At 72.3% G+C, this 41,378-nt stretch carries 34 protein-coding genes and 1 pseudogene; 17 read left to right on the top strand and 18 right to left on the bottom strand.

The genetic code is table 11. The features are described 5' to 3' along the window. Nucleotides 1-202 precede the first annotated feature (202 nt). Nucleotides 203-1,516: an MFS transporter gene (locus ACH9D2_RS12875; RefSeq protein ID WP_396363198.1), complete on the top strand. Its 1,314-nt coding sequence runs from the start codon at nt 203-205 to the stop codon at nt 1,514-1,516. A 153-nt stretch (nt 1,517-1,669) separates the two neighbouring features. On the opposite strand, the gene ACH9D2_RS12870 is transcribed toward ACH9D2_RS12875, so the two are convergent. Further along, the gene (locus ACH9D2_RS12870) at nt 1,670-3,058 is read right to left on the bottom strand and encodes a heparan-alpha-glucosaminide N-acetyltransferase domain-containing protein (protein WP_396363197.1); all 1,389 of its coding nucleotides are present in this window, start codon (nt 3,056-3,058) and stop codon (nt 1,670-1,672) included. Between the two features lie 422 nt (nt 3,059-3,480). Then, entirely contained in the window at nt 3,481-5,070 is a 1,590-nt protein-coding gene (gene mptB, locus ACH9D2_RS12865) for a polyprenol phosphomannose-dependent alpha 1,6 mannosyltransferase MptB (protein WP_396363196.1), read from the bottom strand. A gap of 458 nt (nt 5,071-5,528) precedes the next feature. Here mptB and ACH9D2_RS12860 point away from each other — a divergent pair, with 458 nt between their 5' ends. Together ACH9D2_RS12860 and ACH9D2_RS12855 are read left to right on the top strand one after the other, a co-directional pair. Beyond that, nucleotides 5,529-6,836 (top strand): glycosyltransferase 87 family protein, encoded by a 1,308-nt coding sequence (locus tag ACH9D2_RS12860; RefSeq protein ID WP_396363195.1) that lies wholly within the window; start codon nt 5,529-5,531, stop codon nt 6,834-6,836. A 25-nt stretch (nt 6,837-6,861) separates the two neighbouring features. Continuing rightward, on the top strand, nt 6,862-8,124 hold the full coding sequence (locus ACH9D2_RS12855; protein ID WP_396363194.1) for a glycosyltransferase 87 family protein: 1,263 nt from the start codon (nt 6,862-6,864) through the stop codon (nt 8,122-8,124). Nucleotides 8,125-8,308: 184 nt separating this feature from the next. Here the strand turns inward: ACH9D2_RS12855 and ACH9D2_RS12850 are convergent, their stop codons facing one another. The 4 genes from ACH9D2_RS12850 to ACH9D2_RS12835 all read right to left on the bottom strand — a co-directional run bounded on the left by ACH9D2_RS12850 (nt 8,309) and on the right by ACH9D2_RS12835 (nt 12,672). After that, complete coding sequence (locus ACH9D2_RS12850; protein WP_396363193.1) at nt 8,309-8,539, bottom strand: hypothetical protein; 231 nt, start codon at nt 8,537-8,539, stop codon at nt 8,309-8,311. Between the two features lie 113 nt (nt 8,540-8,652). After that, the gene (locus tag ACH9D2_RS12845) at nt 8,653-8,865 is read right to left on the bottom strand and encodes a hypothetical protein (protein ID WP_396363192.1); all 213 of its coding nucleotides are present in this window, start codon (nt 8,863-8,865) and stop codon (nt 8,653-8,655) included. A 90-nt stretch (nt 8,866-8,955) separates the two neighbouring features. Beyond that, a complete protein-coding gene (locus tag ACH9D2_RS12840) occupies nt 8,956-11,037 on the bottom strand; it encodes an SGNH hydrolase domain-containing protein (protein WP_396363191.1) in 2,082 nt (693 codons plus the stop codon). Between the two features lie 96 nt (nt 11,038-11,133). After that, on the bottom strand, nt 11,134-12,672 hold the full coding sequence (locus ACH9D2_RS12835; protein WP_396363200.1) for a SulP family inorganic anion transporter: 1,539 nt from the start codon (nt 12,670-12,672) through the stop codon (nt 11,134-11,136). Nucleotides 12,673-12,968: 296 nt separating this feature from the next. On the opposite strand from ACH9D2_RS12835, the gene ACH9D2_RS12830 reads away from it, so the two are divergent. Both ACH9D2_RS12830 and ACH9D2_RS12825 read left to right on the top strand, forming a co-directional pair. Beyond that, nucleotides 12,969-13,364: a MerR family transcriptional regulator gene (locus ACH9D2_RS12830; protein ID WP_396363190.1), complete on the top strand. Its 396-nt coding sequence runs from the start codon at nt 12,969-12,971 to the stop codon at nt 13,362-13,364. 150 nt (nt 13,365-13,514) lie between these two features. Next, entirely contained in the window at nt 13,515-14,480 is a 966-nt protein-coding gene (locus ACH9D2_RS12825) for an ADP-ribosylglycohydrolase family protein (protein WP_396363189.1), read from the top strand. A 239-nt stretch (nt 14,481-14,719) separates the two neighbouring features. On the opposite strand, the gene ACH9D2_RS12820 is transcribed toward ACH9D2_RS12825, so the two are convergent. Next, nucleotides 14,720-16,351, bottom strand: coding sequence for a peptide chain release factor 3 (locus ACH9D2_RS12820; RefSeq protein ID WP_396363188.1), 1,632 nt, complete (start codon nt 16,349-16,351; stop codon nt 14,720-14,722). 41 nt (nt 16,352-16,392) lie between these two features. Between ACH9D2_RS12820 and ACH9D2_RS12815 the strand changes: the two genes are divergently transcribed. Continuing rightward, the gene (locus ACH9D2_RS12815; RefSeq protein ID WP_396363187.1) at nt 16,393-16,524 is read left to right on the top strand and encodes a hypothetical protein; all 132 of its coding nucleotides are present in this window, start codon (nt 16,393-16,395) and stop codon (nt 16,522-16,524) included. Next, a complete protein-coding gene (locus ACH9D2_RS12810) occupies nt 16,521-16,946 on the top strand; it encodes a cupredoxin domain-containing protein (RefSeq protein ID WP_396363186.1) in 426 nt (141 codons plus the stop codon). The genes ACH9D2_RS12815 and ACH9D2_RS12810 overlap by 4 nt, the downstream gene beginning before the upstream one ends. A 180-nt stretch (nt 16,947-17,126) precedes the next feature. Here ACH9D2_RS12810 and ACH9D2_RS12805 read toward each other — a convergent pair whose 3' ends face one another. Further along, nucleotides 17,127-18,392, bottom strand: a complete 1,266-nt coding sequence (locus tag ACH9D2_RS12805) for an MFS transporter (protein ID WP_396363185.1) — start codon at nt 18,390-18,392, stop codon at nt 17,127-17,129. Between the two features lie 3 nt (nt 18,393-18,395). Further along, nucleotides 18,396-18,755, bottom strand: coding sequence for a universal stress protein (locus ACH9D2_RS12800; protein ID WP_396363184.1), 360 nt, complete (start codon nt 18,753-18,755; stop codon nt 18,396-18,398). Between the two features lie 305 nt (nt 18,756-19,060). Here ACH9D2_RS12800 and ACH9D2_RS12795 point away from each other — a divergent pair, with 305 nt between their 5' ends. From ACH9D2_RS12795 to ACH9D2_RS12755, 9 genes are all read left to right on the top strand, one after another. Beyond that, on the top strand, nt 19,061-20,017 hold the full coding sequence (locus ACH9D2_RS12795; RefSeq protein ID WP_396363199.1) for a tripartite tricarboxylate transporter substrate-binding protein: 957 nt from the start codon (nt 19,061-19,063) through the stop codon (nt 20,015-20,017). Further along, nucleotides 20,017-20,589, top strand: a complete 573-nt coding sequence (locus ACH9D2_RS12790) for a tripartite tricarboxylate transporter TctB family protein (RefSeq protein WP_396363183.1) — start codon at nt 20,017-20,019, stop codon at nt 20,587-20,589. Before ACH9D2_RS12795 ends, ACH9D2_RS12790 begins: the two co-directional genes overlap by 1 nt. A gap of 1 nt (nt 20,590) precedes the next feature. Then, nucleotides 20,591-22,096, top strand: a complete 1,506-nt coding sequence (locus ACH9D2_RS12785; protein WP_396363182.1) for a tripartite tricarboxylate transporter permease — start codon at nt 20,591-20,593, stop codon at nt 22,094-22,096. 561 nt (nt 22,097-22,657) lie between these two features. Continuing rightward, nucleotides 22,658-23,323, top strand: coding sequence for an FCD domain-containing protein (locus ACH9D2_RS12780; protein ID WP_396363181.1), 666 nt, complete (start codon nt 22,658-22,660; stop codon nt 23,321-23,323). 161 nt (nt 23,324-23,484) lie between these two features. Beyond that, nucleotides 23,485-24,675, top strand: a complete 1,191-nt coding sequence (locus ACH9D2_RS12775; RefSeq protein WP_396363180.1) for an FAD-dependent oxidoreductase — start codon at nt 23,485-23,487, stop codon at nt 24,673-24,675. Nucleotides 24,676-24,734: 59 nt separating this feature from the next. Then, complete coding sequence (hglS, locus tag ACH9D2_RS12770) at nt 24,735-26,144, top strand: 2-oxoadipate dioxygenase/decarboxylase (RefSeq protein ID WP_396363179.1); 1,410 nt, start codon at nt 24,735-24,737, stop codon at nt 26,142-26,144. A 50-nt stretch (nt 26,145-26,194) separates the two neighbouring features. Next, nucleotides 26,195-27,721 carry an L-piperidine-6-carboxylate dehydrogenase gene (gene amaB, locus ACH9D2_RS12765; protein ID WP_396363178.1) on the top strand — a complete coding sequence of 509 codons (1,527 nt, stop codon included), beginning with the start codon at nt 26,195-26,197 and terminating at the stop codon, nt 27,719-27,721. Nucleotides 27,722-27,911: 190 nt separating this feature from the next. Then, the gene (locus ACH9D2_RS12760) at nt 27,912-28,448 is read left to right on the top strand and encodes a sigma-70 family RNA polymerase sigma factor (RefSeq protein ID WP_396363177.1); all 537 of its coding nucleotides are present in this window, start codon (nt 27,912-27,914) and stop codon (nt 28,446-28,448) included. Further along, complete coding sequence (locus ACH9D2_RS12755; RefSeq protein ID WP_396363176.1) at nt 28,445-29,065, top strand: methylated-DNA--[protein]-cysteine S-methyltransferase; 621 nt, start codon at nt 28,445-28,447, stop codon at nt 29,063-29,065. Before ACH9D2_RS12760 ends, ACH9D2_RS12755 begins: the two co-directional genes overlap by 4 nt. A gap of 166 nt (nt 29,066-29,231) precedes the next feature. Here the strand turns inward: ACH9D2_RS12755 and ACH9D2_RS12750 are convergent. Then, a pseudogene (locus ACH9D2_RS12750) lies at nt 29,232-29,531 on the bottom strand (amidase); the annotation flags it as partial. A gap of 26 nt (nt 29,532-29,557) precedes the next feature. Then, complete coding sequence (locus ACH9D2_RS12745) at nt 29,558-30,208, bottom strand: amidase family protein (protein ID WP_396363175.1); 651 nt, start codon at nt 30,206-30,208, stop codon at nt 29,558-29,560. Nucleotides 30,209-30,344: 136 nt separating this feature from the next. On the opposite strand from ACH9D2_RS12745, the gene ACH9D2_RS12740 reads away from it, so the two are divergent. Then, complete coding sequence (locus ACH9D2_RS12740) at nt 30,345-32,129, top strand: N-acetylglutaminylglutamine amidotransferase (RefSeq protein ID WP_396363174.1); 1,785 nt, start codon at nt 30,345-30,347, stop codon at nt 32,127-32,129. 7 nt (nt 32,130-32,136) lie between these two features. On the opposite strand, the gene ACH9D2_RS12735 is transcribed toward ACH9D2_RS12740, so the two are convergent. The 7 genes from ACH9D2_RS12735 to ACH9D2_RS12705 form a co-directional block, all read right to left on the bottom strand. Next, nucleotides 32,137-32,952, bottom strand: coding sequence for an alpha/beta hydrolase (locus ACH9D2_RS12735; protein ID WP_396363173.1), 816 nt, complete (start codon nt 32,950-32,952; stop codon nt 32,137-32,139). Nucleotides 32,953-33,062: 110 nt separating this feature from the next. After that, a complete protein-coding gene (locus tag ACH9D2_RS12730) occupies nt 33,063-35,612 on the bottom strand; it encodes an MMPL family transporter (RefSeq protein ID WP_396363172.1) in 2,550 nt (849 codons plus the stop codon). A gap of 121 nt (nt 35,613-35,733) precedes the next feature. Next, nucleotides 35,734-36,396, bottom strand: a complete 663-nt coding sequence (locus tag ACH9D2_RS12725) for a TetR/AcrR family transcriptional regulator (protein WP_396363171.1) — start codon at nt 36,394-36,396, stop codon at nt 35,734-35,736. Between the two features lie 101 nt (nt 36,397-36,497). After that, the gene (locus tag ACH9D2_RS12720) at nt 36,498-37,478 is read right to left on the bottom strand and encodes an AraC-like ligand-binding domain-containing protein (RefSeq protein WP_396363170.1); all 981 of its coding nucleotides are present in this window, start codon (nt 37,476-37,478) and stop codon (nt 36,498-36,500) included. Between the two features lie 79 nt (nt 37,479-37,557). Beyond that, the gene (locus ACH9D2_RS12715; protein WP_396363169.1) at nt 37,558-38,103 is read right to left on the bottom strand and encodes a hypothetical protein; all 546 of its coding nucleotides are present in this window, start codon (nt 38,101-38,103) and stop codon (nt 37,558-37,560) included. Continuing rightward, nucleotides 38,100-39,689 carry an APC family permease gene (locus ACH9D2_RS12710; protein ID WP_396363168.1) on the bottom strand — a complete coding sequence of 530 codons (1,590 nt, stop codon included), beginning with the start codon at nt 39,687-39,689 and terminating at the stop codon, nt 38,100-38,102. Before ACH9D2_RS12710 ends, ACH9D2_RS12715 begins: the two co-directional genes overlap by 4 nt. Nucleotides 39,690-39,692: 3 nt before the next feature. Next, a partial coding sequence (locus tag ACH9D2_RS12705; protein ID WP_396363167.1) for a primary-amine oxidase occupies nt 39,693-41,378 on the bottom strand: 1,686 nt, incomplete at its 5' end.

The following is a 41,378-nucleotide window of genomic DNA, read 5'->3' as shown; positions in this document are numbered from 1 at the left end:
GGTCGGCCGGGCCCCTGCGGGTCAGGAGACGACAGGGTGGGCGGCCGCCGGCACCGTACGACCTGACCAAGATCACACCGGGAGGCATGGGAGAGCGGGGTGAATCCGCGTAGCATCGGAAGCCACCCCTCCCTTTCCTTTCTGCTCGGGCTCGACGACGTGCTCGTTCCCCGTCCCTGTGCCCTCACCGGAAGGACCCGCCGTGTCCGCACCTCGCACCGCCCTGCTCCAGGTGGTCAATGCCCCCGGCCCCGCCGGTACGCGCCTCGCCATCTTCGCCCTCGCCATGGGCGGCTTCGGCGTGGGCACCACAGAGTTCGCCTCGATGGGCCTGCTGCCCTTCATCGCCGAGGACTTCGACGCCTCGATCCCCGCCGTCGGCCAGTCCATCTCGCTCTACGCCCTGGGGGTGGTGGTCGGCGCGCCGCTCATCACGTCCCTGGCCGCCCGGGTGGAGCGCAAGACCCTGCTGCTGGCGCTGATGCTCACGTTCGTGGTGGGCAACGGGCTGTCGGCGGTGGCTCCGTCCCTCGAGTGGCTGTACGTCGCCCGGTTCCTCGCCGGTCTGCCCCACGGCGCCTACTTCGGGGTCGCCGCCGTGGTGGCCTCCTCCCTGGTGGCCCGCGAGCGGCGCGGCACCGCGGTGGCCCGGGTGATGCTGGGGCTCACCATCGCCAACATCGTGGGCGTGCCGTTCGCCGCGGCCCTGGGCGGGGCCCTCGGCTGGCGCTCCGCCTATTTCCTGGTGGTGCTCCTGGGCGCCCTGACCATCGGGGCCCTGGCCCTCTGGGTGCCGCGCACCCGCAACGGGGGCATGGCCTCGGCGGCCCAGGAGGTCCGCGCCCTCGCCCGGCCCCAGGTGGCCCTGACGCTGCTGGCCGGGGCGATCGGCTTCGGCGGCATGTTCGCGGTCTACACCTACATCTCCCCGACGCTGACCGAGCTCACCGGGTTCGACATCGGCACCGTGCCGTGGGTGCTGGCCGTGTTCGGCGTGGGCATGACCCTGGGCTCGCTGCTGGCCGGCCCGCTCATCGACCGCTCGATCGAGCGCACCGCCCTCGGCGCCGGCGCCGTGTCCGGAGTGGCCCTGGCGTTCTTCGCCCTGTTCGTCCACGTCCCCGCCGCGGCCGTCCTGGGGGCGCTGTGGATCGGCATCATGGGCTCGATCTTCACCACCTCGCTCCAGGTGCGCCTGCTGCGCGACGCCAAGGACGCCCCGTCCCTGACCGCCGCCATGAACCACGCGGCGTTCAACCTGGCCAACGCCATGGGCGCCTTCCTCGGCGGGATCGTGATCTCCGCCGGCTGGGGCTACCGCTCCCCCGCCTGGGTGGGGGTGGGTCTGGCCGTGGCCGGCCTGCTCGTCCTGGGCTACGCGGCGCAGCGGCACCGGCACGCCGAGCTCGAGCGCACCGCGACCGAGCACACCGTGACTGAGCACACCGTGACCGAGCACACCGAGCCCGAGCGCACCGCTCCCGAGAACACCGCGACCGAGGCCGACGCCCGGTAGACCCCGTCCCGCGGCCGGGCGGCCGAGGGTCGCCACCCGGCCGCACACCGAGTCCGTGCCGGCGCGGCGCGGCGTCGGGAACCGCCACGACTCGGTCCGTGGACCCCTCAGCCCGAACGCCCTCCGCCCGTGGGCCACTCAGCCCGAGCGCCCTCAGCCCGTGGGTCCTCGGTCCGTCCGGCGCTCGCGCGCGAGCACGCGCCGGCGGGTGCCGCGCACCAGGGCGGCCACCAGCCGCTCGAGGGGACCCTGTCCCACGGCCCGGCGCCAGAGGAGAGCGAAGGCCATGGCCACGGCCACGTGGATCACGAACCACAGCGGCCGGCCGTAGTGCACCTCTGCGGCCAGGGCCAGCAGGTGCGCCGAGTACACGGTCAGCGTCATCGAGCCCATCGCGCTCAGCGGCAGCAGCCAGGTGCTGAAGCGGCAGGCCAGCAGGCGGAAGACGCCCAGGGCGGCCACCGCCGAGCCCAGGCCCAGCAGCAGGGCCGGTGGGGTGTTGGTGTACGGGCCGCCGATCGCCAACCACCACCAGGTGGTCGTCGGCAGCGTCGGCTCGGGGCCCCACACGACGATGTCGGTGACGAGCTCCTCGTCCAGGCCGGGGGTGCGGGCCACCAGCCGGCCGAAGCCGCCGGCCGGGACGAGGAGCGCCCAGGAGGTCAGCGAGGCGCCCACGGCCAGCAGCACCCCACCGAGCACCAGTCCGGTCTGGACCCGGATCCGGGCGAGGTCGAGCCGGCCGATGGCCAGGCCGGTCAGCAGGTAGGCCAGGTACGGCAGCGCGGGGAAGGTCCCGGTCAGCAGGAGCCGGGCGGCGGTGGCCCCGGGGTCCGCGACGAGGTCGAGGAAGTCCGGGTTGTAGCGCTCGACGACCGGCAGGACGTCCCGCAGCACGTGCACGAGCACGGGACCGGCCAGGGCGAAGAACGCCGCCCAGCCGAACAGGGCCCCGGCCGACAGGCGCAGGAAGGGGATGGCCAGCAGGAAGAAGGCCCCGTAGTAGACGAGGATGTTGACCGCCGGGACCTCGTCGATCGTGCTGCCGGGCAGCACGTGGTTGATCGCCAGTCCCAGACCCGCGATCAGCAGCGCGCGGACGGCCACGCCCACCCGATCCGCGGTCATCGACCGGCCGGTGTGCGGGGTCCGGCCCCCGGTGCTGAAGGCCAGCCCCACACCGGCCAGGAGGGCGAACAGCGCCGCGGAACGGCCGGCGAAGACGGTCCACTGCGCCGTGGGCTCGAAGGTCTCCGGGTCCCACGAGGGCAGGATGTGGATCGCGATCATCCCGATCAGGGCCAGGCCGCGGGCGGCGTCCACCCCGACGAGGCGGCGCCTGCCCGGTGCGGCCGCCGTGCTGACCGGTCCGGTGGTCGAGCCCGAAGCCGGGTCGGCGCTCGAACCCGCGGCCGAGTCCGACGTCGATCCCTCGGTCGCGGCCTCGTCCGCGAGAAGGGCGTCCGGCCCCTGCTCGGAGGGCTGCGCGGGAGGTCGCGCCCACGGCGCGGCCCTCGGCGGCCTGCTCCAGGGATCGGTCATGGCAACGGCCCCCTCAGCACGACACGACGGCGGGCCCCCTGCCCGCCGGTCCGGCCCGGAAGACCGGTGTGCGCTCCACCTTTGCTGATGCGCATGTGGGGAGCTTTTCGGAAGGCTGTGCTTTTCCTGTGACGCGGGCCTGCGTCCGGCACCGGCTCGTGCAGCGCTCCGGGGCCGCCGCGCAGGACAGCGCCGCCGTGGTGGTCGGGGACCGGGTCCTCGACATCGACAGCCGCGAGGTCACCCGGGCCGGGGAGCCGGTCGAGCCGGCCGGCCTGCTCGCCAACGCCCGCAAGCACGCCCCGCCCGGCACCGCGGTGACCGCCGCCGTGCGGGCCACCCCGGACGGCGGGGCGGAGGCCTCCGTCTGGACGCGGGCCCGGGCATCCCCCGGGCGTTCCGGGCCCGGCTCTTCGAGTGCTTCAGGTCCGGCGACGTCGGCGGCGGAGCCAGCCTGTCGGCCCGCCGTGGACGAGCAGGTGGCGGGTGTGGGGATCGAGGAGCATCAGGTAGCCGGTGAAGAGCAGGGCGGTCGCGAACGCGATCGTCGAGGCGTCGACCGCCAGCTCGATGAAGGGCCACACGGAGAGCTGGTCCTGAGCACCGAAGATCACGAAGAAGGTGACCACGACGTACAGGGAGCGGATCTGCCAGTTGTCCCTGATCCCGGTGACGGCGAGGAACGGGATGAACCAGAGGATGTACCAGGGCTGGATGATCGGGGAGAGCAGCACCACGGCGGCGAACGCCAGGCCGAGTCTGCGGACCACGCGATGGTCGTCACCGCGGAACATCAGGAGCAGGACCAGGCCGATGGCGACGTACTGCAGAACGCTGCGCAGCACCGAGGCCATCGACTCGCCCGGCAGACCGACCGCGTCCGCGAGGCCGCGAAGCTGCTGGCTCAGGAAGCCTGACGGCGAGTACCCGGTGAATCCCGGGGTGGGGTCGAGCAGGGCCCAGACCCATCCGATGCCCAGCTGATAGGGAAGGCCGCTCAGCACCAGCAGTCCGAAGCTGATGGCCGCCGTAGCCGCCCACAGGGCGAACTTCCGCATCCAGGACGCTTTCGGCCCGGCCCACAGGAGCCCGATGAACGGCAGCAGGAGGATCGTGATGGGCTTGATGCCGATGGAGGCGGTCACCAGCAGGACGCCGGTGAAGGGGCGACCCGTGGCCGCGAAGTACGTTCCCGCCACGGCCAGTCCGAGCATGAGCGCGTCGTTGTGCGCGCTGGCCACGAAGCTGATGAGGAACAGCGGATTGGCCACTGCGACCCACAGGGCACGAGCCGGGTCGATCCCGTGCAGCCGCGCGAGCTTGGGCACGTACACCACGCAGAGGAGGACACCGGCGCAGGCCAGGATCCGGAAGAGCAGGACGGAGAGATCCGGCTGCGCGCCTGTGAGACCCACGACCGCCCGCGCCAGCCACAGGAAGTACGGCCCGTACGGTGTCCGTGCCTCGGCCCAGGCCGGATCCGCTCCCAGCATGAACCAGTTCTCCAGGGTGGAGATTCCGGTCGTGTACGGGTTCTGCTCGGCCAGCACCAGCCGGCCCTGCCCGATGTAGGCGTACACGTCCCGCGAGAAGATGGGCACGGCGAACAGCAGGGGCAGCGACCAGGCGCACACGGCCAGCACCACGGAGCGCTGGGCGCCCGCCGGCCAGCGCTGGAGTCTCTGCCCGAGCCGGAGCCAGGAGCGCACCAGCAGCATGGCGCCGACGGTCAGCAGCACGGTGCTGGTGTAGACGCCCCACCCCTCGACCCGCAGCGCGATGACCAGAGGATGCCGGACCATGGGCGAGCCGTTGGCGATCCACCCGGTGCCGATCGACCCGACGAGCATCAGCAGGGAGCCGATGAACCCTTGCACGACGGCGATGTGCGCTCGCGGGGGCCCCTGGGTGTCGGACCCGTCGAGGGAGGACGGGCCGGCGGTGGTGGTCGGTTCCGCGCCCTGGTCTCGGCGGCCCTGCGGCGCCTCCAGATGCGAACCCCCTGCCGTCATGACGTGTGCTGATCCCCTACGTGTACGATTGCCGGGCGGACAGGTGTGCGGGACGCTCTCCAGGAAGCCGATCCTAGCAGTCGTGCCACCGCATGACCCTGGTGTCGAGGGGTTTCCCCGTGGCCCTCCCCCAGGGGCTCACCCGGTGTCGCGGTGGCAGCGCGCCCGGGCACCCTGAGACCTCGAGGGATCGGACTGCGGAGAAGGAGGAGCGGATGCTGACGGCTTCCGGACTTCTGCGCGGCCACGAGGGGTCCGCCGTGACGGCGCGGCCGGGGACAGAGCCGGTGGTGTCCTGCGGGCTGCGCCGAGGTCACTGGTATCGGGAGGCCCCCGGGGCGGGCCCGTAGCACCGGACGGACGGGGGCGAAGCACTCCGCGACCGGCAACGGTCCCCGTGGTGGTCCCCGAGCTGACCTCCGGACCTGCATCTCTGCCCACCTGACGAGGATGACCCCATGTCTCCGGACACGACCTTCGATATGCTCACCCGGCTCCGTGACCGCCTGCTGCCCCGGTGGTGGCAGGCCTGGTGGTGCTCCCCGCGCGGGCTGCTCACCGTCTTCGTCGGGGTGCACCTGGTGTTCCTGGCGTTCGCCCTGGGACTGTCCCTGTCCGGCGCCGCCTTCAGCGACACCTACATCTACCGCGAGTGGGCCCGGGCCGGATTCGACGAGCGCAACCTGGGCCCGGAACCCAGTCCGTGGGTCTATCCGGTGCTGGCGCTGGTGCCCATCGCCCTGGCCGGCGCGGCCGGGCCGGGACCGTTCTTCTTCCTGTGGGTCCTGCTGATCACCGTGCTCAACGGCTGGGCCGTGGGGAAACTGACGAACTGGGGACGTGACCGGCACGCCTTCCCTGCCGCGTGGTGGTGGCTGGGCTTCGTCTTCCTGATGGGGTGGCTGGGCTTCGCACGAGTCGACGGGCTCACGGCCCCCCTGGTGCTCGTCGCCCTGGTCCACGGCGTGGCGCATCCGGTCGTCGCCTCGGTCCTGCTCAGCATCGCCACCTGGATGAAGGTCTGGCCGGCGGCCGTCGTGCTCACCCTGGTCGCCGTGACGCGCCGACGAGTGGCGGTCGTCGTCGCGGGTCTGCTGGTCAGTGCGGCCGCGGCCGGGGTCGCCGCCGCCATGGGCGCACTGCCGAGGCTCTTCGACTTCCTCACCCAGCAGGGGGACCGCGGAATGCAGCTGGAGGCCACGTTCACCACCCCGTGGCTGTGGCTGTCCGTGCTGGGCGTGGGCAACTCCCGGATGTACATGAACACGGAGATCAACTCCATGCAGGTCGACGGCCCCGGCACGGGGACGATGGCGGTGCTGATGCAGCCCCTGCTGCTGCTCGCCGCCTCCGTGGTGACCGTCCTGATCGTCCGGGGCCTCCGCAACGGCGAGCGGTCCGGCGGGGCCGATCGCACCGAGCTGCTGCTGGCCGGCTCGCTGACCATGGTCACCGCCTTCATCGTGTTCAACAAGGTCGGATCCCCGCAGTTCATGGTGTGGCTGGCTCCGGCCGTGGCGGTGGGACTGACCCACCACTGGAAGGCGTGGCGCGTGCCGGCGGCCATGCTGATCGCCATCGCCGTGGCCACGTTCCTCGTCTACCCGTTGTTCTACTACGAGTTGAGCCACAACCACGCGGGGATGGCACTCGTGCTGACCCTGCGCAACGCCCTGCTCGTGGTGCTGCTGTGGTGGTCGGCCCGCCGTCTGTACGGGCTGGGCACCATGCGCCCGGCCACCGTGCTCGCTGCGAAGGAGTCCTGAGATCTCCACCACCTTCTTCGACCGGTTGACCGCTCTGCGCGACGCCGTCCTGCCCGCCCGCGCGGTGCTCTGGTTCTCCCGTCCGTCCAGCGTGTGGTGGGGTTTCGCCGTCGTCCACCTCTACTTCCTGGGCTGGATGATGTCCTTCGTCATCCACGGCGAAGCCTTCAGTGACACCGAGCAGTACCGTGAGTGGGCCATGGCCGGTTACGACCCGGCTGATCGCGAGAGCGTGATCAGCCCGTGGGTGTACCCGGTGCTGGCCCAGATCCCCATCCTCCTGGCCGGGATCGCCGGCCACGGCCCCTACCTGCTGGTGTGGACCCTGATCATCACCGTGCTCAACGCGGTGGGCCTGGTCTGCCTGACCCGTGGCCCGCGGCGCAGGCGGGGCATCGCCCCGGCCTGGTGGTGGCTGTTCTTCACCGTCTTCCTGGGCTACCTCGGCTTCGCCCGGGTCGAGGGCATCGCGGCCCCCATCGTCCTCATCGGGCTGCTGTACGCGGCCGAGCGGCCCGTGCTCGGCTCCGTGCTGCTGAGCGTCGCCACGTGGATCAAGGTGTGGCCGGCGGCCGTCCTGTTCGCCCTGTTCATCGCCTGCCGGCAGCGCGTCCAGGTGGTGGCCGCCGGGGTGGGGGTCACCGCCGTGGTGGTGCTGGGCACGTACTTGTCGGGCGGTCTCCGGCACATCGCGGACTTCCTGGTCAACCAGGGAGAGCGCGGCATGCAGTTGGAGGCCACGTTCTCCACTCCGTGGGTGTGGTTGAGCGTCTTCGACGTGGCCGGGGCGAGGATGGCCGACAACGTGGCCATCAACTCCACGGAGGTCTACGGCCCCGGCACCGAGGTGGTCGCGGTCCTGATGCAACCGCTGCTCGTGGTCGCCGTTCTCGTCGGGGCAGTCCTGCTGATCCGCGCGCTCAGGCTCGGGGCCGAGCGCGAAGAGCTCTTCTACGAGGGGGCCCTGATGATGACCACCGTGTTCATCGTGTTCAACAAGGTGGGATCTCCGCAGTTCATGATCTGGCTCGCCCCGGTCGTCGTGGCCGGACTGGTGCACGACTGGCAGCGGTGGAGGGCGCCGGCGGCGCTGCTGATGGGCATCGCGGTCACCACGTTCGTGATCTACCCGCTGTTCTACACCCCGCTCATCCATGCGCACCCGGTGATGGCGGCCGTCCTGACCACGCGCAATGTCCTGCTCGTCGTCCTGCTGTGGTGGTCCGTGCAGCGCACCGTGGAACTGGGGCGCAGGACCGAGCCCGTGCCCCAGAGCCTCGGCGCCTGAGTCCGCGGGCACTTCCGAGCAGACCGTTCCACGGGGCAGAGCCAGAATCTGCACCGGCGAACGCGGTCACGGGGTGTGCACTGAGGCTCCCGCCCCACGTGGTGGGACGGGAGCCTCTTGCGTCGGCGGCTCCGCGCTTCGGCGTGGCCGACGGCGGGGAGCCGACCGACCGATCTCGAGGTGGTCAGCCGGCCTCTTGCTGCAGTCGCTGGGCGAGCATCTTCTTGCCCTGCTCGCCGGCCTTGCGGTTGTTCTTCTGGATCTTGCGGAACCACTCGGCCAGCTCGTCGTCACCGGCCTTCTCGGCGTCCTTGATGTATGTCTCCAGCTTCCACACGTTGTGAAGTGAGGCCTCGAGGGCCCAGATGAGGTCGTAGTTGGGGTCCTTCAGGGGACTCTGCGGTTCGTTGGCCATGGTGTTTTGCCTTCCCTGTTGAGTGGGGATGCTGCAATCACTTCTGACGCGCCGGTACCCACCGGCTCCTCCCACGCTAGAAGCCTGGTCCGGCAGTGGCAATGGGTGACTCGTCATGACCGTGACGCGGCGGCCGACGCGGGGGTGGGGCGCGGACCGTGGTGGCATGCACGACCCTGCCGGTCGACCCGGTGGACCAGGAGCTGTCGGCGCTGGGCGAGGCCCAGGCGCTCCGGGCGCAGCCGGAGCTCGTACTCGTCGAGGCCGTCGGACAGGTTGACCGGTTCGGCGGCCGCGCCGCAGTTCTTCACCACGCAGGAGGACATCAGGATTCCTGTCCGAGACGTGCTCGTGAGGTGGGTGCGGACCGAGGAGTACCTGCACCCCGGTTCACCCTGACGTCATGGTGGCTTGGGTCACCGGTCCCAGCCGAGAGCCCGCAGCACGCGCACCTCGACGTCCGGCACCAGTGTCTCGCCGTAGGTGGAGGTGACGTGGTCGAGGTCCATGTACACCTGGATGTTGCCGATCACCCCGGGGCAGGTGGTCTCGGTGCACAGCCGGTCGGTGAGATCGATGCTGTGCAGGTCCTCGTGCCGGGCGGCGACCTCCTCCAGCGGGTTGGCCGGCAGCAGTGACTCGGAGCGGGGCGGGTTGCAGCGGTCGTGGTCGGGGCCGTAGGTCTCCACGCAGGCGAACATGCTGAAGGGGAAGCGCGGGTTGTCGCGGAAGGCCACCACCGGGATCCCGGCGTCCAGGAACGGGGTGACGCCGTCCTCGTAGCCGTCGACGAGCTTCTCGTGCGGGGCCTCGGCCAGGGACAGGGTGCCGATGGTGATGATCGCGTCGGGGTCGGCCTCGAGAGCCTCCTGACGGGTGGCGGCGTTGAACTCGTTGCACTCCTCGTCCCGGTTGTCGGACTCGCTCGTGTAGCGGCAGGCGTTGCGCAGGTAGGAGACCACCCGCCAGCTGTTGGCGTCGGCGACCCGGTGGATCGGGGTGAGCAGCTGCTGGGCGTGGGAGTCGCCGAGCACCACCAGGGTGCGCTCCGGGGAGCTGCCGTCGTCGGGTTCGATGACCCAGCAGTTGCCGAGGTCGCCGATGCCGGCGGGGACGTCTTCGGTGTCGCAGTGCACGCCGGTGTCGCCCCACTCGTGCTCGCGTTCGGCGTCGGTGGGGATGATCGGCACCTCCGGGACCTCGCCGATGTCCTCACGCAGCACCGCGGCCCCGGGGTAGTTCTGCGCGGTGCGCTCCACCCCGGCGCTGGGATCGCGCGCCAGGGTGTACTGGTGGGCGCCGGTGAGCGGGACGGCCACCAGCAGGGCGGTGGCGATCAGCCGGATCCCGCTGCCGGCCCGGATCCCGGGCAGGGCGCGCCAGCCGGTCAGCAGCAGGGCGGTGACCTGGGTGAGGACCACGGAGGCGGCCAGGATCCCGAGTCCGACCGGCACGGGCACGGTGTCACGGGCGGTGAGCAGCAGGTAGGTGATCAGCAGCGGCCAGTGCCACAGGTAGATGCCGTAGGCGCGATCCCCGAACCACTGCAGCGGGCGGGTCGACAGGAGCCGGGTGGCGCCGACCCGGGCGTCAGGAGCCAGTGCACCGCCGAGCAGCACAGCAGTCGCCCCGAGCGTGGGGGCCAGGGCCACGGTGCCGGGGAAACGGGTGTCGGGCTCGGCGAGGAAGGGGGTGGCGAGAATGGCGACCAGCCCCGCCCACCCCAGGACCTCGCCCAGGGGCCGGACCACTGCGCGAGGCGCAGCGGTCCGCGGCCTGGAGGCAGTGGTGAGGGTGAGGGCGGCCAGCGAGCCGAGGGCGAACTCCCACAGGCGGGTGAGGGTGCTGAAGTAGGCGGCCTCGGGCCCGGCCGCCGTGGCCACTGCCGACCAGGCCAGCGAGCCCGCGAACACGACAGCAAAAGTTGCCCAGGCCACCGCCCGGAACCGGACCCCTGTCCAGCGGGCCGCGGCAGCGCAGCCGGCCAGCAGCAACGGCCAGAGGAGGAACACCTGGCCCTGCACCGACAGCGACCACATGTGCTGCAACGGGGTGGTGGCCGCAGTGTTGCCGGCGTAGTAGTCCACGGCCTGGGCCCCCAGCACCCAGTTCACCGTGTAGAACAGCGATCCCCAGGCCTGGGTCAGCAGCTCGGCCCACCGGCTGGGCGGGTACCAGGCGAGCATCCCCGCGAGCACGGCCAGCAGCATCACCGCCACGGGTCCGAGCAGGCGGGCGAAGGTCCGGGCCCAGTAGCCCGGGATCCCCAGCGGCCTGCCGTTCTCGATCCGGCGCAGGAAGGACCCGGTGAGCAGGAACGCCGAGAGCACGAAGAACACGTCCACCCCGCCCGAGACCCGGTCGGTCCACACGTGGAATGCCACCACCAGCAGCACGGCCACCCCGCGCAGGCCCTGCAGATCGGGGCGGTGGGCGGCCCGAGGGGCCGAGGTGGTCGGGGCGGGGGAGGTGGTGGTGGTCGCGGTCGGGAACGTCACGGGGAACAAACGCCTGTCCGGGTCGGGGCGGGTGGAGGGCTTCGGAACCGGTGCTGGGCCACCCCTGAAGGAGGTCCGGCACCGGTTCCGGTGCCCCTAGTGACCGCCGTTGTTGAGCATGCCGCCCAGGCGCACGCGCATCCTGCGGCTGGCCTGGTTGAGCCCGACGATCTCCACGTCCTTGCCGTAGTGAGCATACTTGTCGGTCACGGAGTCCAGGGCGGCCACGGTGGAGGCGTCCCACAGGTGGGAGTCGTAGAAGTCGATCACCACGTGCTGGGGATCCCCGGCGTAGTCGAACTTCGTGTAGAGGTCGTTGGAGGAGGCGAAGAACAGCTCCCCGCTGAGGGTGTACTTGGCGATCCGCTCCCCGAAGTGCTCCTCCACGGTGCGCTCCACATTGACCATGTGAGCGACCCTGCGGGCGAAGGCGACCATCGCGACCAGCACACCCACGATCACGCCGATGGCCAGGTTGTGGGTCCACACGGTCACGACCACGGTCGAGAGCATGACCATGGTCTCCGGGACCGGCATCCGGGCCAGGGTGGTCGGACGGATGGAGTGCCAGTCGAAGGTGGCCCAGGAGACGAAGATCATCACGGCCACCAGCGCGGCCATCGGGATGATCGCCACGACCGGGCCCAGGGCCACGGCCAGCACCAGCACCAGCACACCGGCGGAGAAGGTCGAGATCCTGGTCCGAGCGCCGGAGGCCTTGACGTTGATCATGGTCTGGCCGATCATCGCGCAGCCACCCATCCCGCCGAAGAACCCGGTGATGATGTTCGCCCCGCCCTGGCCCCAGGACTCGCGGGTCTTGTTCGAGCGGGTGTCGGTGACGTCGTCGACGAGCTTGGCCGTCATCAGGGATTCGAGCAGCCCCACCAGCGCCATGGTGAAGGCGTAGGGGGCCAGGAGCTGGAACGTCTCCAGGGTCAGCGGCACGTCGGGGAGGAAGAAGGTGGGCAGCGCGTCGGGCAGCTCGCCCTTGTCCCCGACCGTGGGCACCACGATCGCGGCGAGCACGGCGATGACGGTGACGACGACGATGCTCACCAACGGGGCCGGCACCGCCTTGGTCACCCGCGGCAGCACGAAGATGATCACCAGGCCCAGAGCCGTGAGCGGGTACACCAGCCAGGGCACCCCGATCAGTTCGGGCAGCTGGGAGGTGAAGATCAGGATGGCCAGAGCGTTGACGAAGCCCACCATGACCGACCGCGGGATGAAGCGCATGAGCTTCGCGGCACCGACCAGGGCCAGGATCACCTGGAAGATCCCGGCCAGGATGACGGCGGCGATGAAGTGGTCCATGCCGTGGGAGGCGACCAGCGGTGCAATGACCAGCGCGGTGGCCGCAGTGGCTCCGGAGATCATCGCCGGGCGCCCGCCCAGGAACGAGATGGTCACCGCCATGATGGAGGCCGCGAAGAGTCCCACCTGGGGATCCACTCCGGCGATCAGGGAGAAGGCGATGGCCTCGGGGATCAGCGCGAGGGCCACCACCAGGCCCGCCAGGACCTCGGTCTTGAGCCGGCGCGGGGACGTCAGAGTGCCCAGCACGGACTGGCGCTGCTCGGGGGAGAGCTCGACATGACCCGGTGCTCTCTGGTCCTCCTCGGCCGGGCTCATCACGGGCAGTGCCCCGGTGCGCGGTCCTCGCTCCTCGCGGGTGCTGGCCATGGACGGCCTCCAATGCTTCTTGCGGGCACAGGGGCGCCCTCGGTGATGTCGGTGCTGATGCAAGAGGGCGTTGCCTCACGCCGGTTCGGCGGTCCCGGAACCGGTCGGCTCGACGACCCACCGCCTTCGCCCACCGCAACTCTACCCTAACGTCATGGTAGAGTTGCGGTGAGTTCGTGCGCGATACCTCACAGTGAGCCACTGACGACGAACGGGCATCCAGGACCAGGAGAACCACCGGCTCGATGATGAAGATCGGGGAAGTGGCCGATCACGCGAGGGTGTCCTTGCGGACCCTGCGCCATTACGACACCATCGGCCTGCTGCCCCCCTCGGGGCGCTCCGACGGAGGGTTCCGGCTCTACACCGAGACCGACTACCAGCGCCTGGAGACCATCCGGGGAATGACGGCTCTGGACTGGTCGCTGGAGCAGGTGACCGAGGTGATGCGCATCCTCACCGAGCTCGAGGCTCCGCAGACAACGTCCCGGCGCCACGCCCTGCTGCGGGATCTGGCGCGGTACGCCGCCGAGGCACAGAGGCAACGGCTTGAGCTGGCCGAGAAGCTGCAGCGCGCCGACCGCTTCATCGCCACCCTGCGGAGCAGGGACGGGGGCACCGGGGACGCTGCCGTGGCCTGACCGGCCCCGGCGGCGTCCTCGGCCCCGCGGTCGTCGTGGCGCCAGGCACGCGGGGCACCTCCGGGGGCCGGCCTGTCGCCACGGGTCAGGAGGCCGTCCGCGACGACCCCTGGTGGAGAGAGCCCACCACCGCCGACGAAAGAGGCAGGAATGGCTGACAGACCGCAGATGGTCGACCGGGTACTCGGCCTGTTGGCCGGCACGGCCGTGGGCGACGGGCTGGGTGCTCCCTTCGAGGGTCGGTCCTTGGTGCCGGCCACGGCCCTGGACCGGTGGATCTTCTCCTCCCGGACTCTTCACCACACCGACGACACCGCCATGGCCATGGTGCTGGCCGAGCACCTGGCCCTCAGTGGGGGCATCGACCAGGCCGTGCTGGCCTCGGACTTCGCCGTGGCCTGGTACCAGGAACCGTTGCGCGGCTACGGGGGCGGCGCCGCGCGGGTGCTGGCGGCCATCGCCGACGGGGCGGACTGGCGCCAGGCGGCCGTGTCGGTGTTCGAGGGAGGATCCTGGGGCAACGGGGCGGCGATGCGGGTGGCCCCGGTGGCCGTGGTGTCCACGAGCGTGCCCGAGGCCGCCGAGCTGGGTCGGCGCAGCGCAGAGATCACCCACACCCACGCCCACGGCCGCCACGGAGCCGCCCTCCAGTCGGCGGCGGCCCATCTGGCGCTGCACAGCGACCCCGATCATCCGCTGGACACGGACGCTTTCCTCGTCGACCTCACCGACGTCGTGCCCTCGTCGTCGTGGCAGGAGAAGCTGGCCGGCATCAGTGCGCTGCTCGGACGCGAGGCCTCGACCGAGGAGGCGGCCGGGGCTCTGGGCAACGACATCAGCGCCCTCGGCTCGGTGCCGCTGGCCGTCTTCGCCTTCCTGCGCCACGCCGAGGCCCCGGAGGCGGCGATCCGCTGCGCCGTCCGCTGCGGAGGCGACACCGACACCATCGCGGCCATGACCGGGGCCCTCTCCGGAGCCCGGCACGGATACGCGGGGCTGCCCGCGTCATGGACCTTCCGCCTGGAGGCGGGACCCCGCCTGCACCGGATCACCGCACAGCTCACGCAGGACCGGTCAGCCGGTGACTTGACCCGGCGCCGCCCGCGGGAGGAGTAGCACCCTCCCCGTGGCGCCCCTGGCGATCAGGGAGGGGAGACCACCGACACCCCCGCCGTCCGTCCCGGTGCGCTCATTGCGGAGAGCACTTCACCGGCCACCACGCCCCCGGAGCCCACACCGGGTTCGGTCGCGAGGAACTGCCGGTCCGTCGATGGCGGACGAGGTGGCGGACGAGGTGGCGGGACACGGTCCCGGCGATGATCGACGCGAGGTCGGCGGCCTCGGGCCGAGAGCACTCAGTCGAGATCCCCGCCGATCGGTTCCAGGGCGACCTCGGGGGCGTGGGTGGCCACTCGGCCCAGCTTCCACTTGTCGGTGAACACCGCGATCGGCTCGCCGTCGGCCCGCCGGAGCACCTCGGTCCCGGGGATGCGGTTGAGGACCTCGGGGTCCGGGGCGATCACCCGCCGGGCGAGGGTGTAGGGCAGGGCCTCCAGGCGCACCTGCGCGCCGAACTCCCGGTCCATCCGGTCGGCGACGACCTCGAACTGCATCGGGCCCACCGCCGCCAGCACCGGGGCCTGGTCCCCGCGGGTCTCGGAGCGCAGCACCTGGATCACGCCCTCGTGCTCGAGCTGGGTGATCCCACGGCGGAACTGCTTGGCCCGCCCGGCGTCCACCGCCCGGGCCACCTGGAAGTGCTCGGGAGAGAAGTGCGGGATGGGCGGGAAGGTCACCGGGGTCCCCACGTAGACGCTGTCCCCGGCCCGCAGCGCCGAGGCGTTGACCAGCCCCACCACGTCCCCGGGAAAGGCCACGTCGATCGTCTCCCGGTCCCGGCCGAACACGTGGTGGGCGTACTTGGTGGCGAAGGGTTTGCCCGTGGCGGCGTGGGTGAGCACCATGCCGCGGTGGAAGACCCCGGAGCAGACCCGCAGGAACGCCACGTGGTCCCGGTGGGCGCGGTCCATCCCCGCCTGCAGCTTGAACACGAACCCGGAGAACGGGGCCTCGACCGGGCGCGGAGTCCCGTCGGCGTCCGGCCGGGGGCCGGCCGGTGGCGCCAGGTCGACCAGGACGTCGAGCAGGGTGGCCACTCCGAAGTTCATCGCGGCGGCAACGAAGAGCACCGGGGTGGACTCCGCCGCGCGAAAGGCCTCGAGCTCGAACGCCCCGTTGCTCTCGGCCACCAGGGCGGCCGTCTCCACGGCCTCCGTCCACGCCGCGCCCTCCAGCTCGGCCGCCTGCTCGGGGGCGAAGACCTCCGTCTCCGCGAGGGCGGCACCGGCGGCCATTCGCCGGTACCGGGTGTAGGCGCGGGTGCGGGGATCCAGGGTGCCCCGGAAATCCCCGGACAGACCCACCGGCCAGCTCAGCGGCACCGGTGTCCGCCCGGTCCGCTGCTGGACCTCGTCGATGAGCTCCAGCGCGTCCTTGCCCGGCCGGTCCCACTTGTTGATCACGGTGATCACCGGCAGGCCCCGCCGTGCGCACACGTCGAAGAGCTTCAGGGTCTGGGTCTCCAGTCCCTTGGCCGCGTCGATCAGCATCACCGCGCAGTCCACCGCGGCCAGCACCCGGTAGGTGTCCTCGGAGAAGTCGGCGTGACCGGGGGTGTCGAGCAGGTTGAACACGGTGTCGCGGTAGGTGAACTGCAGGGCGGCCGAACTGATCGAGATGCCCCGCTCCTGCTCCATCTGCATCCAGTCGGAGACCGTGGAGCGGCGGCTGGCCTTGCCGTGCGTCGCCCCGGCCTCCTCGATCACGTGCGCGTGCAGGGCCAGAGCTTCCGTCAGCGTCGACTTGCCCGCGTCCGGGTGCGAGATCACCGCGAACGTCCGCCGCCGGAACGCCTCGTGCCGCACCTGGGTGGGCGTGCCCTCGCCGGCCGTCTCGGCCGGCGAGCGTTCTGGGTGGTGTACGGACATACCCCTGAATCTACCCTGACGTCAAGGTATGCGTTGAACGCATGATGCGCCGCCCCGACATCCCCCGCACCAGCGCCCCGCCCCCGGGGACGGTCCTGCTCCCGGTGGCCGGGGCCTCGGCCGCCACCGGCGTGCCGGCACGCTCCGGGGACCACGCAGAGGAGCACAGATGAACATCACCCGCGGCATCATCACCGTGGTCCTGGCGGCAGCTCTCGCCGGGGCCACAGGGTGCGCAGCCCGCAGCGGCCCCTCCGGCGAAGAGCCCGAGCCGCCCGCAGCAAGTGCCCCGGCGGCAACGCCCTCCCCCGGTGCGGGGGGCACGGAAGGTTCGCCCGCCGAAGCAGCGCAAGCGGTGATCACCGTCGAGGACTTCGCCTATGAACTGCCCTCCTCGGTGGCCCCCGGCTCCACCGTCACCGTGATCAACGAGGGCGAGGCCACGCACACCGTGACGGCTCAGGGCGAAGGGACGTTCGAGGCCATCGCGGCAGGAGGAGAGACCGTCACCTTCACCGCTCCCGAAGAGCCCGGTGACTACTCCATCACCTGCACGTACCACCCGGACATGTCCGGAGTCCTGACTGTCGAGTAGACCTGCTCCCGGTCCACGGCCGGCGAGCCCCGGTGGCCACCCGGGCCACGACTCGCTCCGGCGGGCCCCGCCCGCCGGTCCGGACCTCCCGGTCCTGCTCGTCCTCCAGCTGACCGGGCCGGATCGTGCCGCCCTCGTGGTGTCCCTGTGCCGGGACCGTCGGAACGGCCCCGCGCCCGGCTAGCGCCGGACGGTCTTCTCCATCCCGCTGACCAGCAGCACCGCGCACGTGAACCAGATCGCCCCGGCCGGGCCCAGCGGCGCGGCCACCAGGCCCGCGAGCAGGGGCATGGCCACCTGGCCCGCCCGGTTGCCGACGAGCCGCACGGCGAGCGCCGAGCCCCGCCACGCGACGGGCACCGCGGTGGACACCAGCGTCATGGTGATCGGCTGCCCCAGGCCCAGGCAGAAGCCGCCCACGAAGAGGAGCAGGGCGGCGAGCCACGGCACCGTGATGACGGCCGGCGGGACGGCCAGCGCGCACCCGGCGCCGTAGAGGCTGACCAGCAGCAGGGCGCGCCGGGACATCCGGTGGGCCAGCCACGGCAGCAGGACGCGGGAGAGGATCGACGCGCCGCCGCGCACGGCCAGCAGGACGCCGATCCACGCCGGGGACACCCCTGCCCGCTCCCCCACCAGCGGCAGGAAAGCGGTGAGGATGTCGAGCATCGCGAGCAGGGCCAGGGCCGCCAGCATGTGGGACGGGACCCCCGGGACCTTGAGGATCCGCACCATGGACGCGCGTGGCGCCGCCCCCGGGACCACCTCGAGCTCACCGGTGGCGGGAGCGGCCGGTTCGGCGGCTGCGGCGTCGTCGTTCCGGGCGGACCCGCGGGCGGGCCCGGCCGCTCGCGGGCGCAGGAGCATGACGGGCGCCACGAGGAGCGAGAGGCCGGCCCCGATCCACAGGGACAGGGTGATGTCGGCGATCCGCTGGGGCGAGGCGACGTCGCCGCCCGAGCCCAGCAGCGCCCCGGCCAGCAGCGGGCCCACCAGCTGCCCGGCGGAGAAGGCGGCGGTGAACCAGCCGAAGCCCTTGTCCAGCTGGTCGGGCGGCGAGAAGCGGGCGACCGCCGACTGTCCGGCGATGGTGAACACCAGGTGCCCCATGCCGAGCAGGGCGCTGGCCACGGCGACGAGCACCACGCTGGGCGCGAGGGCCAGCGCGACCGCGCCGAGGGCGAGGACCAGGGCACCGGTGACCACCATCGTGCGCAGGTCCCGCACCCGGTCGGTCATCCGCCCCAGCCACATGGCCGTGGCGAGGGGCAGCACGGCGTAGGCGGCCGTGACCAGGCCGACCGTCACGGAGTCCGCGTCCAGGGACAGCAACTTGTAGGTGGTGACCGGGCGCACCAGGTTCAGGGCGGTCTGCGTGAGCAGGGCCCCGGCCACGAGGAACCACAGCCAGGCCCCGGACCGGGCCTCCGGGGCGGTCGAGGCCATGCCTCAGGAGTGCCGGGGCTTGACCGCGATCACGGGGGAGTTGGCCTCGAGCAGGATCTGCTGGGCCGCGCTGCCCAGCAGCAGCTTGCCCACGGGGCTGCGGTGCTTCACGCCGATCACCACGGCGGAGGCATCCACCTGCTCCGCGGCGTCGAGGAGCTCGCCCACGGCGTCCCGGTTGCGGGTGTCGGGGGTGCGGAAGGTGACGGGCACGCCGTTGAGCTCACCGGTCTCGGGGTCGAGCTGGGCGCCCTCGAGGTTGAAGACCAGCAGGTCCTCCTGGCGGCGTCCGGCCTCCTCGACCGCGGCCGCGAGCGCGGCCTCGCCCTCAGGGGTGCTGGTTCGGGCAACGACGACGGTCATGGGAGCCTCCGCGGTGGGATGGGGAATTCAGGTGGGGAAATCAGCGGACAAAACGAGGTCCACCCTACGGCGGAACGCGCGAGGAACGTCTTTCCCGGCGTGAGCAGAATGCGCAGAACCAGCACAACGATCACTACGCACGAAAGGCCGATCAACGGCCGGCGCGTGACGCGGCTCACTTATCGTCGGATGAGCGGCTCGGACGGAGCCATGCACCCGCAACCTACGACCCAGGAAAGTGGATCCCCGTGAGTTCACCACCAGATCAGGCCCAGCCGGGCACCCGACGCCGGCACCCGGTCGTCATGACGGTCTACGGCGTCGTCGCCGCCGCCGTGATCGGCGTGGCCGCCTTCTTCTCGTTCCAGTCGGCCACGGCCGGCTCGGACATCCGCTCGAACCTCACCCTCATCGCCCCGGCCGGCGCCGGCGGCGGGTGGGACACGTTCATGCGGGAGCAGCAGCAGGCCATGCGGGTCAACAGCCTGGTCAACAACTCCCAGGTGGTGAACATCCCCGGCGCGGCCGGCACCATCGGACTCGGCCAGCTCTCCACCATGGAGGGGCAGGCCAACACCCTGATGGTCACGGGTGCGGGCCTGGTCGCCGGTGTCGCGCAGCTCGACTCGGCCGTCACGCACGACGACGTGCGCCCGATCGCCCGGGTGGTCGAGGAGTACGACGTCGTGGTGGTCCCCGCCGACTCCCCCTACGAGACCATCGACGAGCTCGTCGAGGCCTGGCGGGCGAACCCGGCCGAGGTCGCCTGGACCGGCGGCGGCACCTTCGACCAGCTCGTGATGACCGAGCTCGCGCTCGAGGCCGGCATCGAGCCCTCGGAGACCACCTACATCCCGAAGTCCGGCGGCGGCGAGGCCACCCAGGCCCTGATCACCGGCACCGCGGACGCGGCCACCTCCGGGTACATGGACGTGGCCGACCAGATCGAGGCCGGCCGGCTGAAGGCCCTGGGCATGGCCGCCCCGCAGCGGCTGGATGGCGTCGAGATCCCGACCCTCGCCGAACAGGGCTTCGCGGTCGACCTGGCCAACTGGCGGGCCGTCCTGGCCCCGCCCGGGATCACCGACGAGGAGTTCGCCGAGCTGCGGACCCTGCTCGAGGAGTCCGTCGCCACCCCGGAGTGGCAGGAGGCCGTCGAGCGCAACAAGTGGACCGAGGTGTACCTCGCGGGCGACGAGTTCGACGAGTTCATGGCCTCGGAGCAGGAGCGCATCGCCGCGCTGGTGGAGGAGATTTCCTGATGAGCACACCCATGTCCACGCACACCGGCACCGCCGGAGAGCGCCGGAACGACGCCCAGCCCCCGTGGGAGCAGCCGGAGACCGCGACGTCCTGGCGGAGCGGCCGCAGCGGCCTCGTGGTGCCCGCGGTGGTGGCCGCCTTCAGCACCTACCTGCTGATCGGCGCCCTGACCATGGAGATCCCGGAGGGCACCGACTTCCCCGGCCCCACGTTCTACCCGTTGATCCTGACCGTGGCCGGCTACGTCCTGGCCGCCCTGCTCGTACTCCACTACCTGCGCACTCCCGAGCACCCCGCGGAGCTCTCGGCGCGCACCTGGCGGACGCACTCGGACTGGACCGCGGTGGCCTGGTCCGCGGGCGGGTTCCTGGCCTTCGCCCTCACGCTCGAGCTGCTGGGCTGGATCCTGGCCGCCGCCCTGCTGTTCTGGGCCGTGGCCCGCGGCTTCGGCAGCCGCCGGCCCCTGTTCGACATCTCGCTCGCCCTGCTCGTGAGCAGCGCGATCTACCTGGCATTCACCGTCGGCCTGGGGCTCAACCTCCCGTCCGGCATCCTGGGAGGCGGTTTCTGACATGGACGCACTCAATCTGTTGATGGACGGGTTCGCCGGCGCGCTGACCCCCATGAACCTGCTGTGGGTCGTGGTCGGCTGCCTCCTCGGCACCGCCGTGGGCGTGCTGCCCGGTCTCGGCTCCTCCATGGCCGTGGCCCTGCTCCTGCCCATGACCTTCGCCCTGGACCCCACCGCGGCGTTCATCCTCTTCGCCGGCGTGTACTTCGGCGGCCTGTTCGGCGACTCGACCATGGCCATCCTGATGAACACCCCGGGGCAGGGCTCCGCGATCGCCTCCACGTTCGAGGGCCACAAGATGGCCAAGGACGGGCGGGCCCCGCAGGCCCTGGCCACCGCCGCGATCGGCGCGTTCATCGGCGGCATGGTCGCCTCCGTGGTCGTGGTCTTCCTGGCGCCCCGGCTCGCGGACTTCTCCGCGAACTTCGGCCCGGCCGAGTACTTCGCCCTGGCCCTCTTCGCCTTCGTGGCCACGTCCTCCGTGGTCTCGGACTCCGCGGTCAAGGGCCTGGTCTCCCTGGTCCTGGGCCTGGGCATCGCGACCGTGGGCATCGACGCGATCTCCGGTTCGGAGCGCTTCACCTACGGCTCGGCCAACCTGTTCGACGGGATCTCCCTGGTGACCGTCTCCGTCGCGATCCTGGCCCTGGGCGAGGTCCTGTACGTGGCCTCCCGGATCCGCCGCGACCCGGTCGCCCACCAGATGAAGGTCACCGGGCGCCCCTTCCTCTCCCGCGCGGAGCTCAAGGAGGCCGCTCCGGCCTGGGCGCGCGGCACCGCGATCGGACTGCCCTTCGGCGTGATCCCGGTGGGTGGCGCCGAGGTGCCGACCTTCATGTCCTACGACCTCGAGCGCCGCATCGACCGCCGCCGCCCGAACCCGATGTTCGGCAAGGGCGCGATCCGCGGCCTGGCCGCCCCCGAGGCGGCCGGCAACGCCACCACCGGCACCGCGATGGGTGCGCTGCTGGCCCTGGGCCTGCCCGTCTCGGCGACCGCGGCGATCATGCTCGCCGCCTTCCAGCAGTACGGCCTCCAGCCGGGCCCGCTGCTGTTCGACCGGGCGCCGGAGCTCGTGTGGGCGCTGCTGGCCAGCTTCTTCATCGCGATGGTCGTGCTGCTGGTCATCAACCTGCCCTTCGCCCAGCTGTGGGCCAAGCTCCTGCTGATCCCCAGCCAGTACCTCTACGCAGGGATCACGGTGTTCTGCGGGCTCGGCATCTACGCCACCTCCGGGGCGGTCTTCGACCTGCTGCTGCTGCTCGGGCTGGGCGTGCTGGGCTTCATCATGCGACGCCACGGCGTGCCGGTGGCCCCGCTGCTGATCGGCATGGTGCTGGGCCCGCTGGCCGAGACCAGCCTGCGCGACGGCCTGCTGTCCTCCAACGGCGACTACTCGGTCTTCGTGACCGGGCCCATCCCGCTGGTGCTCTACGGCCTGCTGTTCATCGTGCTGGCGCTGACCGTCCGGTCCAAGATCGTCAACCGCGCCCGCCGGGACGTGTAGTCCCCCGGTCCCGCCACGTGCTGCTGCGACCCGCCCCGGAACTGCCCGGGGCGGGTCGCGGCAGCACGTGCGCACTCGGGGCGGTGAGGACACCGCGCCACGGCGTCCGGCGTCCCGTCCCGTCCACCGAGCCCCCACGGACGAGGTCGCTCCCGACATCTGCTGGCCCAGCATGGTGCTGCGGTCCCCGCGCGCCGCGATCGGCAGCCGGCCGGTGCGGAAGTGCTCACGGTGGGCGAGGACCTCCTCCTGGAGCACACCGGACAGGAGCCGGATCCCGAGCAGGTCGGGCACGGCCGGTGAAGGACATGGCGACGGAGACCGGTCGGCCGAGCCGGACGGCCGCCGATCCGCTCGCAGCGGCGGGACCCGCCCGGCGCGATCGGTCGTCGTGGCCGCGCGACGCCCACCACCTCATAGCTTGTCGACAACTCATAACATGCTCAGAGAGCACCCCTGCCAACCGTTCCGCGCGGTCGCGACTGCTATGTTTTCAGCACGTTGACAGGCGGGTGGCAGCGGACGATGACCCCAAGGGCTCCCAGGGCGGACAGGGAAAAGATGAAGCGGACCCAGGACTGGGGCGACGACCTCGCGCTCGCCGCGCTCACCCGGTCGACGCTCAAGGACTCGACGGAGGCCCTGATCCGCCGCGCCCTGCTCAGCGGAGCCATGCGCCCCGGTGAGATCTACTCGGCCAACAGCCTCGCCGCACGCCTCGGAGTCTCCAACAGCCCGACCCGCGAGGCCATGATGTCGCTGGTCAACAAGGGCCTGCTGGAACTCGTGCGCAACCGGGGTTTCCGCGTGGTGGAGCTGACCGACCGGGACAAGCAGGAGGTCTACGACCTGCGTCGGCTCATCGAGGTGGAGGCTGTGCGACGGGTCGCCGAGCAGGGCGTCGACCCGGACCAGGCCGCCCTGCTGCGGACCCTGACCGAACACACCGTGGCCGCCTCCGGGGGCCGCGACATGCTCGAGTACCTCGAGGCGGACCAGCAGTTCCACGCCGCCCTCGTGGGGATGCTGCAGAACACGCGATGGACCGCGATCGTGGAGAACCTGCGGGACCAGTCCCGGATCAACGGGTCCTACCACCTGCAGGAGCGCGACCTGCTGGAGACCAGCGCCCTGGAGCACCGGGGCATCACCGAGGCGGTCGTCGCGGGCGACCCGGCGCGGGCGGCGGAGCTGATGATCCGCCACCTCGACTATGCCCGCCCCTGACGGCGAGGCACCGCCCGGGAACGGGATGGCCGAAATGCTGGACCGTCCCCTTGACCCCGCTGAACCTCCGAGCGCAGGATGTCGTTATCGATAACGTATAACTTTGAGGCGGCGTCGGGACGGCGGGCGTCGCCCCGGTGCGGAGCAGAGGGAGGGTCCCCGTGGTGGACCAGATCGTCGGGCTCGACCCGACCTGCGCCACCGCGCAACCCCCGGCCGCCGACGTCGTCGTCGTCGGCGGCGGGATCATGGGCCTGAGCACGGCCTGGCACCTCGCCGCACAGGGAGTGCGCAACATCGTGGTGCTGGAGCGCACCGACCTCGGCAGCGGGTCCTCCGCCAAGCCCCTCGGCGGCGTGCGGGCGAACTTCTCCGACCCCGGCAACATCGAGCTCGGCCGGCGCTCCCTGGAGGCCTTCCGGCGGTTCCCCCGGCAGTTCGGGGTGGACATCGGGTTCCAGCAGGTGGGCTATCTCTTCCTGTGCCGCTCGGACGCCGAGGTCGAGGACCTGCAGCGGGCCACCGGGGTCCAGAACGGCCTGGGGATCGACAGCCGCATGGTGTCCCCGCAGGAGGCGGCCGAGATCAACCCGCTGCTCGACCCGGCGGCCCTGACCGGGGCCTCGTTCTCCCCCGGCGACGGGTTCGCCGTTCCCTCTGCGGTGATCGCCGGCTACGCCGCCGCGGCGGTCGAGCTCGGCGTGACGATCGTCGACCGCACCGAGGTGCTGGACGTCCAGCGCAGCACCGGCGCGATCGAGTCGGTGACCACCCAGCGCGGCACCATCCGCACGAACACGGTCGTGTGCTGCGCCGGGGCGTGGAGCGCCCGGATCGGGGCGATGGTCGATGTGGACCTGCCCGTGACCCCCGTCCGGAGGCTCATCGGCCTCACCCGGCAGCGCTCGCTGCCCTGTCCCCGGGTGCCCTTCACCCTGGACCTCTCGACCACGTTCTACCACCACAACTACCGCAACGGTCTGCTGCTGGGCATCTCCCACCAGCAGGAGCCCGGGTTCTGCCGCGAGTTCGACCACGACTGGTTGCCCGAGCTCAACGCCGCGGCCGCCGTCTGCGCCCCGCAGCTCGAGCACCCCGACCTGGAGGGCGGCTGGGCCGGCCTCTACGAGAACACCCCCGACCGCAACGCGCTGATCGGCCACGCCCGCGAACTGCCCGGATTCTTCTACGCCACCGGGTTCTCCGGGCACGGTTTCCTCCAGGGCCCGGCCGTGGGCGAGCTGATGGCCGACCTCTACCTGGGCCGGTCCTCCTTCCTGGACCCCGGCCACTTCTCCGCCGACCGCTTCTCCGGGGCCGCCCAGGCCCTGCACGAGGTGAACATCATCTGAGCACCCACCCCGATCCCGCACCCGGCACCGTGTGCCGCACACTGAGAGGACGACCCGTCATGACGTTCCAGCCGCCCTGGCAGCTGAGGGCCCGGTTCGCCCGCCGGCTCTCCGAGATGTACGGCGAGGAGGTGCCGGCCTACACCACCCTGGTCGACGTCTCCACCGCCGTGAACGAGGACTTCCTGGCCCGCCACGGCGCCGACGCCGAGCGCCTGGGCAGCATCGGCCGCGTCACTGCCGAGCGCCACGGGGCGATCCGGGTGGGCTCGCCGCGGGAGATGGCGCAGGTGGCCCGGGTCTTCGCCGCCTTCGGGATGCACCCGGTGGGCTTCTACGACCTGCGCGACGCCTCGGCGTCCTCCGTGCCGGTGGTCTCCACCGCCTTCCGCCCCGTCGACCCCGAGGAGCTCGCCCGGAACCCGTTCCGGGTCTTCACCTCGATGCTCGCCGCCGACGACCCCCGGTTCTTCAGCAAGGACCTGCAGGAGCGGCTGCGGGAGTTCATCGACCGCCGCACCCTGTTCCCCGAGGAGCTGCTGGAGCTGGCGGACCGGGCAGCGGCGGACGGCGGCCTGGACACCGACGACGCCGAGCGGCTGCTCCGCCTGGCCACCCGGTGCTTCGAGCTCTCCGACGAGCCGGTGGACCACGCATGGTACCGGGAGCTCGAGGCCGTCTCCGCGGTGGCCTCCGACATCGGCGGGGTCACCACGACCCACATCAACCACCTCACCCCGCGCGTGCTCGACATCGACGACCTCTACGCGCGCATGGAAGCCCTGGGGATCACCATGATCGACGAGATCCAGGGTCCGCCCCGGTGGGAGGGCCCGGACGTCCTCCTGCGCCAGACCTCGTTCCGTGCCCTGGCCGAGGACCGGGTCTTCCGCTTCGAGGACGGCACCGTGGGCCCCGGTGCGCTGCGGGTGCGCTTCGGGGAGGTCGAGCAGCGCGGCATCGCCCTGACCCCCGCGGGACGGGAACTCTACGACCGGATGGTCGCCGAGACGGACCGGCGGCTCGCCGAGGGGGAGGGCGACGGGGTCCGTGTCGACGTGACCCGCGCCGTGTGGGAGGAGCACCTGCCCCGGACCGAGCAGGAGCTGGCCCTTCGGGGCCTGGCCTACTTCACCTACTCCCTCGACGAGGACGCCCTGGTCCGCCGGGACGCCCCTCCCGCCGGTGCGGGCCTCGAGCTCCGGTCGCTGATCGAGTCCGGTGTGGTGGTTCCGCAGCCCATCGTCTACGAGGACTTCCTGCCCCGCTCCGCGGCCGGGATCTTCCAGTCCAACCTCACCGACGAGGGCTCGCGCGACGACGCCCAGCTCGGCACCGACTACGACATCACCGTGCTCTCGCAGGTCGTGGGCCGCACGGTGGTCGACCCCCACGAGCTGTACCAGCGCCAGCAGGACGCGTCGGTGGCACGGCTGCGCGAGCAGCTCGGCGCCGTCGTCACCGGCTGAGCCCCGGACCCGCACCTCATCACCGGACCGCACCACACAGGAGAAGCGCCATGTCCCAGACCCTGCAGAACACCGCCCTGACCGCCGACGTCCACCGCGCCCTCCGGGCGTGCGGGGTCGACGTCGACGCCCTCTCCGGCGAGCTCGAGGCCCGCAGCCCCCTGACCGGCGAGGTGCTGGCGGGCCTGCCCCTGGCCTCCGCGGCGGACGTCGCCGCGGCCGTCGACCGGGCCGCCGAGGCGTTCCCCGTCTGGCGCGACGTCCCGGCTCCGGTGCGCGGGAACGTGGTCAAGCGGTGGGGCGAGCTGCTCACCGAGCACAAGGACGACCTCGCCGTGCTGGTGCAGGCCGAGGCGGGCAAGATCACCTCGGAGGCCCGCGGCGAGGTCCAGGAGATGATCGACGTCTGCGACTTCGCCGTCGGCCAGTCCCGCATGCTCTACGGCCGGACCATGCCCTCCGAGCGCCCCGGGCACCGGCTGATGGAGACCTGGCACCCCCTGGGTGTCGTGGGCGTCATCTCCGCCTTCAACTTCCCCGTGGCCGTCTACTCCTGGAACACCGCCCTCGCCCTGGTCTGCGGGGACACCGTCGTGTGGAAGCCCTCGGAGACGGTCGCGCTCAGCGCGACGGGCTCCCACGCCCTCCTGGCGCGCGCGGTGGCCGACTGCGGGGCCCCGGCCGAGATCCACCAGCTCGTGCTCGCCGACCGCGAGGGCGGCCAGGGCCTCGTGGACGATCCCCGGGTTGCCCTGGTCTCGGCCACCGGCTCGGTCCGGATGGGCCGCGAGGTCGCCCCGCGCGTGGCGGCCCGCTTCGGCCGCTGCCTGCTCGAGCTGGGCGGCAACAACGCCGCGATCGTCGCGCCCAGTGCCGACCTGGACCTCGCCCTGCGGGGCATCGTCTTCGCCGCCGTGGGCACGGCCGGCCAGCGCTGCACCACCATGCGGCGGCTGATCGTGCACGAGTCCGTCGTGGACGCCCTCACCGAGAAGCTGGTCCAGGCCTACGGCACCCTCAGCATCGGGGACCCGCGGGAGGTCTCGAACCTGGTCGGCCCGCTCATCAGCAGAAACAGCTACGAGGCCATGCAGGAGGCCCTGCGCACCGCCCAGGAGCAGGGAGGCACCGTCCTGACCGGCGGCGAGCGGGTGCTGGCCGAGGAGCGGCCGGAGGCCTATTACGTCGAGCCGGCCGTGGTGCGGATGCCGGCGCAGAGCGCGGTCGTCCGGGAGGAGACCTTCGCCCCGATCCTCTACGTGCTCACCTACTCGGAGTTCACCGAGGCCATCGAGCTGCAGAACGGTGTGCCGCAGGGCCTGTCCTCGGCCGTGTTCACCAACGACCAGCTCGAGGCCGAGCGGTTCCTCTCCTCCGCCGGGTCGGACTGCGGGATCGCCAACGTCAACATCGGCACCTCGGGCGCAGAGATCGGCGGGGCGTTCGGCGGCGAGAAGGAGACCGGCGGCGGGCGGGAGTCCGGCTCGGACTCGTGGAAGGCCTACATGCGCCAGGCCACCAACACCGTCAACTACTCCGGTGAGCTGCCTCTGGCCCAGGGCGTCGAGTTCCTCTGACCCCGTCGCCCCGCGCCCGGCCGGGCCGCGCCCGGCAGGCCGCCCGGGCCCTGGCCCAGGAACCGGTGCGCGAAGCCGTGCGGCTGCGCGGGAAGTCCCTGGTGCACTGGGCTCTCCGGTGCTCGCCTGGAGGGGAGAACGTCCTGCGTCGCGATCTCACGTTTCCGCGGGCGCAGCCGTCTGCGAGGTGATGAACACGAAAGAGCCTTTCGAGACCGTGGTGTCCCGGCACGGCCCCGTGGTGTGGCGGGTCTGCCGGGCCGTGCTGAGCACCCACGCGGACACCGAGGACGCGTGGTCGGAGACGTTCCTGGCCGCGCTGCGGGCGTACCCGGAGCTGCCGGCCACGGCGAACGTGCAGGCGTGGCTGGTGACGATCGCCCACCGCAAGGCGATCGACGTCGTCCGGGCCCGGTCCCGCGCGGCGGTGCCCGTGGCCGCGCTCCCGGAGCCACCGGCGCACCAGGACGACCGGCCCGAGCACGACTCCCCGCTGTGGGTTGCCGTGGCCGCCCTGCCGCCCAGGCAGCGGCACGCCGTGGCCTACCGCTATCTGGGCGGACTGCCCTACCGGCAGATCGCGGAGCTGCTGGGCGGCACCCCCGAGGCCGCCCGCCGGGCCGCCGCCGACGGCGTGGCCTCTCTCCGCAGGACCCTCGCCGAGCCCCTCGTCGAGAGCCCCACCCGTACCGTCGCGGAGACCCACAGGACAGGAGAGGACCGATGACCCCGACACCCCTCAGCTCACCCCTGGGCGGCCTGCGCGCCGCCGTCCCCGTGCCGGAGACCGTGCTGGGGGACCTGCACCGGCGCCTGGAGGACGGGGCCGCGGAGGCGGGGCTGCTCGACGTCGCGTACACGACGGTCAGCACCCCGGTGGGAGTGCTGCTGCTGGCCGCCACGGAGCAGGGTCTGGTCCGGGTGGCCTACGCCCGGGAGGACCACGGGGCGGTCCTGCAGGACCTGGCCCGCCGGATCAGCCCGCGGGTGCTGCGGGCCCCGGCCCGTCTGGCTCCGGCCGTGCAGCAGCTCGAGGAGTACTTCGCCGGGACCCGCACCCGGTTCGAGCTCCCCCTGGACCGCTCGCTCTCGCACGGCTTCCGGCGTCTGGTCCAGGAGCACCTGCCGGGGATCGGCTACGGCAGCACGCAGAGCTACGGCGCGGTGGCCCGCTCGGTCGGTCGCCCGCAGGCCGTGCGGGCGGTGGGCACGGCCTGCGCCACGAACCCCCTGCCGGTGGTCGTCCCGTGCCACCGTGTGCTGCGCGGCGACGGCGGCCTGGGGGGATACGTCGGCGGACTGGAGGCGAAGACGGCGCTGCTCGAGCTGGAGGCGGCCGCCTGAGGGCGCCGGGGCCGTGCGGCGCGGCCGGATGCCGCGGCCGGACCGCGCGGCTCGCCGAGCGCATCCACTCGACATATGTCCGCATCGGCATACCGGCGACCGTGCGGGGCCAGCGCTCTCCGGACGGGAACGGCAGCACCTGGGACGTGGGCGTCAGCAGCACGTCCCACCGGTCGAAGAACGTGCGCACCGCCTCGTGCAGGCGGGTGCGGGCCAGGGCCGCGTCCACGAGCTGCCGGGCGGTGAGCGCCAGCCCCTTCTCGATGTTCCAGACGATCTCCGGCTTCACCAGCTCGCGGTGCTCCGCGACCACCGTGCGCAGGTTCGCCGCCATGTCGAAGGCCCGCGTCACGTCGAACACCTCGTCGGCGTCGCGCAGATCCGGAACGGCCTCCTCGACCACGGCACCGAGCTCCTCGAACGCCTGCGCCCGGGCGAGCAGGACCTCGACGATCTCCGGCTCCACCGGGACGCCGAGGCCGAAGTCCGTGCTCAGCCCGATCCGGACGCCGACGAGGGCACGACCCCGGCGGAGGGCCGGAAGCCGGCGATGTTGCAGAACGCGGCCGGGTTGCGCAGGGACCCGCCCATGTCGGAGCCGTCGCCCAGGGGCTGGATCCGGGACGCGATCGCCGCGGCCGCCCCGCCGCTGGAGCCGCCCGCGCTGCGGTCGAGCGCCCAGGGGTTGTTCGTGGTGCCGAAGACCTCGTTGCAGCTGTGGGAGCCCGCCGCGAACTCGGGCACGTTGTTCTTCCCGGTGCTGATCACCCCGGCCGCCGTGAACCGCGCGACGATCAGGTCGTCGTGGTCCGGCACGTGCTCCGCGAACACCGGGGAGCCGGAGGTCGTGCGGATCCCGGCGGTGGCGTGGGTGTCCTTGTGCGTCATCGGCACCCCGTGCAGGGGCGGCAGCTCGTCCGCGGGCGTGCCGGCGGTGAGCTCGTCGGCGCGGGCGGCGGCCTCGTGCGCCTGCTCGCGGACCTGTGTGACCACGGCGTTCACGGCGGGGTTCACGGCGTCGATCCGCGCGAAGTGGGCGTCGAGCACCTCCCGCGCGGAGACCGTGCGGGTCCGGACGGCCGCCGCGAGGTCCCGGGCGGAGAGCCGGCAGAGGTCGGTGGGACCGGCGGGGTCCGTGGTCATACAGGCACCGTACGGCCCCCTCCACGCCGCCGACCGGGCATCCGGCGGCGTGCCCCCCGTAATATTGGAGGATGCTCTCCCTCCACGGACCACCACTCCCGATCCCGTCCCGGCTCCGGAGCGGGGGTGAGCGCTGATGTGCGGCATCGCCGGTGAGATCCGGTTCGACGGCGCCGCCGCGGACCCGGGCACCATCCACCGCATGACGTGCGCCCAGGCCGGCCGCGGCCCGGACGGGTCCGGCGCCTGGGCCCAGGGGCCGGTGGCCATGGGCCACTGCCGGCTGAAGATCGTCGACCTCAGCCCCTCGGGCGGGCAGCCGATGGTCGACTCCCGGCTGGGGCTGTCGATCGTCTTCAACGGCATGATCTACAACTACCGGCAGCTGCGCGAGGAGCTGCGCGGGATGGGCTACGAGTTCTTCTCCACCTCGGACACCGAGGTCGCCCTGAAGGCCTACCACCGCTGGGGCCGGGAGTGCGTCTACCGTTTCCACGGCATGTTCGCCCTCGCGATCACGGAGCACACGAGCGGGCGCACGGTCCTGGCCCGCGACCGGCTGGGCATCAAGCCGCTCTACGTCGACCACACGGGGGCGCGGCTGCGGTTCGGGTCCACGGTGCAGTCGCTGCTGGCGGCCGGGGACGTCGACACCTCGATCGACCGCACCGCCCTGTCGTTCTACCTCACCTTCCACTCGGTGGTCCCGGCCCCGCGCACGATCCTCAAGGGCGTGCGGAAGCTGCCGCCGGCGACCGTGCGCACGGTCGAGCCCGACGGCTCGGCCTCGGACCACGAGTACTGGAACCCCCAGTTCACCCGCGACGAGGACCGCTCGGACTGGTCCGAGCAGGACTGGCAGGACGGGCTCGTCGAGAAGCTGCGCACCGCGGTGAAGCGGCGCATGGTGGCGGACGTGCCGGTGGGCGTGCTGCTGTCCGGCGGCATCGACTCGAGCCTCGTCGTCGCCCTGCTCGCGGAGAGCGGTCAGGAGGACCTGCAGACGTTCAGCATCGGCTTCGAGTCCCGGGGCGAGGAGTCCGGGGACGAGTTCGAGTTCTCGTCCCTCGTGGCCCGCCGCTTCGGCACCGACCACCACCAGATCGCGATCGACGACGCCCGCCTGGTCCCGGCGATCGACCGGACCGTCGCCGCGATGAGCGAGCCCATGATCAGCCACGACTGCGTGGCGTTCTACCTGCTCAGCGAGGAGGTCTCGAAGCACGTCAAGGTGGTGCAGTCCGGCCAGGGCGCCGACGAGGTGCTCGGCGGCTACCACTGGTACCCGCCGCTGGCCGACGTCGCGCGCGACGACGCCCGGCAGACCTACTCCGAGTCGTTCTTCGACCGCCCGTGGTCCCGGCTCGCGAAGGTCCTCTCCCCCGAGTGGATGGCGACCCACGACGCGCCGACGGCGTTCATCGAGCGCCACTTCGGTCGCCCGGGCGCGGAGACCGCCGTGGACGCCGCCCTGCGCACCGACTCCACGGTGATGCTGGTGGACGACCCCGTGAAGCGCGTCGACAACATGACCATGTCCTGGGGTCTCGAGGCGCGGGTGCCGTTCCTCGACCACGAGCTCGTCGAGTTCGCCGGGCGCATCCCCCCGGAGCTCAAGCTCGCCGACGGCGGCAAGGGCGTGCTCAAGCGCGCGGCGCGCGGCATCGTCCCGGACGAGGTGATCGACCGGAAGAAGGGCTACTTCCCCGTCCCGGCGATCCGCACCCTCGAGGGCGGGACCCTGGACCGGGTCGAGGCCGCCCTGACCGACCCGGCGGCGGTGCGGCGCGGGCTCTACAACTCGGAGGTCGTGGAGTCCCTGCTGGCCGACCCGAACCGGCACCACACGCCGCTGCGCTCCAACGTGCTGTGGCAGCTGGGCCTGCTGGAGATGTGGCTCCAGGAGAACGGCATCTCCTGACGCCGGCTCAGCCCTCCGGCCGGCCCCACCACTCCACGGCCCGCCGCACGATCGGGGGCGGGACGGCGTGCCCGCCCTCGAACTCGGCGTACGTGACGTCGTACCCGTCCTCCTCGAGCTGCGGCACGATGCGCCGGCTCGTCCGCTCGACGGGCAGGACGTCGTCCGCGGCCCCGTGCGAGACGAAGATCCTCGGCGTCCCGGTCCGGGCGGCGGGTGGCACGAAGCCCGGCGAGAACGCCATGACGGCCCCGAACAGCATGCCGTTGGCGAGGCCCAGCCCCAGGGCGTAGGAGGCGCCGTCGGAGAACCCGGCGAGGGCGATCCGCTCCGGGTCCACCCGCACGAGCTCGAAGGCGCGCCGCAGCGACCGGTCGAGGACGTCGACATCGGGACCGTACCGCCCACGGACGGCGTCCCACGTGGATTCCCGCGAGGACGGCGCCAGGACGGCGAACCCGTGCTCGGCGGCGGCGCTCCTCAGCAGGTCCAGGCCGCCCCTCGCACTGCCGCCGGCGCCGTGCAGGGAGACGACGAGCGGCACCGGCCCCCTGGGACCGGCCGAGGACGGCAGGAAGAGCAGCGAGTCCCCCTCCTCCGCCACGCCGAGCTCGTGCTCGCCCGGGCCGGCCGGCTCGGCGGGTGGGGCGTTCCCGGGGCGGGCCGAGAGAGCCTCGCGGTCGTCGCCCGCCGCACCTCCGCCCCGCCGCGCACCGTTGTCGCGCGGGTCCGTCGGCACCCTCCGCTCCACGACGCAGCCGGGAAGCGTTCCGACCAGGGCCAGCTGCCCGGCGACCATGAGGAACGTGCGGCGCGCCGTCATGGGCACGACTGTACCGACCGCAGCGGGCCGGCACACCGGAACAGCACCGTGCCCCTCCACGCGCTGCGGGTGGAGGGGCACGGTGCTGTCCGGAGCCTGCAGGTGCCGCGTCAGTCGCGCCGGCCGGCACCGACCAGCTCGCGCTCGGCGTCCGGGTCCGGCGCAGCGTCGCCCCATCCGCTCGGACCGGCCGAGCCGACCGGCGCGGGCGTGCGGTCGCGGCGCAGGGAGTCGCCCTCGACGTCCACGTCGGGCAGGATCCGGTCGAGCCAGCGGGGCAGCCACCAGGCCTTGTCGCCGAGCAGGTGCATGACCGCGGGGATCAGCATCATGCGCACCACGAAGGCGTCGACGAGCACGCCGAAGGCGAGGCCGAAGCCCATGGGCCGGATCATCGCCATGTGCGAGAACACGAAGCCGGCGAACACGGAGATCATGATGATCGCCGCGGCGGTGACCACGGCCCGGCCGGCCCGGAGCCCCTCCTGGACGGCGGACCGTGCCGAGCGGCCGTGCACGAACGCCTCGCGCATCCCGGAGACCAGGAACAGCTGGTAGTCCATGGCCAGGCCGAACAGCACGCCCACGAGGATGGTGGGCAGGAAGCTGAGCACCGGGCCGGGCGCGTGCACGCCGAAGACGCCGCCCAGCCAGCCCCACTGGTAGATCGCCACCACCGCGCCGAAGGCGGCGAAGAGGGAGAGCATGAACCCGGCGGTCGCGACGACCGGCACGAGGATCGAGCGGAAGACGAGCACCAGCAGCAGCAGGGACAGCCCGATCACCACGGTGAGGTACAGCGGCAGGGCCTCGGCCAGCAGCTGGGAGACGTCGATGTTGCCGCCGGTCTGGCCGGTGACGCCGATGCGCACGCCGTGCTCGTCCTCCAGGGCCGGGGACAGGGCGCGCAGGTCGCCGACGAGCTCCTCGGTGGACTCGGCGGCCGGGCCGTCCACGGGCACGACCTGGAACGCGGCGGTCCGGCGGTCCTCCGACAGCCCGGCCGGGACCACGGAGACGACGTCGTCCTCCGCCATGAGCTCCTCGCCCACGGTGAGCTGCAGCTCGGCCGCCTCGGACTCGTCCGTGCCCTCCGGCAGGTCGGCGACCACGAGCAGCGGGCCGTTGGCACCGGCGCCGAACTTCTCGTCGAGGACCCGATAGGTGCGGTACTGGGTGGAGTCCTCGGGCTCGGAGGAGGCGTCCGGCAGGCCCAGGCGCATCGAGGCCGCGGGGAGGGCGACGACGACGAGCGCGAGCACGCCGGCCACGAGGGTCAGCACGGGGTGGCGGGTGGCCACGCCGGGGCGGGGCTCCCCGAGGTGCGCGGGCCGGCGGGCCGCGCGGGTCCGGGCGCGGGCGGAGAGCAGCCGCCCGCCCACGAGGGACAGCAGCGCCGGGGTGAGGGTCACGGCGATCAGCACGGCCACGGCCACGCAGACCGCCGCCGCGGTGCCCATGACGCCCAGGAACGGGATGCCGGTGACGTTGAGCGCGGCCAGGGCGATGATGACGGTCAGCCCGGCGAAGACCACCGCGTTGCCGGAGGTCCCGGTGGCCAGGCCGATGGACTCGTGCAGCTCCGTGCCGGCCAGCAGCTGCTGGCGGTGCCGGTTGAGGATGAACAGCGAGTAGTCGATGCCCACGGCCAGTCCGAGCATGACGCCCAGCATCGGGGTCACCGGCATCATGTCCACGGTCCCGGAGAAGGACAGCACGCCCAGGGCGCCGACGGACACGCCGGTGAGCGCCATCAGGATGGGCAGGCCGGCGGCCACGAGGGTGCCGAGCATGACCAGCAGCACGATCCCGGCGATGACCACGCCGATGACCTCGGCGGGACCGAAGAGCTGGGAGATGTCCTGGGCGATCTCCAGGGAGTACTCGACCTGCACGTCCTCGATCCCGGTGCCGTCCACGGCAGCCTGCAGAGCCTCCTTCTCCTCGGCGGTGACCGCCTGCTGCTCGGCGGTGAAGGTCACCACGGCCATCGCCGTGGTCCCGTCCTCGGAGACCGTGCGGGTCTCTTCGGCGAGTGCCATCAACCGCTCCCCGCGGTCGAGCTCGGGCAGCCCGTCCACGAGCTGCTCGCGGTTGCGCTCGAGCTCCGCGCGGCCGTCGTCGAGGGCCTCCTGGCGGGCGTCGAGCTCGTCCAGGACCTGGTCGGAGGCATCGGCCCGCTCGGCCTGCTCACGGGCCTCGTCGAGCTTCTCCTGGTTCTCGTCGAGCGTGTCCTCGGCGGCGTCGAGCTGCGCGCGGCCGTCGGCCGCCTGCTCGCGTCCGTCCGCGAGCTGCTGCTCCTGCTCCTCGCGCTCGTCCTGCGCGGCGAAGGGGTCCAGGACGCCGTCGACGCCCGGGGACTCCTCCGCGGCGGCGAGCGCCTCGCCGATCTGCTCCCGCTGGTCCGCGCTGAACGGCTCGCCGTCGGCCGTCTGGAACACGATCCGGCCGGTGCCGTGGCCGGCGTCGGGCAGTTCGGACTGCAGCCGGTCGGCGAGGCGCTGGGTCTCGGTGCCGGGGACGGTGATCGCGTTGGTCAGCTGACCGCCGAAGGCGGCGAAGGCGCCGCCGGCGAGGAGCAGGACCGCGATCCAGGCCGCGACCACGGCCCACGCGCGGTGGGCGGCGAAGCGCCCGAGTCGGTACAGCAGATGTGCCATGTCTCTTCTCTGTCGGTCAGGTCAGGTCAGGAGCGTCGTCCACGGAACGCCGTGCAGGGAGGGTCGGGTCAGGAAGAACGGGTCGGGAAGCCCGGTCAGGAGTGCGGGCAGCGCGTGCGGGTCAGTCCGCGAAGCCGTGCCGCAGGCGGTCCACGGCGGTGCGCAGCAGCCGGTGCCAGGTCATGCGGCTCTCGGGGGTGTCCACCGCGCCGGTCTCCTCGGCCCACCGCTCGAAGGCGACAGCCAGGGCGTGGAGCAGCAGGCTCGCGAGCAGGTCCACGGTGAAGGTGGACGCGCCGGGGACCCGGTCGCTGATCTCGGAGGCGAGCCGGGCGGTGAGGGTCTGGAACACCTCGTGCGCCCACACCGCGGTGGTGGGGCTGTCCTCGCTGGCGCCCATGAGCCGGGCGATGTGGCACATGGCCGGGACGAGCTCGGTGCGCTCGATCACGTCGGCCAGCTGCTCGAGGACGGCCCCGGGGCTCGGCTTCGCGGGCGGCGGGGTGGCCTCCACGACCCGCGCGAAGTTGTCGACGAACACCCCGAGCAGCTCGGTGAAGCGCGCGTAGACGGCGTCGTCCGCGGAGGCGAAGTGGTTGAAGATCGTGCGCCGGGAGACCCCGGCCCGCTCGGCGAGGTCGTTGACGGTGAACCGGCCCACTCCCCGCTCCGCGGCCAGGGCCGCGGCGGCGTCGATGATGGCGCGGCGGTTGTGGTACTTCACCGCCTCCCGCCGGTCCTCCGGGGGGCGGTCCTGGGCCGGCTCGGCGGGCAGATTCGTCACAGCTCGTTACACTAGGTGCAACAGTACACTCAGTGCAACCTTGCACGTAGTGCAAGGGATCACGCCGGGGAACGCAGGCCTGCCCTCCGGATGCGGGGGCGTCAGGCGGGCAGGTCGGCCAGGGCCTGGGCGCGCGCGGCGGACGGCGAGACGCCGTAGGCGGCCTTGAACACGCGGGAGAAGTGGGCGGCGTCGGGGAAGCCCCACCGGGCGGCGATCCGCGCCACGGGCACCCCTGCGCTCATGGGGTCCTCGAGCGCGCGCCGACACCGCTCGAGCCGGCGGGTGCGGATCCAGGTCGAGACGGTGGTGCCCTCGTCCTGGAAGACCTGGTGCAGCCGCCGCACGGAGACGTAGTGCGCCCGGGCGATCGTGGTGGGGCCGAGGTCGGACCGGGAGAGATTGGCCTCGACGTAGTCGTGCACGCGGGCCCGCAGCCGGTCCTTCTCGTGGGCGGAGGCCGCCACCTGGTCGTCGAGCTCGAGGTTGAAGGAGGTGGTGAGCAGGTCGAGGGCGGAGTTGCCGAGCCGCTGGCCGTTCATCCCGGTCAGGGCGTCCATGTGGTCGGCCATCGACGCGAGGAAGGAGGCCACCATGTCGTGGACGGCGCCCTCGGGCCCGAGCCGGCAGGCCCGCAGCTGTGCGACGGCGGCGGGCGGGAGGTCGAGGACGCGGTGGTCGAACATCAGCACCAGCAGCCGGGACTCCTCGGGGAACTCCAGGCGGTAGGGCTCGGAGGTGTCGTAGAGGGTGAGGTCACCGGGGTTCAGCACGCTGCGCCGGCCGTCCTGCTCGACGACGCAGCGGCCCTCGAGCTGCAGGTTCACCTTGAAGCGCCCGCCACCGGTGTCCTCCGGGCCGGCGGGAACGCGCTCGACCGCGTGCGGCGAGAACCGCAGGTGCGAGACGTGCAGGTTCCCCGCCTCCCGGCCCACGAGCCCCGCCCGGAAGGACCGGGCGGCCGTGGTCGTGCAGCTCAGGGGGACGAACGAGCGCGAGGTCAGGCGCGACCAGTCCCGGATGGACTCCACGAGCTCGGGGCTCGCGGCGGTCCGGCCCGGTCCGGTCGGCGTCGGCACCATCGAACGATCCCTCCCTGTCCGGCACGGTGCGGACCACCGGGGTCCGCACCGTGACTGGCATCACATCTGGATCGCCATATTAGACCGGTTGGTAGGTAATTCGCTGATTGTGTCGTCCCGTCCAGCCGACGGCGAGGGCCGCCACGGCCAGCTCGACCGCCACCACGAGGAGCATGCCGCCGTGGCCCGCCCCCGAGGCGGCACCCGCCGCGGACGCTCCCCCGTGGTGGGCATGGGCGCCGTGCGCCCCGGAGCCCCCGTCCAGCAGCGGGAGGAGCAGCACGTGGCCCAGGGCCATCGCGAGGGCCATGCCCATGGTCATCCGCACCGCGCCGGTGGGGTCGCCGGTCCGGACGAGCCCGGCCAGGCAGGACAGGCACAGCAGCGCCATGACCCCCATGAGCACCGACCACCCGGGCCCGTGGGCGCCGGCGAGGGCCATCTGCGCGTGCAGGGCGACGGAGGCGGCCACGCCCAGCACGAGCAGCACCCGGAGGAGGCCGGCGCCACGGCGCACCTCCCGGCGCGGTGCCGCCGGTCGGCCCGGCGGCCGGAGCACGCCGACCGGACCGCGCACCGCCCGGCGCGCCCCCACCGCCCCGGCCGCCGGCTCCAGGGCGGTCACCGCGCGTCCCCGGCCACGCCGGCGGCCTCGGGCGCCTCGGGCGTCCCGGACTCTCCCGGTGCGTCCGGTCGCGCCACGGACCCGCCGCCCTCCACGGCGCGGCCCGAGCCGACCCCGGCGAACACCCCGGGCCGGCGGCGCCGGAGGTGCTCGCCCCAGAGCAGGCCGGCGAGCCCGGCGGCCAGGATGATCGCCGGCATGACGACGGCCAGGAGGCTGGGCCCCTCGGCGCCGATGAGGACGTCGAAGTTCACCAGGACCAGCAGGAAGACCGCTCCCAGCCCCGCCGCGGACAGCCCGGGGGCGATCCAGCGCACCCAGGCGGACTGCCCGTCCGGCTCCCGCCGGAAGTGCCCGATGACCGCCAGGGAGGTGATGGTCAGCAGGAAGATCAGCCCGAAGGCGCCCGCGTTGACCAGCCAGGTGAACAGGGTCAGCACCGGGAAGAGTGGACCGAGCTCGGAGCCCTGCCCGGCGACCGCGAAGACCGTCACGAGCACCACGGCGAGCGTGCTCTGCGCGAGCGAGCCGGCCACCGGGGCGTGGTTGCGCCGTCCGACGGCGCCCAGCCACCGCGGGAGCACGCTCTCGCGGCCCAGCGAGAAGAAGTACCGGGCCACCGCGTTGTGGAAGGCGATGAGCGCGGCGAGCAGGCTGGTGATGAACAGGACCTGGGCGATGTCCGCCAGCAGCACTCCACCGTGCTCGCCCAGGAACACGAACACGAGGTCCGGCCCGTACTGCTGGGAGGCGGCCACGATCCCGCTCGGGCCGACGCCCACGGCCAGAGCCCACGCGGAGACCGCGTAGAACACCGAGATGATCGCCACCGCCGTGAACGTGGCCCGCGGGACGGCACGGGCCGGGTCCTTGGCCTCCTCGCTGTAGATCGCGGCGGACTCGAAGCCCATGAACGCGGCGATGCCGAAGGACAGCACGGCGCCGATGCCGTAGGTGAAGAACTCGGAGGGCATCAGGGGCTGGGCGCTGAGGCCCTCGGGGGCCACTCCCAGGGAGATCACGTCGACCACGATCACCACGAGGAACTCGAGGGTGACGAGGACCGCGATGACCTTCGCGGAGAGGTCGACCCGGCTGACGCCCAGCAGCCCCACGAGGACGAGCCCGGCGAAGGCCGCCGCCCACCACGGCACCGCGAGGCCCAGGCGCGCCTCCAGGAAGGAGGACAGGACGAAGCCGAAGATCCCGTAGAGCCCGATCTGCATCGCGTTGTAGCTGATGAGGGCGAGCCAGGAGGCCCCGATGCCCTGCCGGGCGCCGAGCCCGTCGGCCACATAGGCGTAGAAGGCGCCGGCGTTGGTGATCCGCGAGGACATCGCCCCGTAGCCCACGGCGAACAGGGCGAGGATCACCCCGAGGACGAGGAAGCCGAGGGGCACCCCGAGCAGGCCGGTCACGGCGAACGTGGACGGGACACCGCCGGCCAGGACGGTGAGCGGCGCGGAGGCCGCGATGATGAGGAAGACCAGCGAGGGGACGGTCAGGGTCCGGCGCTCCAGGCCGGTGCTCTCGGTGAGGTGGCCGTGCTCGGGGGTCCGGTTCCGGCGGTTCGTCTCGGTGCTCATGGTTCAGCCCTCGCAGCCGCAGTCGTGGGCGGGACGCACGCCGCCGTGGTCGTGGCCCGTGATGGCGTGGGCGCCCTCCGTGGCGGGCACGGGATCGGCGTGGCCGACCTCGGTGCCGCAGCACGTGCCGCCGGCGGTGGACCAGTCCGGCAGGTCGAGTGCCGGATTGCGGTCCAGGAAGCCGTAGGGCTTGAACCAGAAGCCGTAGTAGTCCACGGGCATCACCGGCCAGTCCTCGGTGCGCGGGATGTGGGTGGGCCCGAAGGTGTGCCACAGCACCACGTCGGTGTTCTCGAGCGGCCGGTCCTGCTGCACCCACTCGCCGAGGCCCCCGCCCGCGTGCTGGTTGGGGTACTCGCCCGCGGGGAACCGCTCCTCCTCGTCGAAGGGGGTCACCCACAGGTGGTGGGTGGCGAACTGGGCCCGCTTCCAGGCGGAGGAGCCCTCGGCGGCGAGCAGCCGCGGGCCCGGCATGGGGATCAGGTGGTAGGCGGTGGGCTCGCCCACGTGGTTGCGGCGGTTGGGGTTGGTGACGAACCACTTGCGCCCGGTCTCGGTGTTCGCGTCCCGGATCCCCTCGGACTCGCGGGTCACGTCGGTGCGCGACCACGTGAAGGCGTTGCCGTACGGGTTGTCGTCGCCCATGGGGATGCGCACCAGGTTCTCCTCCTGCACGGAGTTCTCCGTTCCGTCGACGGCGACGTCGAGCCGGGCGCAGAAGATGTGCTGGTGCACCGGGGCCTGGATCCCCGGGGCGATCTCGTTGGAGTGCCGGTTCGGCCGCCCGGGCTCGCACGCGCCGGCGAAGACGATGCCGGTGGCCTTGGCCTCCACCTGGATGGAGCCGTCGAGGTAGAAGTACCAGAAGAAGCCGTACTCGTAGTTGCCGATCGTGGCGAAGTAGCTGATCACCAGCCGGCGGGAGCGGCGCACCTGCGGGGCCTCCCCGAACTCGGTGTGCTTCCAGAGCACGCCGTAGTCCTCCTCGTGCATGCACACCGCGTGCGGGATCTCCATGGGGTGGCCCTCGTCGTCGGCCACGAACGCGTCGAAGTACTGGATGACCCCGAGGCAGTCGCAGCCCAGCTTCAGCGAGTTGGCGTTCTTGCCGAGCAGGTACTCCCCGGCGTCGAAGTAGCTGATCCAGAAGCGGGTGTTCGTGGTGTCCCCGTAGGGCACGACCATCTCCGGCACGGAGGCCCGGTAGAGCACCGAGCGGTCCTCGGGCTGCTCGCCGGTGTCGTCGCGGAAGGTGACCCGGTTGAGCACCAGGCCCTCCTGGGCGTTGAAGCCGATGCGCAGCTTCCAGTTCTCCCAGGTCACGTGGGTGCCGTCCACCTGGAAGGACGGGCCCTCCGGCTGGACGATGTCGAGGGGCTTGAGGGTGGTGCGGGCCGGGCCCACGAACTCCGGGGTGTAGTTGGCGTCCGCCATGGGCACGGGCACGTCGCCGTCGTCCTCGACCCGGATGACCTCCCCGGCCGTGAGGTCGATGTGCACGACGAGGCCCTCGACGGGGTGGCCCCACGGGTTGTCGCCCTCGAAGCGGCGGTGGAAGGTCAGGGAGCGGATGACCCGCTTGCCGGTCTCGTCCTCCCGCGGGAAGAAGCCCGGCGCCAGCGGGGCCACGAAGCTGTGCGTGGTGTCCTCGATCCCCCGGCGGGCCATGGCCTCCTGCCAGCGCGGGTC

The organism is Kocuria rhizosphaericola (genome assembly GCF_044462205.1).
GTDB lineage: Bacteria > Actinomycetota > Actinomycetes > Actinomycetales > Micrococcaceae > Kocuria > Kocuria rhizosphaericola.
This window is presented reverse-complemented; position numbering and strand designations above follow the sequence as displayed.

Bases quoted from the DNA above. Each gene is read 5' to 3' on its own strand.
- ACH9D2_RS12870 (WP_396363197.1), bottom strand. From the start codon at position 3,058: ATGACCGATCCCTGGAGCAGGCCGCCGAGGGCCGCGCCGTGGGCGCGA.
- mptB (WP_396363196.1), bottom strand. From the start codon at position 5,070: ATGACGGCAGGGGGTTCGCATCTGGAGGCGCCGCAGGGCCGCCGAGAC.
- ACH9D2_RS12860 (WP_396363195.1), top strand. From the start codon at position 5,529: ATGTCTCCGGACACGACCTTCGATATGCTCACCCGGCTCCGTGACCGC.
- ACH9D2_RS12850 (WP_396363193.1), bottom strand. From the start codon at position 8,539: ATGGCCAACGAACCGCAGAGTCCCCTGAAGGACCCCAACTACGACCTC.
- ACH9D2_RS12845 (WP_396363192.1), bottom strand. From the start codon at position 8,865: ATGTCCTCCTGCGTGGTGAAGAACTGCGGCGCGGCCGCCGAACCGGTC.
- ACH9D2_RS12835 (WP_396363200.1), bottom strand. From the start codon at position 12,672: ATGAGCCCGGCCGAGGAGGACCAGAGAGCACCGGGTCATGTCGAGCTC.
- ACH9D2_RS12830 (WP_396363190.1), top strand. From the start codon at position 12,969: ATGATGAAGATCGGGGAAGTGGCCGATCACGCGAGGGTGTCCTTGCGG.
- ACH9D2_RS12825 (WP_396363189.1), top strand. From the start codon at position 13,515: ATGGCTGACAGACCGCAGATGGTCGACCGGGTACTCGGCCTGTTGGCC.
- ACH9D2_RS12820 (WP_396363188.1), bottom strand. From the start codon at position 16,351: ATGTCCGTACACCACCCAGAACGCTCGCCGGCCGAGACGGCCGGCGAG.
- ACH9D2_RS12815 (WP_396363187.1), top strand. From the start codon at position 16,393: ATGATGCGCCGCCCCGACATCCCCCGCACCAGCGCCCCGCCCCCGGGG.
- ACH9D2_RS12810 (WP_396363186.1), top strand. From the start codon at position 16,521: ATGAACATCACCCGCGGCATCATCACCGTGGTCCTGGCGGCAGCTCTC.
- ACH9D2_RS12805 (WP_396363185.1), bottom strand. From the start codon at position 18,392: ATGGCCTCGACCGCCCCGGAGGCCCGGTCCGGGGCCTGGCTGTGGTTC.
- ACH9D2_RS12800 (WP_396363184.1), bottom strand. From the start codon at position 18,755: ATGACCGTCGTCGTTGCCCGAACCAGCACCCCTGAGGGCGAGGCCGCG.
- ACH9D2_RS12795 (WP_396363199.1), top strand. From the start codon at position 19,061: ATGACGGTCTACGGCGTCGTCGCCGCCGCCGTGATCGGCGTGGCCGCC.
- ACH9D2_RS12790 (WP_396363183.1), top strand. From the start codon at position 20,017: ATGAGCACACCCATGTCCACGCACACCGGCACCGCCGGAGAGCGCCGG.
- ACH9D2_RS12785 (WP_396363182.1), top strand. From the start codon at position 20,591: ATGGACGCACTCAATCTGTTGATGGACGGGTTCGCCGGCGCGCTGACC.
- ACH9D2_RS12780 (WP_396363181.1), top strand. From the start codon at position 22,658: ATGAAGCGGACCCAGGACTGGGGCGACGACCTCGCGCTCGCCGCGCTC.
- hglS (WP_396363179.1), top strand. From the start codon at position 24,735: ATGACGTTCCAGCCGCCCTGGCAGCTGAGGGCCCGGTTCGCCCGCCGG.
- amaB (WP_396363178.1), top strand. From the start codon at position 26,195: ATGTCCCAGACCCTGCAGAACACCGCCCTGACCGCCGACGTCCACCGC.
- ACH9D2_RS12760 (WP_396363177.1), top strand. From the start codon at position 27,912: ATGAACACGAAAGAGCCTTTCGAGACCGTGGTGTCCCGGCACGGCCCC.
- ACH9D2_RS12755 (WP_396363176.1), top strand. From the start codon at position 28,445: ATGACCCCGACACCCCTCAGCTCACCCCTGGGCGGCCTGCGCGCCGCC.
- ACH9D2_RS12745 (WP_396363175.1), bottom strand. From the start codon at position 30,208: ATGACCACGGACCCCGCCGGTCCCACCGACCTCTGCCGGCTCTCCGCC.
- ACH9D2_RS12740 (WP_396363174.1), top strand. From the start codon at position 30,345: ATGTGCGGCATCGCCGGTGAGATCCGGTTCGACGGCGCCGCCGCGGAC.
- ACH9D2_RS12735 (WP_396363173.1), bottom strand. From the start codon at position 32,952: ATGACGGCGCGCCGCACGTTCCTCATGGTCGCCGGGCAGCTGGCCCTG.
- ACH9D2_RS12730 (WP_396363172.1), bottom strand. From the start codon at position 35,612: ATGGCACATCTGCTGTACCGACTCGGGCGCTTCGCCGCCCACCGCGCG.
- ACH9D2_RS12720 (WP_396363170.1), bottom strand. From the start codon at position 37,478: ATGGTGCCGACGCCGACCGGACCGGGCCGGACCGCCGCGAGCCCCGAG.
- ACH9D2_RS12710 (WP_396363168.1), bottom strand. From the start codon at position 39,689: ATGAGCACCGAGACGAACCGCCGGAACCGGACCCCCGAGCACGGCCAC.